General features: G+C 39.5%; 56 protein-coding genes, 1 tRNA gene and 2 riboswitches (2 of these 59 cut by a window edge). Of the genes, 29 read left to right on the top strand and 28 right to left on the bottom strand.

Features of this window, described 5'->3' with window-relative positions; all coding sequences use genetic code 11:
* The 5 genes from AC6UDF_RS01410 to helD form a co-directional block, all read right to left on the bottom strand.
* Positions 1-94 carry the 5' end (the start) of an MFS transporter gene (locus AC6UDF_RS01410; protein ID WP_500693510.1) on the bottom strand. It extends 1,094 nt beyond the left edge of the window, so only the first 94 of its 1,188 coding nucleotides appear in the window; the start codon lies at positions 92-94; its stop codon lies beyond the left edge, outside the window.
* A 106-nt stretch (positions 95-200) separates the two neighbouring features.
* Positions 201-2,384 carry a heavy metal translocating P-type ATPase gene (locus AC6UDF_RS01405; protein ID WP_500693509.1) on the bottom strand — a complete coding sequence of 728 codons (2,184 nt, stop codon included), beginning with the start codon at positions 2,382-2,384 and terminating at the stop codon, positions 201-203.
* Positions 2,385-2,398: 14 nt separating this feature from the next.
* Complete coding sequence (locus AC6UDF_RS01400; RefSeq protein WP_500693610.1) at positions 2,399-2,851, bottom strand: CopY/TcrY family copper transport repressor; 453 nt, start codon at positions 2,849-2,851, stop codon at positions 2,399-2,401.
* A gap of 134 nt (positions 2,852-2,985) precedes the next feature.
* A complete protein-coding gene (gene coaA / locus AC6UDF_RS01395) occupies positions 2,986-3,900 on the bottom strand; it encodes a type I pantothenate kinase (RefSeq protein ID WP_500693508.1) in 915 nt (304 codons plus the stop codon).
* A 10-nt stretch (positions 3,901-3,910) separates the two neighbouring features.
* A complete protein-coding gene (gene helD / locus AC6UDF_RS01390) occupies positions 3,911-6,211 on the bottom strand; it encodes an RNA polymerase recycling motor HelD (RefSeq protein WP_500693507.1) in 2,301 nt (766 codons plus the stop codon).
* 90 nt (positions 6,212-6,301) lie between these two features.
* Between helD and AC6UDF_RS01385 the strand changes: the two genes are divergently transcribed.
* From AC6UDF_RS01385 to AC6UDF_RS01370, 4 genes are all read left to right on the top strand, one after another.
* Positions 6,302-8,167, top strand: a complete 1,866-nt coding sequence (locus tag AC6UDF_RS01385; RefSeq protein ID WP_500693506.1) for a cation:proton antiporter domain-containing protein — start codon at positions 6,302-6,304, stop codon at positions 8,165-8,167.
* A 185-nt stretch (positions 8,168-8,352) separates the two neighbouring features.
* Complete coding sequence (locus AC6UDF_RS01380; RefSeq protein ID WP_500693505.1) at positions 8,353-9,009, top strand: histidine phosphatase family protein; 657 nt, start codon at positions 8,353-8,355, stop codon at positions 9,007-9,009.
* Between the two features lie 10 nt (positions 9,010-9,019).
* Positions 9,020-10,282, top strand: coding sequence for a GTPase HflX (gene hflX / locus AC6UDF_RS01375; RefSeq protein WP_500693504.1), 1,263 nt, complete (start codon positions 9,020-9,022; stop codon positions 10,280-10,282).
* Between the two features lie 270 nt (positions 10,283-10,552).
* A complete protein-coding gene (locus AC6UDF_RS01370; protein ID WP_500693503.1) occupies positions 10,553-11,899 on the top strand; it encodes an APC family permease in 1,347 nt (448 codons plus the stop codon).
* Between the two features lie 20 nt (positions 11,900-11,919).
* Here AC6UDF_RS01370 and AC6UDF_RS01365 read toward each other — a convergent pair whose 3' ends face one another.
* The 7 genes from AC6UDF_RS01365 to AC6UDF_RS01335 form a co-directional block, all read right to left on the bottom strand.
* On the bottom strand, positions 11,920-12,738 hold the full coding sequence (locus AC6UDF_RS01365; RefSeq protein WP_500693502.1) for a DUF6681 family protein: 819 nt from the start codon (positions 12,736-12,738) through the stop codon (positions 11,920-11,922).
* Positions 12,738-13,286, bottom strand: a complete 549-nt coding sequence (locus AC6UDF_RS01360) for a hypothetical protein (RefSeq protein WP_500693501.1) — start codon at positions 13,284-13,286, stop codon at positions 12,738-12,740. The genes AC6UDF_RS01365 and AC6UDF_RS01360 overlap by 1 nt, the downstream gene beginning before the upstream one ends.
* Positions 13,287-13,377: 91 nt before the next feature.
* A complete protein-coding gene (locus AC6UDF_RS01355; protein WP_500693500.1) occupies positions 13,378-13,947 on the bottom strand; it encodes a guanylate kinase in 570 nt (189 codons plus the stop codon).
* Positions 13,937-14,359, bottom strand: coding sequence for a bis(5'-nucleosyl)-tetraphosphatase (locus AC6UDF_RS01350; RefSeq protein ID WP_500693499.1), 423 nt, complete (start codon positions 14,357-14,359; stop codon positions 13,937-13,939). Before AC6UDF_RS01350 ends, AC6UDF_RS01355 begins: the two co-directional genes overlap by 11 nt.
* 49 nt (positions 14,360-14,408) lie before the next feature.
* Positions 14,409-15,548, bottom strand: coding sequence for a cation:proton antiporter (locus AC6UDF_RS01345; RefSeq protein ID WP_500693498.1), 1,140 nt, complete (start codon positions 15,546-15,548; stop codon positions 14,409-14,411).
* A gap of 59 nt (positions 15,549-15,607) precedes the next feature.
* Positions 15,608-17,275 carry a glycosyltransferase family 39 protein gene (locus AC6UDF_RS01340; protein ID WP_500693497.1) on the bottom strand — a complete coding sequence of 556 codons (1,668 nt, stop codon included), beginning with the start codon at positions 17,273-17,275 and terminating at the stop codon, positions 15,608-15,610.
* Positions 17,276-17,389: 114 nt separating this feature from the next.
* Positions 17,390-18,997, bottom strand: coding sequence for an ArnT family glycosyltransferase (locus AC6UDF_RS01335; protein WP_500707217.1), 1,608 nt, complete (start codon positions 18,995-18,997; stop codon positions 17,390-17,392).
* Between the two features lie 161 nt (positions 18,998-19,158).
* On the opposite strand from AC6UDF_RS01335, the gene AC6UDF_RS01330 reads away from it, so the two are divergent.
* A complete protein-coding gene (locus tag AC6UDF_RS01330) occupies positions 19,159-20,073 on the top strand; it encodes a proline-specific peptidase family protein (RefSeq protein WP_500695260.1) in 915 nt (304 codons plus the stop codon).
* A gap of 35 nt (positions 20,074-20,108) precedes the next feature.
* On the opposite strand, the gene AC6UDF_RS01325 is transcribed toward AC6UDF_RS01330, so the two are convergent.
* The gene (locus AC6UDF_RS01325) at positions 20,109-21,656 is read right to left on the bottom strand and encodes an ABC-F family ATP-binding cassette domain-containing protein (RefSeq protein ID WP_500723773.1); all 1,548 of its coding nucleotides are present in this window, start codon (positions 21,654-21,656) and stop codon (positions 20,109-20,111) included.
* Between the two features lie 118 nt (positions 21,657-21,774).
* Between AC6UDF_RS01325 and AC6UDF_RS01320 the strand changes: the two genes are divergently transcribed.
* The 8 genes from AC6UDF_RS01320 to AC6UDF_RS01285 all read left to right on the top strand — a co-directional run bounded on the left by AC6UDF_RS01320 (position 21,775) and on the right by AC6UDF_RS01285 (position 28,629).
* Complete coding sequence (locus tag AC6UDF_RS01320) at positions 21,775-22,155, top strand: VOC family protein (protein ID WP_500707219.1); 381 nt, start codon at positions 21,775-21,777, stop codon at positions 22,153-22,155.
* A 112-nt stretch (positions 22,156-22,267) separates the two neighbouring features.
* Entirely contained in the window at positions 22,268-23,914 is a 1,647-nt protein-coding gene (locus AC6UDF_RS01315; RefSeq protein ID WP_500693492.1) for an APC family permease, read from the top strand.
* 80 nt (positions 23,915-23,994) lie between these two features.
* The gene (locus AC6UDF_RS01310; protein ID WP_500723771.1) at positions 23,995-24,525 is read left to right on the top strand and encodes a hypothetical protein; all 531 of its coding nucleotides are present in this window, start codon (positions 23,995-23,997) and stop codon (positions 24,523-24,525) included.
* A gap of 74 nt (positions 24,526-24,599) precedes the next feature.
* Complete coding sequence (locus AC6UDF_RS01305) at positions 24,600-25,109, top strand: YbhB/YbcL family Raf kinase inhibitor-like protein (protein ID WP_500696502.1); 510 nt, start codon at positions 24,600-24,602, stop codon at positions 25,107-25,109.
* A gap of 16 nt (positions 25,110-25,125) precedes the next feature.
* The gene (locus AC6UDF_RS01300) at positions 25,126-25,593 is read left to right on the top strand and encodes a universal stress protein (protein WP_500693489.1); all 468 of its coding nucleotides are present in this window, start codon (positions 25,126-25,128) and stop codon (positions 25,591-25,593) included.
* A gap of 162 nt (positions 25,594-25,755) precedes the next feature.
* Positions 25,756-26,559, top strand: coding sequence for an alpha/beta fold hydrolase (locus AC6UDF_RS01295; RefSeq protein ID WP_500699226.1), 804 nt, complete (start codon positions 25,756-25,758; stop codon positions 26,557-26,559).
* A 16-nt stretch (positions 26,560-26,575) separates the two neighbouring features.
* Complete coding sequence (locus AC6UDF_RS01290) at positions 26,576-27,760, top strand: O-antigen ligase family protein (protein WP_500723769.1); 1,185 nt, start codon at positions 26,576-26,578, stop codon at positions 27,758-27,760.
* A 101-nt stretch (positions 27,761-27,861) separates the two neighbouring features.
* A complete protein-coding gene (locus AC6UDF_RS01285) occupies positions 27,862-28,629 on the top strand; it encodes a flavodoxin family protein (protein WP_500723767.1) in 768 nt (255 codons plus the stop codon).
* Positions 28,630-28,679: 50 nt separating this feature from the next.
* On the opposite strand, the gene thiM is transcribed toward AC6UDF_RS01285, so the two are convergent.
* The 9 genes from thiM to AC6UDF_RS01240 form a co-directional block, all read right to left on the bottom strand.
* A complete protein-coding gene (gene thiM, locus AC6UDF_RS01280; protein WP_500723765.1) occupies positions 28,680-29,471 on the bottom strand; it encodes a hydroxyethylthiazole kinase in 792 nt (263 codons plus the stop codon).
* A 4-nt stretch (positions 29,472-29,475) separates the two neighbouring features.
* Entirely contained in the window at positions 29,476-30,114 is a 639-nt protein-coding gene (gene thiE, locus AC6UDF_RS01275) for a thiamine phosphate synthase (RefSeq protein WP_500723763.1), read from the bottom strand.
* A 5-nt stretch (positions 30,115-30,119) separates the two neighbouring features.
* A complete protein-coding gene (thiD, locus tag AC6UDF_RS01270) occupies positions 30,120-30,926 on the bottom strand; it encodes a bifunctional hydroxymethylpyrimidine kinase/phosphomethylpyrimidine kinase (protein WP_500723761.1) in 807 nt (268 codons plus the stop codon).
* Positions 30,927-30,944: 18 nt separating this feature from the next.
* On the bottom strand, positions 30,945-31,583 hold the full coding sequence (locus AC6UDF_RS01265; RefSeq protein ID WP_500723759.1) for a TenA family protein: 639 nt from the start codon (positions 31,581-31,583) through the stop codon (positions 30,945-30,947).
* Between the two features lie 66 nt (positions 31,584-31,649).
* A riboswitch (TPP riboswitch) is annotated at positions 31,650-31,740 on the bottom strand.
* Between the two features lie 45 nt (positions 31,741-31,785).
* Positions 31,786-32,349, bottom strand: coding sequence for a cysteine hydrolase family protein (locus AC6UDF_RS01260; protein ID WP_500723757.1), 564 nt, complete (start codon positions 32,347-32,349; stop codon positions 31,786-31,788).
* A gap of 15 nt (positions 32,350-32,364) precedes the next feature.
* Positions 32,365-33,033, bottom strand: a complete 669-nt coding sequence (locus AC6UDF_RS01255) for an SDR family NAD(P)-dependent oxidoreductase (protein ID WP_500723755.1) — start codon at positions 33,031-33,033, stop codon at positions 32,365-32,367.
* A gap of 224 nt (positions 33,034-33,257) precedes the next feature.
* Positions 33,258-33,329: transfer RNA gene (locus AC6UDF_RS01250), tRNA-Arg, on the bottom strand.
* 46 nt (positions 33,330-33,375) lie between these two features.
* Entirely contained in the window at positions 33,376-33,702 is a 327-nt protein-coding gene (locus AC6UDF_RS01245) for a hypothetical protein (RefSeq protein WP_500723753.1), read from the bottom strand.
* A 57-nt stretch (positions 33,703-33,759) separates the two neighbouring features.
* A complete protein-coding gene (locus AC6UDF_RS01240) occupies positions 33,760-34,380 on the bottom strand; it encodes an LVIS_2131 family protein (protein ID WP_500723751.1) in 621 nt (206 codons plus the stop codon).
* Positions 34,381-34,463: 83 nt separating this feature from the next.
* Positions 34,464-34,553: riboswitch (TPP riboswitch) on the top strand.
* A 63-nt stretch (positions 34,554-34,616) separates the two neighbouring features.
* On the opposite strand from AC6UDF_RS01240, the gene AC6UDF_RS01235 reads away from it, so the two are divergent.
* From AC6UDF_RS01235 to AC6UDF_RS01225, 3 genes are all read left to right on the top strand, one after another.
* Positions 34,617-35,981, top strand: coding sequence for an ATP-binding cassette domain-containing protein (locus tag AC6UDF_RS01235; RefSeq protein ID WP_500723749.1), 1,365 nt, complete (start codon positions 34,617-34,619; stop codon positions 35,979-35,981).
* Positions 35,971-36,615, top strand: a complete 645-nt coding sequence (locus tag AC6UDF_RS01230; protein ID WP_500723747.1) for an energy-coupling factor transporter transmembrane component T family protein — start codon at positions 35,971-35,973, stop codon at positions 36,613-36,615. The genes AC6UDF_RS01235 and AC6UDF_RS01230 overlap by 11 nt, the downstream gene beginning before the upstream one ends.
* Positions 36,616-36,685: 70 nt before the next feature.
* Positions 36,686-36,883 (top strand): LBP_cg2779 family protein, encoded by a 198-nt coding sequence (locus tag AC6UDF_RS01225; RefSeq protein ID WP_500693476.1) that lies wholly within the window; start codon positions 36,686-36,688, stop codon positions 36,881-36,883.
* A gap of 33 nt (positions 36,884-36,916) precedes the next feature.
* Here the strand turns inward: AC6UDF_RS01225 and AC6UDF_RS01220 are convergent, their stop codons facing one another.
* Complete coding sequence (locus AC6UDF_RS01220) at positions 36,917-38,074, bottom strand: hypothetical protein (protein WP_500723745.1); 1,158 nt, start codon at positions 38,072-38,074, stop codon at positions 36,917-36,919.
* 165 nt (positions 38,075-38,239) lie between these two features.
* Here AC6UDF_RS01220 and AC6UDF_RS01215 point away from each other — a divergent pair, with 165 nt between their 5' ends.
* The 11 genes from AC6UDF_RS01215 (at position 38,240) to AC6UDF_RS01165 (ending at position 49,096) form a co-directional block, all read left to right on the top strand.
* Positions 38,240-38,584 (top strand): hypothetical protein, encoded by a 345-nt coding sequence (locus tag AC6UDF_RS01215; RefSeq protein ID WP_500693474.1) that lies wholly within the window; start codon positions 38,240-38,242, stop codon positions 38,582-38,584.
* Between the two features lie 47 nt (positions 38,585-38,631).
* Positions 38,632-41,010, top strand: coding sequence for a helicase C-terminal domain-containing protein (locus AC6UDF_RS01210; RefSeq protein ID WP_500723784.1), 2,379 nt, complete (start codon positions 38,632-38,634; stop codon positions 41,008-41,010).
* Positions 40,997-41,494, top strand: a complete 498-nt coding sequence (locus AC6UDF_RS01205) for a GNAT family N-acetyltransferase (protein ID WP_500695286.1) — start codon at positions 40,997-40,999, stop codon at positions 41,492-41,494. The genes AC6UDF_RS01210 and AC6UDF_RS01205 overlap by 14 nt, the downstream gene beginning before the upstream one ends.
* Before the next feature lie 84 nt (positions 41,495-41,578).
* Positions 41,579-42,103, top strand: a complete 525-nt coding sequence (locus tag AC6UDF_RS01200) for a Fur family transcriptional regulator (protein WP_500699208.1) — start codon at positions 41,579-41,581, stop codon at positions 42,101-42,103.
* Positions 42,104-42,261: 158 nt separating this feature from the next.
* Entirely contained in the window at positions 42,262-42,951 is a 690-nt protein-coding gene (locus AC6UDF_RS01195; protein ID WP_500700839.1) for a VIT1/CCC1 transporter family protein, read from the top strand.
* An 11-nt stretch (positions 42,952-42,962) separates the two neighbouring features.
* Positions 42,963-43,667, top strand: a complete 705-nt coding sequence (locus AC6UDF_RS01190; RefSeq protein WP_500693470.1) for a VIT1/CCC1 transporter family protein — start codon at positions 42,963-42,965, stop codon at positions 43,665-43,667.
* A 205-nt stretch (positions 43,668-43,872) separates the two neighbouring features.
* Entirely contained in the window at positions 43,873-45,081 is a 1,209-nt protein-coding gene (locus AC6UDF_RS01185) for a quaternary amine ABC transporter ATP-binding protein (RefSeq protein WP_500696488.1), read from the top strand.
* A complete protein-coding gene (locus tag AC6UDF_RS01180; protein WP_500693468.1) occupies positions 45,081-45,962 on the top strand; it encodes an ABC transporter permease in 882 nt (293 codons plus the stop codon). The genes AC6UDF_RS01185 and AC6UDF_RS01180 overlap by 1 nt, the downstream gene beginning before the upstream one ends.
* Positions 45,962-46,870 (top strand): glycine betaine ABC transporter substrate-binding protein, encoded by a 909-nt coding sequence (locus tag AC6UDF_RS01175; protein WP_500693467.1) that lies wholly within the window; start codon positions 45,962-45,964, stop codon positions 46,868-46,870. The genes AC6UDF_RS01180 and AC6UDF_RS01175 overlap by 1 nt, the downstream gene beginning before the upstream one ends.
* A 91-nt stretch (positions 46,871-46,961) precedes the next feature.
* Positions 46,962-48,890 carry a M13 family metallopeptidase gene (locus AC6UDF_RS01170; RefSeq protein WP_500693466.1) on the top strand — a complete coding sequence of 643 codons (1,929 nt, stop codon included), beginning with the start codon at positions 46,962-46,964 and terminating at the stop codon, positions 48,888-48,890.
* Between the two features lie 38 nt (positions 48,891-48,928).
* Positions 48,929-49,096 (top strand): hypothetical protein, encoded by a 168-nt coding sequence (locus AC6UDF_RS01165; RefSeq protein ID WP_010022596.1) that lies wholly within the window; start codon positions 48,929-48,931, stop codon positions 49,094-49,096.
* A gap of 50 nt (positions 49,097-49,146) precedes the next feature.
* Here AC6UDF_RS01165 and AC6UDF_RS01160 read toward each other — a convergent pair whose 3' ends face one another.
* The 5 genes from AC6UDF_RS01160 to AC6UDF_RS01140 form a co-directional block, all read right to left on the bottom strand.
* Positions 49,147-49,953, bottom strand: coding sequence for an alpha/beta hydrolase (locus tag AC6UDF_RS01160; RefSeq protein WP_500693465.1), 807 nt, complete (start codon positions 49,951-49,953; stop codon positions 49,147-49,149).
* Between the two features lie 134 nt (positions 49,954-50,087).
* Positions 50,088-51,134, bottom strand: a complete 1,047-nt coding sequence (locus AC6UDF_RS01155; RefSeq protein WP_500693464.1) for a WxL protein host-binding domain-containing protein — start codon at positions 51,132-51,134, stop codon at positions 50,088-50,090.
* Positions 51,135-51,219: 85 nt separating this feature from the next.
* Entirely contained in the window at positions 51,220-54,201 is a 2,982-nt protein-coding gene (locus AC6UDF_RS01150; RefSeq protein WP_500693463.1) for a pectate lyase-like adhesive domain-containing protein, read from the bottom strand.
* Positions 54,202-54,226: 25 nt separating this feature from the next.
* Positions 54,227-55,258, bottom strand: a complete 1,032-nt coding sequence (locus AC6UDF_RS01145) for a WxL protein host-binding domain-containing protein (RefSeq protein ID WP_500693462.1) — start codon at positions 55,256-55,258, stop codon at positions 54,227-54,229.
* An 18-nt stretch (positions 55,259-55,276) separates the two neighbouring features.
* Positions 55,277-56,053 (bottom strand): hypothetical protein, encoded by a 777-nt coding sequence (locus tag AC6UDF_RS01140; RefSeq protein WP_500723743.1) that lies wholly within the window; start codon positions 56,051-56,053, stop codon positions 55,277-55,279.
* A 393-nt stretch (positions 56,054-56,446) separates the two neighbouring features.
* Between AC6UDF_RS01140 and map the strand changes: the two genes are divergently transcribed.
* Both map and AC6UDF_RS01130 read left to right on the top strand, forming a co-directional pair.
* Positions 56,447-57,247: a type I methionyl aminopeptidase gene (gene map / locus AC6UDF_RS01135; RefSeq protein WP_500693460.1), complete on the top strand. Its 801-nt coding sequence runs from the start codon at positions 56,447-56,449 to the stop codon at positions 57,245-57,247.
* Positions 57,248-57,375: 128 nt separating this feature from the next.
* Positions 57,376-57,671: the start of a matrixin family metalloprotease gene (locus AC6UDF_RS01130; protein ID WP_500693459.1), read on the top strand. It continues 307 nt past the right edge of the window; the window shows 296 of its 603 coding nt (coding positions 1-296); its start codon is at positions 57,376-57,378; the stop codon falls past the right edge of the window.

The following is a 57,671-nucleotide window of genomic DNA, read 5'->3' as shown; positions in this document are numbered from 1 at the left end:
CCGCTGAAACTGACAGTGATGACGCTAAAACTAACGAAACCGCCAACAACGAAAACTTCATCATTGGGGAATACTTTTTCTTTTGTTGATCCATGAACACCCACCATCCCTTGTTACTTAATTTATTACTTAATGGATCGATTATACAAAAAAAGAGTGGCAAATGAAAGCCACTCTTGCTTAATCGACTAATTAATTGTTTATTCTTTAATCTTTCCCATATGAAGGGTGAAAGCATTCACAGCCACAATGATGGTTGAAGCTGACATAATCAAGGCCCCAACGGCTGGCGAAAGGATAATTCCAATTGGAGCTAAGATCCCAGCAGCAAGTGGCATTGCAATGATATTGTAGCCAGCTCCCCACCAGAGGTTCTCAACCATTTTCCGGTTAGTTGCTCTGGCAAGGTCTAAGAAGTCAATGATATCTTCTGGATCACTTCTAACCAGTACAACGTCAGCCGATTCGATGGCAATGTCGGTTCCAGCACCGATGGCCACTCCAATGTTAGCACGTGATAAACTCGGAGCATCGTTGATACCGTCACCAACCATCATGACATCATTACCCTTATTCTGATACTCTTTGATGATTTCTTCCTTATTTTGTGGAAGTAGTTCGGACCGATAATCAATATCACCCAATTGATGAGCAACTCGCTTAGCAGCCAAGTCATTATCACCAGTGAGCATTACGGGGGTAATGTTCATTCTTCTAAGTGCCTTAATTAAGTCAATTGACTTAGGACGAAGAACATCTCCTTGGGCAATCACCCCAAGCACCTTATCATCACTTACCAAGTAACTAATCGAATTACCTTGACTAGCAAGATTATCAAATTGTTTATGATCGTAGTCCATGTGATTATCAGTCAGATACTTAGCTGTCACAATCTTATACTCTTTTCCGTCAATTTGTCCCGTTAGTCCAACTCCCTGAATGGCTTGGACGTTCTTGGCTGGGACGACGGAAACTTGCTCCTTTTTAGCCTTGGCTAGGATTCCAGCTGCTAGAGGATGACTAGAATTAGCTTCAAGATCAGCAAATTTAGTCAGAAGTTCTTCGTTACTCATATCGGAATCAGAGATTACATCATTGACTTGAAAGACTCCTTCAGTCAGAGTCCCAGTCTTATCCATAAAGACGTAATCCAAACGTTTAACCTCTTCAATTGACTGACGATTTCTGATTAACAGTCCATTCTGAGCGGCAATTGAGGTACTTCTAGCTACGACTAGTGGGATGGCTAAACCTAAAGCGTGGGGACATGCGATAACCAGGACCGTAATCATTCGTTGCAGTCCATAACTTAATCCGCTTAAAATCGTCCAAACGACCAATGCTAAAATTCCAATGATCAGGGCGCCATAGAACAACCAGCGCGAAACCTTGTCAGCTAACGTCTCCGCTTTTGATTTTTCCTTTTGAGCGGCTTGCACCATTTTAATAACTTGAGCTAGGTATCCATCTTTAGCAGTGGCGGTAACTTTGACTTGCATACTACCATCACCGTTGACGGATCCACCAATTACTTTACTTCCCTTTTTCTTAGTCACTGCCTTCGACTCACCAGTTACTAAGGCTTCGTTTACAGCACTAGTTCCAGAATCAACCACGCCGTCAGCTGGAACTTTTTCACCCGGTTGAACCAAAACAATGTCGCCGGCTTTTAACTGGTCTAGTTGAATATCCTTAGTTTCTCCGTTAGATTCAACCAAATGGGCTGTGCTTGGAAGTAGTGCAGCCATCTTTTTAAGCGCATCGCCAGCATTCATGACCGCATCCATTTCAATCCAGTGACCTAGTAGCATAATGACAATCAAGCTTGCTAGTTCCCAGAAGAAATTCATCACATGACCGTTTGGATTAATGAAGGTATTCATAATAAAAGCATACAAACTATAAAAGTACGAAGCTGAAATACCTAGTGTAATCAACGTCATCATTGCTGGAGCATGACTTTTCAACTCATTTTTGGCTCCACTAAAGAATGGTTGACCACCATAAAAGAACAGAATGGTTGAAAGAATCATTACAATCCAATCAGACCCCGGAAAAGTAATCTGAAACGGCAACTTCATCCCCATAAACGGAGAAAGTAATAAGATGGGAATCGTAATAATCAATGAAATCCAAAAGCGCCGTTTGAAGTTTCCCATGTTCATCATGTGGCCGCCACCCATATCCATTGAACCGTTTCCCATGTTCATAGATCCATGATCCATTTTCATCGAACCATGGTCCATTTTCATTTTAGAATTACCCTTCATGTTCATTTGACTATTATCACTGTCTTTGGGGTTCATATTTTTCATATTATGGTTATCATGATTCATATTCATTTTCCCCATTGAATCATGTTTTCCATTGTCCATATCCTTCATTAAAAAGCTCCTCTCTATTGACAATCCATACTCATATCGCCTGGTAAACAGTTACAATCCACTTTATCGGGGGCGGTTTTTAGCTTTTGTCTCAAAACTTCACCCAACTTGTGAATATCACTCTTACTAATCTTACTTTGGTTAATCAAATCCATAATGGTCTGGCCCTTACGCATGTCGCACATTTGTTCAAAAAGTTCTTCAGCACTTAGATTCATCGCATTCTGTTCGTTAACAGTGGGCGAATAAACGAAATAGCGTCCTTTTTTAAACCGAGTCAACAATCCCTTCTTAACCAATCGACTAAGTAACGTTTTAATCGTTGACTCTTTCCAATCACGTTTTTTCGCAATCGTATCAATTATTTTTCGTGATGAACTATCTCCCATCGTCCAAATCAACCGCATAATTTGCCATTCAGCGGGCGTAATTTCTTCAATTTTTTTGGTTTGATCCAAATAATTCACCTCCAATTCATGGTTTACATCTGTAAATTCAATGTTAATCATAATCTACATCTGTAAACTTTGCAACCATTTAATCTATTTATCAATAAAAAATCGCTCAATCATTGAATTATAACGATCGAGCGATTTTTATTTTAATATTTCCTAAGATAAACTTTATCAACGATGTGCCCTACACCTTTATGAATAATAAGGTTGGCTCTTTCACGTGTTGGTAAAATGTACTCCTTTAAGTTCGGTAAATTGACGGTTTTCCAAACGTTTCCCGCCATTTTAACCGCCTGTTCTGGCTCCTCTTTTGCGTACTTATAGTAATAATTAGTTGGATCCTGAAAAGCCGTTTTCATTAACTTCTTAAAACGATTAAGGTACCAAGTCTCAATCAGATCTGGATTAGCATCGATATAGATCGAAAAATCAGTAAAATCACCAATATAGAGTTTTTGATGATCAGGAATTTGAAGCGTGTTAATTCCTTCAATGATTAAAATGTCGGGATTAGTGATGACATCATAACGATGAGGAATAATGTCATACGTTTGATGAGAGTAAACTGGTGCTTTTACTTCTTTCACGCCGGCTTTAATCTTAACCAAAAACTGAATCAATGATTCCATGTCATAGCTTTCAGGAAACCCTTTACGATCAAGAATGCCCTTTTCTTTTAAGACCTTAGTTGGATACAAAAAACCATCAGTCGTGATTAGTTGCGTTTTCATTTCTGGCAATAAATCGGTAAAAAGGTATTGAAGCAAACGCGCTGCGGTTGATTTCCCCACAGCTACACTTCCCGAAATTCCGATGATAAATGGAATTTTAGGCGTTTTACGTTTTAGAAAATCACTTTCAGTAAGCTCCCAATCTTGGTAATGCTTAGAAGCCAGTTCTAATAAGCGTACCAATGGCATGTAAATATCAGAAACATCATCAAGTGAGATCTGATCATTAAAGGCCTTTAATCTTTCCAAATTAGCCTGTGTAATCGGAGCCGATTCGTTTGGATAAAACTGTTTCCATTCATTTTTACTAAATTCATAGAAATCCTTCAACAAAACTCACCTACTTGGTTACTAAATCATACTCATCCTTTGGAACGTCCTTAAACGTTGGTGATAATTCCCCAACTGAAATCACGTCCAGGCGGTGCATAGCACGACTACAAATTGTGTACACTAACTGATCATCACGCTCCGTTGGATATTCTTCTTTAGAACCATTCCACATTACAACGGCGTCAAACTCAAGTCCCTTAGCTAGATAGGCCGGAACAACAATAACACCCTTGACCAACCGCTGATTTTCGGTTTGAATCAACGTGGATTTAATCCCATCTTTTTTTAGCTCATCATGAACTCGTCGACACTCATCTAACGATTTAGCAATGACGGCCGTGGTATCACTCGCCTGATAATTTACCTGAATCGTATTCTTTAAAACGTTTATTCCCTTATTAAAATCTTTGACAACGTTAATTTTAGGAAGTTCACCACTTCTAGCAAACGACTGGATCTTACTGCCATCTGGGATCAGATGCTTGGTAAAATCAGTGATTTGTTCAGTTGAACGATAAGACTTATTAAGTTCGATGACCCTGGTCTTCTCGGGATCAAACATCGTCTTCATTTCCCGCAAAAGGCTATTGCTACTCTCATGGGTGAAGATCGCTTGGTTGAGGTCTCCTAGTAAAGTAAACTTCGCCCTTGGAAAATTAAACTTGAGGTAAGCCAACTGAAATGGAGTATAGTCTTGAACTTCATCGGCAAACAAATAACGCATGTGGATATCAGGACGTTTTCCAGATATTAAATCATACAAGTAAAGATAAATTGAAATATCAGCATCACTAATTTTGCCATTCTTTAATCGCTCAATTGATTTTTCAACCCCGTCATTCCATTCCTGTTCATCAATTCCATACTTGCTCAAGTCGGTAATTCTAGGAACGTTTCTGATTAGATTAACGAACTGACGATTGATACTAACAAATCGACCGCGAGTAATGGCCTTTCTAACGTTTCTAAAAGCGTTTTGGACAATCTTTTTAGCCAAAAAGTTATATTCCTTATCGGGATTATCCATACTTTCGCCATATTTAGCGTAAATTGCCTGAAGTTGTTGCTGGTCAAGTCCTTCAATGGTTTCTTCGACCCACTTCTTTTTCATCTCACTCCCAATGTGACGATTTAAAATCTTATTCAGTTCTTCCTTGGTAGCTTCCAAACGATTCCGTAAGTTATAGTTTTCGTTAAAACTGTAGTAAATTTCGCTAATATCTTCCTTAGAAATAAAGACATTATCTTCAAATTTAATGTCTTTAAACTGAAAGTTTTCCTTATTTAAATGGTGGGCGTACTTTCCAACTAGATCAAAGAAATCCAAGCTGTTTTTGAAGTCAACCACCTTTTGTTGGTGTTTTTCATGAGTTTCGACAAAACGTTCACCAATGGTTTCAACCTCCAAGTGGGGAACTCGTCGGTTGGTGTATTGGTAGTACGTCATCTGAACCATATTTTGTTCCCCTAACTGGGGTAAGACCTCATTGATGTAGTCATTAAAAAGTTGGTTGGGGGAAAATAAGATTACCTGTCCAGAATTCAAATTACCACGATAACGATAAAGTAAGTATGCAATTCGTTGCAAAACAGCAGCCGTTTTTCCTGACCCGGCCGCTCCCTGAACAAAAAGCAAATCAGAATCAGTATCACGAATGATCTGGTTCTGCTCTTTTTGAATCGTGGTAACGATGCTCTTCATTTTGGTATCAGACTGATGACTGAGATTTTCTAGAAGTAAGTTGTCTCCAAGGGCTTCGTCTGTATCAAAGATGGTTTCAATCTTACCGTTCTTGATCTCAATCTGTCGCTTTAACTTGACGTCAACCTTTTGGGGACCAGCCGGTGAATCATACGTCATTTCACCAATTCCACTATCATAATAAATACTGGAAATAGGTGCCCGCCAGTCGTACACCAGATAATCGTCAGGATTATCGGTAAATGACGCTAGGCCAATGTAAATGGTTTCAGTGTGTTTCTCGCCTTCTTCGTGAAAATCAATTCGAGCAAAGTAGGGATTTTGATCCAACCGTTTTAGCGTATCAAGATCCCTTGCGGCGTTCTTCCAGCGATTCTCACGTTCCGAAAGTAATTGCTGTTGCTGTCTAACCGAGACACCCGTCTCCATCTGTCCACTATATGTACTTGTCTTTAAACGAACATCGTTAAAAAAGTTCTTTTGGATTTCCGATTGGTCACCCTTCGCTTTTTTAATTTTTTTAGCAGCATCGACCTCTGCCATTTCAATTTTGCTTTCAACAAAATCAAGGTGTTTCTGTTCTTCATCTTTAATTGAATTTTCCAACGGATAATCCCTCCTGCTTGCTAAACTTGATTAAATATTCTAACATATTAACTCAACTGAACAAAATATATAAACCAAGGTGATCGTAATATGGATTCAATCTCATTAGTAATTGTTCTACTTGCGGCCCTAATAACTCCATTAGTGATGGCACGATTCCACATTTCAATGCTGCCAACCGCAGTCGTTGAAATTTTAGTTGGAATCATATTAGGACCCAGTTTATTCAACATCGTTTCCGACTCAAACATTTTATCCATTCTTTCCAAGATTGGTGTGATCGTCCTACTGTTTTTGAGTGGAATGGAAATCGATTTTTCCTTATTTAAACCCAAAAACAAAAATCCCAGTGAACTAGAAAAAAAATCAAGCAAAACTGCTCCACGATTTTCATCCGTTCAACTAGCCTTTATGGGGTATGCAACGGTTATCATTCTAGCATTAATCCTAGGATACTTCTGTAAACTAACTGGACTATTCAGTGACTTCTGGTTAGCTTCAATCTTGTTTGCTACCATTTCACTTGGCGTGGTCATCGCAGCCTTAAAGGAAAAAGACGTCACTGGAAGCGCCTTTGGCCAAACCATCCTGTTAATTGCTGCCCTTGGTGAAGTTTTACCGATCTTTGCCCTGACGATCTACGCATCGGTATTTGGTTCCGACAGTAAGTCACTATGGCTCATCCTGATTCTATTTGTGGTAGCAGGTTTTTTATTGTGGTGGTTTAAACGTTTCTTCAAGGTTTCAGACCAAATCAATAAATCAACCACTCAGATTGACATTCGGCTAGCTTTCTTCATCATTGTTTTACTATCAACGATTGCCGTCTTTGTTGGATCAGAGGACATCTTAGGGGCATTCATCGGTGGAATGGTCTATAAATTACTACAACCATCCGAAACCACGAAAGATCGATTGGATTCAATCGGATATGGGCTCTTCATTCCAGTCTTCTTTATCATGAGTGGTGTTGGTTTGAATGTCAAAGAGTTGCTGTCAAACCCAGCGACTTTGGTTCTAATCCCTGTTTTCTTTGCTAGTTACATCATCGCGAAGTTGGGACTTTATCCCATCTTTAGGTTACGTTTCAATAAGCAAAACTCACTGGCTGGAATGGCCCTTCCGAGTGCAACCATCACCATGGTTCTTGCAATTCTCCAAGTTGCTAAGGGGATGAAAGTGATCACATCTCAACAGTCGGGGGCATTTTTGCTTGCAGCAATTATTACCTGTATCATTGGCCCACTGGTCTTTAACAAGGCCTTTAAGGTCGAACCAGAAACCTATCCTAAGATTAAGGTTAATTTCTTTGGGGTTAACTTAACTACCATCCCAGTCGCTCAACAACTTTCAACTGGGTGGTACGACGTTAACGTATACACTGATAATCAGGAGCACTACCGCTCCTATAACAGTCAGGCTAACGTTCATCTTGTTTCTAAGCTTGACCCAAGATTTTTAATTGACAACGGCTATTTTGACTGCGATATCGTCGTCATGGCCTACTTTGATTCAGAGAAAAGTTACGAGTTGGCCAAGTCAGCTAAAAAGTACGGTGTCAAACGGGTTATCGCTCGTTTTGAAAATCGCGATGTCCTTGATAAGCATCAAGATGAACTCCTTTCTCTAGGAGTTGAGATATATAACAACCTTGCCGTCAACATTGCCATGCTAAGAGAGTTGATTGAGGTCCCGTCAACATTTAAGATGATTGAATCTAACGAATCAGTTCTCCATGAAGTTAAACTAACTAATCCGAGTTTGGCTAACATAGCAGTCAAAGACCTTCCCTTTAGTAGTGACATTACCATTAACGAAATCTTTCGCGACCATAAACTACTTCACCCGACCGGTGAGACGATCCTAAGATTAGGTGATCAAATTATTTTCTCAGCCCAAAAGGGAACTGGAATTCAAATCAGAAGTGATTTTAACCCGGAAGCATCACAAAATTAAATTAATTAATCCACTGACTAAGATGATGTCAGTGGATTTTTTATCTGGTTCATGATGATTTACGCAAAACAATATAATGATTATTTCAAATGATTACTAAATTATACCAATTCCACCCGTCCCGTTTATCTTGGACGTTAAAATATGCTAGAATTAAGCAACTAGTGAATCAGGGGGAAATAAAAATGACTTCAATCAATTTATATTTTGTCAGACACGGCCAAACATATTTGAATCGTTACCATCGTTTACAGGGATGGGCAGACTCAGCTTTAACCGATAAGGGAATCACCGATGCAATCGATGCTGGAAAACACCTTAATAAGGTTGATTTCAACAAGGCATATAGTAGTGATACCAAAAGGGCCCGTGACACCGCCGAACTAATCCTAAAGGAAAATCCATCAGGACTAGTTGAACCGATCGAAATGGAAAACCTCAGAGAAGAGAATTTTGGATACTTTGAGGGCAATGACATGGGACAAGTTTGGCACATCATTGGGGGGCCGTCTGGCGCTGATTCATACAGTCAAATGATCGCCACTTATACGATGGAAAAGACCCGCGACATGATTGCTGACGCTGATCCATACGGGGATGCCGAAAATGATTCACAGTTTTGGAAACGAGTTCAAACTGGGCTGGACGAAATCGTTAACAACGCTGAAGATGGTGATGATATTCTCATTACCGCTCATGGAACTCTCATTCGAAGTATTGTTAGTCGTTTTAGTGACATCGATATTAGTGAACCCATTCAGAATGGCAGCGTCACTAAAGTTGATTATAAAGATGGCGATTATATTATCAAATACTATAACAACATTTCAGATCCAGTCTAAAGGAGTATAAATGATCGACAACTTTACTGATGTAATTACAATTGGTTTAGATTTAAATGATGCTAATTTTCAGTACTCAATGGAGGAACTTAACAACTTAGTCACCGCGAACAACATGCATAGCGTTGAAACCGTGACCCAAAAGTTGGATCACCCTGATCCAGCAACCTACTTCGGCAAAGGTAAGGTTGAATTTCTAGAACAACTCGTCAAAACGTCTGGGACAGATATCATTGTGGCAAACGATGAACTCAGTCCTAGTCAAATTCGAAACCTTGAAAAATTAACCAATGCTAAAATCATTGACCGAACTGGGCTAATTTTGGAAATCTTCGCCAATCGAGCTCATTCCCGTGAAGCCAAGTTACAGGTCCAATTGGCCAAACTAAACTATCAACTCCCGAGGCTTCGTACTAGTGCTAGTCAACGATTAGACCAACAGTCTGCTGGTGGCGGACTAGCTAACCGTGGTGCTGGTGAAACCCAAATTGAATTGAATCGTCGAACCATTCAACATCAAATCACGCACGTTCGTCACGAATTAAAGGAAATTGACAAATCATACGACACTCAAAGTAAAAAGCGCAAACAAAACGATTTGAAAACCATTGCTCTTGTTGGTTACACCAACGCAGGCAAATCCACGATTATGAATCAACTGGTAAAACGATTTGGTGAAAACGAGGAGAAAGAAGTTACCGTTAAAAACATGCTATTTGCCACCTTGGACACCAGCGTGCGAAAGATTGAGCTACCAAACCATAAACGTTTTCTTGCAACCGACACGGTTGGTTTTGTCAGTCAACTTCCGCATCAACTAATTCAAGCCTTTAAATCAACTTTAAAAGAGGCAAGCAACGCTGATCTCTTGGTACAGGTAGTTGACTACTCTGACCCAAATCAAGAACTAATGATGCAAACTACTGAAAAAACTCTAAGAGAAATCGGGGTCCCCGACATTAACATGATTAAGGTCTTTAATAAGGCTGATAAGAGTGGAGAAAATTATCCTGTTCGTGAAGGCAATAACATCATCATGTCAGCTCTTGACCCTGATTCAATTAATTTATTAATTGACATAATTTCTCAAAACTTGTTTAAAGATTACGTCAAAAAGACGTACCTCATCCCTTTCAGTAGTGGCCAAGTAGTTTCGGACCTAAATGAAAACGAAACGGTTTATCAGACTGACTACACCGATCAGGGAACGAGGTTGAAAGTTGAACTTCCTGAAACATCGGCCAAAAAATACCAAAAATACGAAGTTAATTAATAAAATTACATTGACATTTAATATGGATCGCGGTTAAATGGTCCTATACTAATTTAAGAGAACAATATTTAAAGAAACCGCCCAAGAGAAGCCGACGTTATTCTGGAAGTTGGCTGACTAATCTTTATTTAACCACCTCTTAAAACACATTAATACACAACAAAAAGCGCTCTGAAAATTTCAGAGAATTTTGGGTGGAACCGCGCAAATTTGCGTCCCTGACATTTAGTTGTCAGGGACTTTTTTTATTCTCAAAGGGAGGAATTTTATATGAAGAAACCAAAAGAAGAGTCCAATGTAAAGTTAAACCGTTCTTTAGGAATTTGGTCCGCACTCTCACTTGTAGTTGGAACCATCATCGGAGTTGGAATATTTGTTAGACAAGCTGCCGTTCTAAACGATGCAGGATCAGCAAATGGTGCCATGCTGGCTTGGCTAGCCGGGGGACTTCTGACTTTAGCCGCGGGACTTTCAATTGCCGAGATTGCCTCGCAAATTCCAGAAACCGGTGGACTATATGCATACATGGAAGTCATTTATAACAAGTTTTGGGGCTTTTTATCTGGATGGATGCAGATTATTGTTTATGGTCCCGCAATGATCGCTTCACTTGGAGCTTATCTTGCCATCCTATTAGGTGACTTTTTCCATATTTCATCAGAATGGAACATTCCGATAGCTATCATTGCAGTTGTTGCGGTTGGTCTATTAAATACCTTTCCCAATCGATTTGGAGCTGCTTTTTCAATTATTACCACAATTTGTAAGCTCGTCCCAGTCGCAGCGCTTATTATCTTCGGACTTTTCTTTGGTCACGCTAATGCTTTTACTCAAAGTGTTAGTGACGTCCACTCCTCAGTTGGTGGTTTTGGAGTTGCCATGTTAGCCACTCTATTTGCCTTTGACGGGTGGATCCTAGTTGCTAACCTTGGTGGAGAAATCAAAAACCCTAAAAAGATGCTACCACGTGCTATCACCTTCGGAATTTTAATTGTCATTGCCATTTATATGCTAGTTTCATACGGTGTTTTAAAAAGCATTGGTCCCGAGAAAATTCATGATCTTGGAACAAATGCCATTCCATACATGGCTAACAAAGATTTTGGAATGATCGGTGGGAAGATTTTAAGTATTGGTATCATCATCTCAATCATCGGGTGCATGAACGGAAAAATCATGACCTTTCCCCGTATCATGTATGCCATGGCGAAAGAAAATCAACTTCCGTTCTCTAAGCAGTTAGCTTACCTCAATCCAAAGACCAGAACGCCAGTGGTATCAATTGCTGCTGTTCTAGTAATCGTAATCATCATGATCTGTTTCTTTGATGCCGACCGACTCTCAGAACTATGTATCTTTACTGTCTATTGTTTTTACGTGATGGCGTTCTTCGGGGTTTTCATCCTTAGAAAACGTCACCCCGACCGAAAGCGAGTCTTCTCAGTTCCACTATATCCATTCACACCAATCTTAGCTATTTTGGCATCCCTTTTCGTAATCTGTTCAGAAATTGGATCAGACTTCATTGGGGTCGTTTGCTCACTGGGAATCGTTGCACTCGGGATTCCAATCTATTACTTTGAAGTTATTCTCAAAAGAAATAAGGTTAAAAAATAAGAGATCTCAAATGAGATCTCTTATTTTTTCTGATATGCAATTTTAATCTGAACCGCATAGTCGTCAGCTCCATCAATTAAGCCGGCTCGACCAGAAGTCTTGTATTTTCCTCCAACCAAAAAAGCTTCAGCTAGATACAACTTGACTTTATTCTTATCGATTTTTTGAATATCTTCAAAACCAGCCTTAACAATGTGGCCAACGGGTTCACAATTAACCTGATTCATTCCGGCATAGACTTCATACTTTCCGTTTTCTTCTCTTAAATCAAAGTAAGGGATTAACACTCCATCACCCAAAGCGTAGACGCGATGCTTAGGATTAGCTTTAATTTCGGAAAGAAGCGCCCGATCGCCTAATCCATTGTAGTCATCACTTGCAACTTTTTTGGTAATCATGGTATCGGCTAAATGATGAACGTTATGGCGCTCACTAATTGTCGATTCCAATTTAGCTGGCATCGTTTTTCTTTCATCAAATAAACCGTTGGCGGGAATATTACGATAACGACGACTTCCACTACGAGCCTCGGTTTGCTGATCAGTTTCCTTGGGCTGAATGTGCAAGACCTTATTAATGACCGGGGTAACATCAAACTTCGCCCGTTTTTTAGTAAAGTAATACATGATGTTTAGGTACAAGAAGTACGCTAAAATCAAGACAACTAAGAAGACCAGAACCCCCCTAATCATAAAGCCATTTACAACAAAACGGTAGGCAACGTACAAAAGGTAAAAGTCGCCTAGAATCCCTAAAATTACGTAAATTCGGCTTTTAGTGTTTGTTTCAATCGTTATATATCCAAGATAATGATTAATAATATCTAGAAAACTAAACATTAATGTTCACCCCCAGGATTAGTCGTATTGGCTTGGGTATTATTCTGAGTATTGTTAGAAGTAGTCCCCGTATCATTATTAGAATTGCCGTTATTCCCGGTATTCTGACTTGATTTTTCGGCATTTCCACCGTTATTATCAGTTGTCTTTTGATTGTTATTACCAGTCTCCGAATTATTTCCATTCGTGCTGGTCGAATTATTTTGCTCCTGTCCACCAGAAGTTGTTTTACCTTGTTCATTATTTGGTGACTTACTATTGCCATCGTTATTGTTATTATTCATATTATCTTGTTTAGTCCCAGAACTATTGGATTCATTTTTACTATTATCGTCATTAGAATTCGAGTTCTGGTTCTTAGTACCCTTATTGTTATCATCATTCTTCTTAAAGTCAAAAATAGAACGTTTCTGGCTTTGATGGGTAGTGACTTTAGCACCTTCGTGGGTATTGGTTGCTTTATTAACAACAATATTGGTGGCTCCTAACGCTAAACAAATTGAAATAATGGCAAATGGAGTAAGAAATGGTGGTACTCGATTTGACATTTAATCATCCTCTCAACGTATATTCTCTTTTGTGAAACTTAATTATTGCACTTAAAAGTAAAGAATTTATTCCAGTCGATAAAAGATTTCTTTAAAGTTGTCTTTTTAAATTTAGTACAATTTGATCAATCTGATTCTTAGTTTGACTCCACTTCTCATTATCAATCACAATGGACCGATTTTTTAAAGCAGCTGGAAGCTTTAAATCACGCGCGTCTTCTTTACTTTCCATGCGAACTTGAATCTGAGCCAAAGTATCCCCGCGATCAATCATGCGCTTTTTAAGCTCAGCCGGATCTTTAACTTTCAAAAAAATGACAACCGCTTCTACTCCTAATCGATCCTTATACGTAATGGCACCTTTCGTGTCTAACACAATTGAAACAATGGGAGACTTTAAAAAAGCACGATCTAACCCTTCGTATGATGATCCATAACAGTGCCCCGAATATCTTACTGATTCTAAAAGATGAAGTTTTTTAAAACTTGTCGGTGATTCAAAATAATAATCTACTCCATCTTGCTCTTGATCCCGTGGTGCTCTGGTCGTATGGGTAATCACCTTAGGAATTCCATACTTTTTCATTAAATAATCCGAGATGGTGGTCTTACCGGTGCCAGCGGCTCCAGTAATCACAATTACAAATCGTTTATTTGACATAGTGGTCCTCAATGTATTCATTGGCCTTTTTAAGTGGTGGAAGTAAGTTATCGTATGTGACTAACTTCAAAGCTTCTTCGTAAGTGCACCAACGATCCTCACTAATTTCTTCCTTCTGTCTGGTAACCGAAGTGCCAACCGGAACCTCCGTCACAAAGAAAGTTACTACTTTGTGGTGGCCATTCTTCATGTCATACTCGACCTTTACATCAAAACCATCATCAATCTCACCATGAATTCCCGTTTCTTCTCTTAATTCACGTTTAGCGGCCTGTTGTAATGTCTCGTTTCCCTCGACGTGCCCCTTGGGATATCCCCAAAAATCACTAGTTGCACTTTTTAAAAGTAAATATAGTGGTTGATTTTCCTTAAGTTGAAAAACAATCGTTCCACCGTCAATTTCATTAATCATAAAAATGCCCCATTTATTTGTTTCTTTCATTGTACCAAAAAATCAAAAACTACACTGATTTAATACTGAACTTAAGCATAATTGGTGAAAGAATCGTCGAAAGTACAATTACCATAATAATTTCGGAGTACAGTTCAGAAGCAAGCAGATGACTAGCTAGTCCAATCTGAGCGACAATGAGAGCCATTTCACCTCTTGATACCATTCCGGCACCCACTACGTTGGCATCTTTTAGGGTCAATCCAGTTAATTTCGCTCCAATTCCACACCCAATCCATTTGGTAAGAACCGCTAAGATCGTCATTACTACAACAATCAACCACGTGCTAGAGAGCCCCTTAAAACTCATCTCCATCCCAATTGCGGCAAAAAAGATTGGAATAAAGAAGGAATAACCAATTCGATTAGCACTTTGAATCACCTGATCATGAAGCGGCGTACGTCCAATTGCAATTCCAGCAAAGAAAGCCCCTAACACCGTGCTCAGATTGGCCGCTTCTGCCAGATATGCCATGATCAAACAAATGCTAATCCCCATAATCGACACGGCTGAATTGGCAGGAAGAAGGTCGGCTAACCGCATGAGCCAAGGTGCAATCCATTTAATGACAACAAAAATCAATCCAAAAAACAAGATTTGAAACGTAAACAGGACAAACAAATTTTTAGATCCTGATTCCGTCCCAAACACACTGGAAAAAACACTCAACAAAATAATTGAAATCACATCGTCAACTACCGCGGCCCCTAAAATGGTTGCTCCCGCGACCGATTTCAACTTGCCAAACTCCTGAAGCACTTCGACACTAATGGATACTGAAGTAGCCGAAAAGATCACTCCCCAAAAGAGCGCTCTTTCAATTCCTTGGCCTAGTAGTTGACCATAAAAGGTAAAAGCGACCACCGGTAAAATGACCCCACAGATAGCAACGCTAACGGCCGGCTTTAAGTACTTCTTGACCAACTCGAAATCACATTCTAATCCCGCAATAAACATCAAAAAGATGACCCCAATTTCGGATCCAACCGAAACCAAGTGATTTAAACTGACTAGGTGCAAAACCGCGGGTCCAATTAATAAGCCGGCCATAATCTCTCCTACCACCGCTGGCATCCCAATCCTTTGACTTAAAACTCCTAAAATCAACGTTGAAAGTAAAATCAATCCAATTGTTGCTAAATATTCCATATAACCTCCGTTATCCCTCAAAAAAAGCAGAGTTTGCCAATTTGACAAACTCCACTAATTTAATAAAACTTATGTTCTTTTATCATTTTCTTTGCATTGGGGTTAGGCTTGGACCTAGCTTCAAACATGTAATAGGTAGCTCGTCTTTCCTCAAACATTTGGGCATGACTACTACGCAATTTATAATTCTTAATTAGCGCATCACGTCCACCCTTTCTAGAACCACTGCTCATGTACTTGTACAACTCAGCATTACTCTTGTTGCTTGTATTATCAACCCTAATTACCAACCATTGAACTTGTTTCTTTCGAACCACCTTGTTAGCTGATCTCATCATTTTAGGATAAGCGCGGCTAGGAATATTATTACGTTCGAAGAAGTAATGAGTTGGATATGCACCAGAACTGGTGTAAAAACCATTTTCTAAACGACTGTAAGTTAAAAGGGTCGGTGTTCCCTTACTTTCGTCTCTAATAATCTTTCCAAACGAAACTTGAGCAGGCTGTTGGTACTCACCTTTCTTAGGATTAAGAGTAACGTATAAGTTTTGGGGATGCAACTTCGAGTAAATAAAGTTATTGTTTGATCCAAGGACAAAGGTTAAGGCCATACATAGCGTTACGAAAACAAACGTCCAAGGGAGAGCGAGCTTTCTGTTAGATTCAAAGTGTCTGATAAAAAACACCAGTACAAAGATAGTTGTCACCATGATAAATGGGAAATAAGCTAATTGATAGTACTGATAGATTTTACCAAAGGTGTGACCGTAAACTGCTACAATCGCATTTACAATCATCATGAACAAGAAAAGCGACTTTGAAATTCCATCTTTAAAGATTTCATGGTCAAATAAAACATAGATTAAGCCCAAGAGACCAAAGACCACCGTGATCGGATACTGCGTCAGAAACTTCATAAAGAATCCAGTTGCCATTAGAATCTTAGTTGGTACAATTCCCGATGAACCGTAAACAGTCATGTTAATGGTAAAGTAAACGTGGATAAAGGACTTAAAACTCCCTGTTACTAAGAAATAAATCAACCATGGAATAAGTGCGATTAAGAAGCTGAGTCCACTAAAGAAAATCAATCGCCACATTTCTTTAAAGCGACGATGGTAAACGTAGAAGATAAACATAAAGACATAAAATCCAATCCATGGACCAAGTAAAGTGTACTTCGAAAAGAAGACCACTCCGACCATGAATCCCTGAATCATCCATTCCCACCATTTGATATCAAAATCATTTTGACAAGCCTTTAAAGCAACATAAATCAAATATAAAACGGCCGGGAACACGAAGAATTCAACCGAACCACCATAGTCATAAAATGGCTGAAGCACGGAAAAAACTGGCATGAACAATGAAATTACAAATGACCAATTTTGTGACAAGTATAATCTAGCAATCTTGTAAGCCATGGTCATAATAATAATCATCGCAATAATCTCAAACGGTACCATCCCAACAAGCGATCGTTTTGTAATCAGTGAGGCTAGTCCGTAAAGCAAATAAACAAATGGCCCTTTTTGCTCAAAAACATCCTTATATGGAATGATTCCGTGAAACATTGCTTTACCGACAGTGAAAAAATTATTACTGTCGGGTGAGGTATCAAAATAATAGAACGGTGAAGCAAATGACAAAAGTAGAATTATGATAATACTCATTACTACAAACGTTAAACCAAATAAATAAGGTTTAGTTTTTAGTTTTTTTAACATACATTGTTCTTCCAATCATTAAGAATTTAAGCTCACACTCAATAATAAAAGCAATTATACCACATTCCTCCACTCAAACGCGGAGACGCCAGACTTCATAACCTTATTTTAAGATTATGCTTTTCTTTTTAGTAACCAATATACTGACTTCCGATTATTGGGAGCCTTTTGTTCATGAGTGGATACGACCCGATAATTCTCTAACAGGGTTTTGGATGCTGGTCTAGTAGAATCGTGTCTGCCAAAGTATGTTTTGATTGAATCAGCTTGATTGGTCTTTACGACAATCCATTCAACCGCCTTCTTTTTAACAACTTTATTTTGTGACTCGACCATTTTAGGGTTCTTATCATACGAGATATTGTTGATCTGGAAATAATACTGCGTGGGAAGTGCTCCTGAGACCGTGTACATGCCAAGATCAAGATATCCGTAGTTGAGAAGGGTTGGAGTTCCCTTACTCTCTTTTCTAATAATTTTGCCAAACTTCTTTTGCGCGGTCTGCGGATCACTAGGATCCAGCGTTTCCTGATTGTTATTCGGAAATAATTTTGATTTTTGAAAATTACCGTTAACCCCCATGGTAAAGAACAGGACTAAAAGCGTCATCAAAATAAACGTCGAAACAAGTCGCTTACTAGGCAATGTAATTTGCTTATAATTTAGTCCTTTAGCAATTAAAACGACCAACGTTACAAGAACGTACGGCATAAACGCTAATTGGTAATAGACGTATAGGGTATCTGGGGTATAGCTGTAAACAGCAAAAAAAGCACTCACAAACATCATACACAAAAAAATATTCTTTTCCGCCCCATGATTAAAGACGACAAAAAGAATTAACGGAATTGCACCCAAAACAAAGAGTTGCGGTTTATCAATTAAAAATTCACTAAAAATGGCTAGTGAGCCAGCAATCTTCGTGAAAATTCCACCATTAGCTGAGGTGCTATAAACCGTCATGTTGGAAACAAAATAAACGTCGTAAAAGGCTTTAAACGAGTTAGTAACGAGAAAATAAATTCCCCAGGGTACTATCGCGGCCAAAAAACCAACGCCACTTGAAAAGATCAACTTAAAAAGACTACTAAACTTTTTATGATACAAATAAACCAGCGCAAAAATAATGTAAAAAGCAATCCAAGTGCCCAACAGCGTGTATTTAGATAAAAAAACCACCCCAACTAGGAATCCCTGAACTAACCAGTTCACGTTACTAATCGCAAAATGATTGTGGCATGCTTTAAAAGTTAAATAAATGGCCGATAAAATCATCGGAAACACGAATTCTTCCGCCAGGCCACCATAGGTAAAATACTCTTGAAACATTAAGAAAAAGGGCGTTATAAGTGCCAAAATTGAAGCAGTTGGTTTACTAACGTATAAATGAGCGGTTTTAAAAACCAAAAATAACGAGGTTGCTAATGCAATTATTTCTGCTATGGTAATTCCAATAATCGAATAGTGACTGATTAAATAAGCGAGCCCATAAAGCAGATAAACGTATGGCCCCTTTTGCTCAAAAACATCCTTGTACGGAACTAGTCCGTGCATCATACCCTTGCCGACCGTAAAGAAACAGTTAACGTCGGGCGAATAATCAAAATAATAAAGTGGCGATGCGTAACTAAACATCCCAATAAAGATTAAGGCTACGACCACAAAAGCCAAAAAATAACAAACGTTTACATTTTTAATGAAACGTTTTATACGGAACTCCATTTCCGATCCTACTCCTTTTTAAACCGTTCCCATTATATCCTAGAATAATTGTTATGTACACGTTTGAACGTGTATCACACGGGTACGTTGATTCTTCCACACTTTTTTTACCATTTTAAAGTGTTATCATAATAATTAAACTAATTAGGTAGGTGAATGTTATGAAACAAGGAACTAAAATCATTACATTAGATAATGGTTACCACCTATGGACTAACACTCAAGGGACCGGAGACATTCATCTTCTCGCCCTTCATGGTGGCCCGGGTGGAACACATGAATACTGGGAAAACACTGCGAAACAACTGAAAAAACAAGGACTAAACGTCCAAGTTCACATGTACGATCAATTAGGTTCGTGGTACTCCGACACTCCCGATTTTGATGATCCGAAGGTAGCTAACAAGGTTTTAACCTACGACTACTTCCTTGACGAGGTTGAAGAGGTTAGACAAAAACTCGGAATCGATAAATTTTATTTGATTGGTCAATCTTGGGGTGGTGCTTTAGTTCAGATGTACGCCGCTAAATATGGTGATCACCTGAAAGGTGCCATTATTTCTTCAATGGTTGATCGGATCGGGGACTATACTGACCATTTAGCTCAAATTAGAGAAAAAGCGCTCACCCCCGAACAATTAGCGTACATGAAAAAATGCGAAGCAAATAACGATTACGATAACGATAAGTATCAGGAACTGGTCGAACTCTTAAATCGGGAATATGTGGATCGAAAGCAACCACCTGCAATTGCCCACGTCATTGATACCATGAGCAAACCGATCTATAACGCCTTTCAGGGTGATAACGAATTTGTCATCACTGGAAAGTTAAAAGACTGGAACTTTACTGATCATTTAAAGGACATCAAAGTTCCAACACTGGTCACTTTTGGTGAACACGAAACCATGCCAATGGAAACCGGAAAACGAATGGCTAAAATGATTCCAAACGCTCAATTCGTTTCAACCCCAAACGGTGGTCATCACCACATGATTGATAATGCCCCCGTCTACTACGACCATTTGGCCAACTTCATTAGACAAGTTGAAAATGGAACTTTCAACCAAAAATAAGCAAACGAAAAGACACTTCAAAATGAAGTGCCTTTTTATTTTTGGTTTAAACTTAATTTTTCAACGTCAATGGTCTTGTCAACCAATCCATCATAAAAACTGGCTTCATGACTAACAATGATGGCATTCCCAGGAAATTTAATAATTGCCCGTTTTAAAGCATTTTTAGTCTCATCGTCCAGGTGATTAGTCGGTTCATCCATGATTAAGAAATTGCTTTTTACAAATTCCATCAAAGCCAATTTGACCTTAGTTTGTTCTCCACCAGAAAGCTCACCAATTGGTTTCATGGCGTTAGCAGCGTCGAGTCCACAACGACCCAGCTGAGAACGAATCTCCTTCTGTGTCAACTTGGGATACTTATCCTGAATGATTTGCAGGGGTGTCATCTTACTATTCGGCCAGATCAAGTCTTGACTGAAATAGTTAACCTTCGCGGATGGAGAAAAGTTAGCCTTTCCCCCCTTTGCCGGAATTTGTCCGAGGATTGATTTAATTAAGGTTGACTTTCCAACCCCATTAAAACCCTGAAGCCCAACTTTCTGATCAGTATTAACGGAAAAGGTAACTGGCTTAAGTAACGGTTGATCGTAACCAACTGACAGTTGGTCAACCACTAGTGCGTTCTGGGATCCAGTATCAGCATACGGAAAGTCAAAAGAAGCCTGGATGTTACTTGAAGGTGGCTCAATCACATCCATTCGTTTTAACATCTTTTCCCGTGATTTAGCCATATTGGAATGACTTCCGGCCTTGTTTTTTTGAATAAAAGTTTTGGCCTTGGAGATCTCTTCTTGTTGTTTCTCGTACTCCCGCTGCTGGGTCATTTCTTTTTCGTCTTTTTGTCTCATGGCGGACTTGAAATCACCACGGTACTTAGTGACCTTCCCAAACGCAACGTTTACGATACAATTCGTTACTTTTTCTAGAAAGTCGTAGTCATGGGAAATGATCATCGCTGCCCCATCAAAACTATTTAAATAATCTTCCAACCAATTAATGTGAGCGGTATCCAGATAGTTAGTCGGTTCATCAAGCAAAATTACATCGGGATGCTCCAGAATTAATTTCGCTAAAATAATCTTAGAGCGTTGTCCCCCGCTCATTTTAGAAATGGTTTGATCTCTTCCAATGTCGTCAAGACCCAATCCATTAATCACCTGCTCAACTTCAGTATCAATATCATAAAAATTACGAGATTCAAGTTGTTCTTGGATTCTTCCCGCTTGTTCAAGTAACTTTTCGTCCATATTGTCGGCATATTTTACGTACAAATCGCTCATATGCTGATTCATGTTGTAGAGGTCTGAAAAGGCAGTATGCAAAAAATCAATCAGTGTCATTCCCTTTGGAATATTAACGTACTGATCTAGGTAACCAACTTTGGTCCCCTTTTGCCATTTGATGTCACCAGATAAGGGCAATTGCTTATTGGTCAAAATCTTAATCAAAGTTGATTTTCCAACCCCATTTTGGCCCACAATTCCCATGTGCTCACCTTTATTTAGCTGAAATGTAGCATCCGAGTACAGGTCTTTGTCGGCAAAACTCATACTTAGATTAGATACACTTAATAACGCCATTATATAATTCCCTCCATTATTTCATAACCTATACCGTAACACCGAATCGCAATCAACGTCAATCAGGTGAATTTGAGTGGTATAATTGTATGTACATTTTTAAAAAAGAGGAGTGCCTATGAAAATCAAAGATATTGATCACATCACCATATCGGTAAATGACATCGAGAAATCGATGCGTTTTTACCATGAGGTTTTAGACTTACCAGTTGTGATCGAAACTGATTCTAGAATTGAATTTCAGCTGGGTCACCAACGACTCGTTTGTGTCACAAACAAAGAAGATAACGTTAAACCAGAAAATCCAACTCCTGGTTCTACCAGTTTCAGCGTGGTTGCAAGGGATCCACTTGACTCAATCCAGTCACATTTAGCCAACTACTTTATTGAAGTAGTTGCAGGACCGATCGAAAGTCAGGGACATAACGGTAAAATGAATTCACTATTTATCAATGATCCAGATAAAAATTTGATTGAAATTAGAGAGTATCAACGATAGGAATGAAAGGGAATACAACCCGGCTAAAATCCCCATCAAATAGTGTTTTTCAATTTTACAACCATAATCATTTTTGTTATATTCGTCGAATACGCAAAAAGAAAGGATACTTATGAAAAAAGAAAATTCGAAGGACAATTCAAATCAAAATGTTACTAAACCAAAAATGAGCCTTTTCAGTGTCACGATGCTGGCACTAAGCTCAATCATTGGTTCAGGATGGTTATTCGGTGCCTGGGAGGGTGCTAAAACCGCTGGTCCAGCTGCCATTATTTCGTGGATCATCGGTGCCGTTGTGATTGGTGCAATTGCGTTTAATTACATTGAATTAGGAACCATGTTCCCAGAAAGTGGAGGGATGAGTAAGTATGCCCAGTATACCCACGGCCCTCTTCTAGGATTCATCTCATCATGGTCTAACTGGGTCTCACTTGTAACGCTGCTTCCAATTGAAGCGGTCGCTGCCGTTCAATACATGAGTTCATGGCCCTGGTCATGGGCCAACTGGACTCACGGGTTTTACGCCAATGGCACGGTTACTACCGAGGGGTTATTCGTCGTTTTTCTCTTCATCTTAGTGTTCACCTTGTTAAACTACTGGTCAGTCAACTTACTGACTCGTTTCACTACTTTGACTTCAATTTTTAAAATTGTAGTTCCAGTTCTTACCATTATTATGCTACTTGCTTCTGGTTTTCATCCCGGAAACTTTAACAACGTTCAAACTGGTGGATTTTTCCCATACGGAACGGCTCCAATCTTTGCGGCTACCACCGTATCTGGAATCATCTTCTCTTATAATGCTTTTCAAACGGTTATAAACGTTGGTGATGAGATTACCAATCCTAAGAAAAACATCTGGCGGGGAATCGTTATTTCACTTTTAATCAGTATCATCATTTACGTTATGTTACAGTTCACTTTCGTTGGTGTTATTGACCCGTCAACCTTAGCCAAATACGGTTGGCATGGTCTGAATTTCAGTTCACCATTTGCTGATTTAGCCATTATGTTGAACTTGAACTGGCTAGTAATTCTACTCTATTTAGACGCCTTCGTTTCACCCTTTGGGACCGGGGTATCATTTGTTGCTTCAACTAGTCGGACACTAGCAGCAATGACCGAAAACGGTCATATGCCAAAGTTTTTAGGTAAGATCAACCAAAAATGGGGAACCCCTAGAATCGCAATGATCGTAAACTGGATCGTCAGTTGCATCTTGGTCTCGGTGTTCAGAAACTGGGCTGTTTTAGCCAGTGTTATTTCTACTTCAACCCTGATTGCCTACTTAACTGGTCCGGTTACCCTTGGATCATTACGTCTCCACGCTCCTCACTTCAAACGTCCAGTCAAAATTAGTTTTGCTGGAATCATGGCACCACTTGCCTTTGTTCTTGCTAGTTTGGCAATCTATTGGGCAATGTGGCCTACTACCATTGAAGTCATCCTTGTTATTATGCTGGGGCTGCCGTTTTACTTCTTCTACGAAAACAAGAACGGCTGGAAAAATACCCTGACCAAGTTCCGTGGAGGAGCTTGGATGGTCGCCTATTTAATCTTTATGTCAGCATTTTCGTATATCGGATCCGCACCATTCGGTGGTCAAAACTGGATTCATTACCCATATGATTTTATCGTAATTATTGTAGTTGCACTACTGTTCTTCTACTGGGGTGTCTTTAGTTATCAGCGCACTGGTAACATGCTTAACGCTAAAAGCGTCAATGAACAGGTCGATGATGATCAGGTCAACCATTAGTTAAGTTAATGCAAAATCATAAGGATTTTGTTATAATGCGTATGCATCTTGTTTTTCTTGAAATGGATGGAGGGATTCTTATGAATAGTCAAGATCCAGATTCGAGATACGAACGTTATGACTTTAATGCCGCAAATGGTCCAAAGCACCAAAAGAAAAACTTTAAGGCTTGGCCATGGGTTTTAGGACTAGTAGTGATTGTGATCCTGCTAGTCTTTGGAATTCACTTTCTGACAAGCGGCAGTGGGAATCGGATGAATGGATCCTCCACAAGTCAACAGAGTAGCAGAGCTATTCAATCAGAAAAGAAAGCAAAACACTTTAATAAGGCGGAACAAGCCACGACCAACAAGGAAGCGTCAGTAAACAGGAACCAACAAGCACCAACAAATCAAAGTGGGTCACAATCATCAAACGGAAATAATTCCAATGGAAACAACTCAATGAGTGATTCTAGTTCGATGTTTGCTACACCAAAATCATTTGACTCGGTTCAAGACGCTAAAAACTATGCACACGCTACTCAAAGCAGTTGGTTAGCAGCTGGTTACTCTAACTTTACAATTGAGCGGAATGGTCAGGGCTTTTACACCTTGCAATTTGTTAAATAAGGAACTATTTATAGTTCCTTATTTTTTTATATTCAAATGAATTTGGTATAATGAAGTGTATAGGAGGCACTATTATGAAAATTAATACTCCACTTCAAAATGGACTTTTACCTGATAAGTATACTAAACACGCTGACCCAGATGAAATGTTAGATGGTAATCCAATCATTTCATTCCCGATCAAAATCTCTGATGTCCCAAAAAACGCAAAGTCACTAGTAGTTATCCTACTGGACGACGATTCAATCCCAGTTTGTGGTTTTACTTACATTCATTGGGTGGTTGCTAACATTGATCCAAATATATCTGAAATACCAGAAAATGCTAGCCAAGATCAATCAATTAATATGACTTTGGGGAAAAATAGTTTAGCTGGTGGACTAGTACACGTTACTGATTCAAAATTAAATCAACACTACATTGGTCCTACTCCTCCCGATAAACCACACGATTATCAGTTGCATGTTTACGCCTTGGATCAAAAACTAGATTTAACCAACGGCTTTTGGCTTAATGAACTAAAGAAAAAAATGGCAGGACACGTCCTTGCCAGTGCCGAACAAATTTTACCAGTGAGAAACTAAAACGGAGGCTTTCATAATGCTAAATGGATACAAACACATTCTAGTACCAGTTGATGGATCAAAAGAAGCAGAGGCTGCTTTATACAAGGCGGCAGCGGTAGCACAAAGAAATAAAGGCCGAATTGACGTCTTAAACGTGATTAACACCACTAATTATGGATACAGCCTAGGAGTTGTTGATGGCAGTGTTATCACCCAAATCGTTAATGAAGAACTTAACTATTTAAAGGATTTAGTTAAGAAAGTCAAGGACCAAACTGGCATTGACGATATTCATATCCATGCTCGGTTTGGAAGTCCTAGAGAAGTAATTACTTACGAATTTCCCAAGGACCATCAAACCGATCTAATTATGATGGGAGCGACTGGTAAGGGTCGCTTGTACCGCATGCTTGAGGGTTCAGTTGCCGGATACGTTAACTCACATGCCGCCTGTGATGTGATTATTGTTAGAACCAACATGGAGAATACCCCAATCAAATAGTTAAGACTTATTTAAACAAAATAGCTAAGCCCTTGCGCTTGGCTATTTTTTATTGCCTTTTAAAGATCAATTCATTTCAACCATCTAGCTGAATCACGTTAATTGTTATATGATGTTAGATGTTAGTGTACAAATTTAAAATAATTAAAAGGAATGTTTGCAATGCACATCAAAAAAAGAAAACACACCAAATCATTCATTGCCCTCTTTATCGTCATCGTGATCGCCATCTTCGCCGGTGGCGGTTATTATTATTGGCATAACCATGGTAGTTTTCTCAGTAAATTAGACGTTAATCAAAGCGATACCGCTACTGTGTTCATTCCCGGACTAGGTGGAAATAACATCACGACTGGTTACATGGTTGACACCCTAAATCGTTACCACCTAGCAACCAAAACCTTACAACTGTACGTGAAAAAGGATGGAACCGTTAAGACCACTAAGCAGTTCCATAAGTTTGGTGCTGATAACCCGACCGTACAAATTGTCTTTCAGGACAATCATCATCCCTATTTTCAATCAACCCAAATGCCAAACGTAATGCGCTATCTGTACAAGAAGTACAACGTTCGTTCAGTTAACATGATTGGGCATTCGTCTGGTGGAAACATTATTTACTATTACCTAGCTCATTATCCCAATCTTAAAAACGTTCCAAAGGTTAAAAAATTCATCTCCCTTGCAACGAACTATGCTCCAAACGATCCCGACGTAAAGAACCTACCAAAAGACCTTCAGATTCTTAATCTAGTTGGCGATATGAACCATTCTGGAACGGATGGCGAAGTTACAATGAAGAGTGAAATCCCAATGAAGAATCTTGTGACTGGCTACGTCAAAAGTTACAAGCTCTACGTATATCACGGAAACAGTTCCCAAGCTCAGCACACAATGCTTCACGAGAACCCATCCATCGTTAAGATCATCGCAGAATACTTCTTCACCGATAAGATGACCCAATAATTGGAGAATTTAATTAATGGCTTTAACCAATAAAAATCATTTATATCAGCTCGTGTACGTGCTAAGTTACGTTGTTTTTCTGGCGTCGTCAGTAATCCTTTTGAACAGTCAATTTAATAACGTATATTCCGCTAAAAGTTTCTTGCAATGGCAAATCGCAGGGGTAATCACGTTAGTTGTCATTGGAATCCAAATCGTACTATTACTTACCAGGAGACATAACCCTAAACAGTGGACAATTATCATAATCATCGCAGTCATCTTTATCTTGTCATATCTTTTTCATTTAAATGTGATTACCAGTACCCTATTTTTATTGTTCTTATTCATGGCCAACGCTGACTTATTAAATCAAGATGCGTTTGCGACCATCGACCTTGCAACTAAGCTCGTTGTTCTATTCGTAATTTTGGCCTTTTTGATTTTACACGTGTTTCCACCACAAAATGCCATTTCATTTACCAGAGGATCATCCACTAGGTATGCAATTGGATTCACTCATCCAAACGTCTTAAGTGGTTTCATCTTAAGCATTTTCTGTTCGGCCCTTTTGCTAATACAAAACAGTCGAAAAAAACTGACGTACTTCGTATATGCCTTTATTTTCGTTAGTTACTTAATCATTACCTACCTGACTGGTTCACGTGGATTTATGGTAGCTGGAGCTATCCTAGTACTTGGATTCGCTTTGAGTTTTGCTCCCAAAATCACTCACCTACTACCAAAAATTACCTGGATCCTGGTTTCATTGACTTTCGTAGTAGGAATCGGCATGGTCGCTTGGGGTTCATCACTGCCATTATTCAACGTGTTGAATCGTGCCCTTTCTGGTCGTCCCGGACAACAGTTAACCGTCATTCAATATTTTTATTCGCCAAAGCTAATTGGACAAAATATGCCTCTGTTGGGTGCCCGGTCAAACTTGTGGGTCGATAACACGTTCCTATTCATCTTATTAAGTACCGGTTTCATTGGTTTAATGTTGCTACTGGCATTGTTTCTTGCTAGTGCTTACAAGGCTAAACAGGACGATAACTATTTCCTTTGTGTGATTTTAATTGCCCTTGCTGTTCAAGGCATCATTGAAACCCAACTTACTAATGCTTACATGTTTGCACCGTTTATTTACGCTTTTGCCCGAGTAATCCAGCCGGATCATTTTCATCAGCAGGCAATTGGGAGACACGTTAAAACCACATAATCAAAACCCATCATTAATGATGGGTTTTTAATTGATATTAGTTTCACAAAAATATAACATGAAATAGAAAGAATTAACTAATTTCAAAGGAGGTCATAAATTTGCGTTATCTAGCATTTTTAGGCTCACAAAGTAAGGATGGCTTGACTGCTAAGTACCTTGACGCAGTTATCTCAGGTCTTCCAAAGGACGCGCAGGTTGAGACATTATTTCTGCAAGATTATGACATTAAACCAGATAATCTCAAAAACCCCAATCCAACGCTTGACATGATTGAAAAGAAAATGGAAGAAGCGGACGTCTGGATCATTGCATCTCCGACGTATTTTGCTGATTTATCAGGAGTTACCAAAAATCTATTCGATTGCATGCGTCACCGAATGGTTAAAATGAACAGTATTGGTGATACCTTGCCCGGTAAGTTTAAAAACAAACACTACCTAAGTCTGACTACTTGCTTTCTCTCCTCATTTCAAAACTTCTTTACCGGCATTACCGATCAAACCTTTCGGACCATTGATAAGATCATGACCGCAGCCGGTCTAATCAAACTTGGAGAGGCAATCGGAACGCACACCTGGGGAAGTAAGGGAATTCCTAATCCTAAAAAAATTGAACTATGTAAACGATGGGGACAAAAGATTGCCAACAAGCCACGAAAGGATGATAGTACTTTGAAACGTTATATCGAATTATTTTGTATGATTGCAGTAATGTCACTAGTGACAATGTTAATTGAAGGATTAGTTTTTGGACTGAAATTTAACGGAGAATTTTGGCTCTTTTACGTAGCATTTGTGGTTATTTTCTATGTTCTTCTAGCAATCCTCCTTCACTTCTTTACGTTCTTAAGACATCGTCGTCGTTAAACTTAAAACTAAATAAAAGCGACCAATTGTTAACAATTGGTCGCTTTTTTCTAATCATCGCTTTTTTCAATTTTAATTGTATCGGAAAGATGATGGTCATCCAGTCGGTACAAATTATTGAAGAATTCGATTTCAAATGACGCCGGCTCATCCGGATATTTTTGCTCCGCCAGTTCACCAGCAATGCCAACCATAGCCGTCCCTAGTGCAATTTCATGAACACTTTGATGGTGAGCGGCAACCACACCAATGACACCATCTAAGACATCACCAGATCCAACGTTGATTGCTAATTCATGACTTCCGTTGTGGACCACATACGTTTCCTTTCCATTCGAAATTACATCGTCAATTCCTGAAATGACAACCGTGGAATGAAATTGTTTAGCAGCCATTTTAGCAACCTGAACGCGATCACCAGTACCGTCAGCAGCATCAATTCCGCGACTGCCCCAGTCAATTCCGGCAATAAAGGCAATCTCACCAACGTTGCCACGCAAGACATCAATATTAATTTCACTACTAATCTTCTTAAAAACTTCCGTTCTTAATTCTGAGGCACTCACAGCAACCGGATCAACCACCACCGGTAAACGACGGTTATTAGCCGCTTGACCAGCAATTACATCTAGTTTAATACTATCGTCGTTCATCGTCCCCAGGTTTAAGACCAAACTGTTCGCAATTGCCACCAAGTCATTACCTTCATTTGAAGAGTCACACATAATTGGTGAGCCACCAACATAACTAATTGCATCCGCTACTTTCTGTGGGGTCACCATGTTAGGAATGTCCAAAACAACGGGATTTTCCCTTCTAATTTCTTCTAAAATCGACGTCATACTATTATTTCCTCTCTAATTTACTAATTGTCTTTTCAACGTTGTTACTGTCCATAATTGCTGATATTACCGCAATTCCGGCGTTTGAAACCCGATAAATTGACTGGCAGTTACCTGCATTAATTCCACCAATCGCAACTAGCGGTAAATTTACTTGTCTTTGCAGCTGAACTAAACCAGAAACCCCAATTGGTGATTCAGCATCTGCTTTACTAGTAGTCGGAAAAATCGGTCCAATTCCTAAATAATCGATGCCATTGAGGGGTTTACTACACCCTAATTCTTCTTTGGTACTGATCGACAATCCAACTATCATTTCAGGATTATCATGAATCACCTTTTGCACGCTTTCATCACTTTGACCAACGTGGATCCCGTCCGCATTAATCTGATTAGCCAAATCCACGTCATCGTCCACAATTAGTGGAATATGATATTCAGTGGTTAAATGACGAAGCTTCTTTCCCATCTCAATCCTTTTCAAACCTGTAAGTGAACCCGGGCCTTTTTCACGGTACTGAAAAGCAGTGACACCAGCATTTAAAGCCTGGTCAATGTGATCTAAAAATTCAGTCTCAGAACCAGCAAAATTTTGGGTGCCTGCCACCAGGTATATTTGCAGCATTTTTTTGTTAAATTGCATATTTATTACTCCCACATTCCATGATTTAGGGGCCCGTGTCCATGACCAATAATTAATGGTTCCCTGATAATTTTATCCAGATAATCTTTCCCAAAGCGAATGGCAGTTTCCATACTTTCACCACGCGCTAAAGCCGCGACAATTGCTGAAGAAAGCGTGTCTCCCGTGCCATGAGTCCGAACCGTATTCACCCGCTTCGTAGTCAACCAAAAATCAGATCCATCCTTTAAAAGAACATAGTCTTTTACGATCTTATCCGTACCATGTCCGCCTTTAATCATGACGTTTTTAGCGCCAGCAATTTGAATTTTCCGTGCTGCCCTTTTGATCGCTTCATCAGATGCAATGGACTGATTCGTAATCTTTTCCGCTTCAGGTAAGTTTGGTGTTACTAAATCGGCCAATGGGATCAGTTCGTTAATCAAGGTTTTAATGGCGCCGGCTTCAAGTAGCACTGACCCTCCCTTAGCTACCATAACAGGATCGACAACAATTTGACCCAACTTGTATTTTTTAATGTTATCTGCCACTAAATGAACGTGTGCTTCGTCAAACAAAGCTCCGGTCTTAGTTGCTTTAATATCAAAATCATCGCAAACGGAAGCAAACTGCTCATCAATAATTTTTTTCGGAAGTGGATACGTATCTTGAACACCAATGGTGTTTTGTGCCGTCACTCCCACTACCACGTTGGTGCTAAAGACCTGACAGGCCTGCATCGTTTTAATATCAGCTTCCATCCCTGCTCCACCACCAGAATCAGTCCCAGCAATTGTTAGTGCTTCCTGATATTGATTGATTTCACTACTCATAGTTCCCTCCTAAAAGTTCTAAGCGTCATACATTTTGTTCCAAAAATCCAATTCATAATGACAACTATTCTGAAAAACTTGATTTGCGATGGCCCTTTCGTTTGGATGAATTTCTGCCTGGAGATTAATAAAAGCAAAAATTTGCTTTACCTCATCTGCCTCAGCATAAAACTTGATCCAATCGCTAAATGGATTGTTAATAAGACTGGTTTCATTTAGTTGAGTAGCAACTACATAGTAAGTCCAAATACACGGTGCGAGCACGCTCAATCCAACTAGAATGGACTTAGTGCTCACGGCTTCACGCATACTTTCAACGTAATCCTTGGTAACATTGAACATGCGGGCATCTTGAAGCTCATCATCAGTCACTTTTGCAATTTTTAACATGACCTCGTGCGGTGTGCTTTCGTTTTTAATTCCATCAACGCAACCTGCCAAAAATCTTTTCAAATTCATATCACTTGTTTCAGTCTGAATTTGTTGAAACTGTTTAGCGTAACCGTCTAGATACATTTCGTCCTGTTGAACGTAGTTAATTAGCGCCCTTTCCGGTACCTTACCGCTTTTAATTCCTCTAACATAATCACAATGCATGATTTGATTCATTATTGTTGTCGCATTACTTATCAATTCATCGGTGAATTTATTTGTCATCAACTACTAACATCTCCTACACAAAAAGGCTCCTCATAATAATGAGGAGCCTTCAATTATATTCTTAATTAAAGATCGCACGATTCCTTTCGCAGGTATTAACCAGTTCAAGTTCAATGGGTATAGTCTCAGCCACTTGGCACCCCCTCATACAGCTATTCAATTAATTTTATTATATTCCTTAAAATTTGGCATGACAATCCTAATCAACTACTTCGGCACCCAAGACGGTCTTAAAGTGATTCATCGCAAACTTCTGACCCAAATCGGAAAAGGTTGCCACCCCACTTTTATGAATAACCAAGTTATAAGCAAGGTTATAGCCAGCAATTGCCGTGTGCAACACACAAATGTCGGTGCAAACACCCACAAGATGGAGAGTCTTAACGTTTCTTTCACGAAGTCTAAGATCCAGATCAGTGCCAGCAAACGCACTGTACCTAGTCTTATCCATTTGCCAAACGTTATCTAACTTTTGATTCTCATCAAACCATTTTCCAACCTTCCCATATAGCTCACGACCCCAGGTCCCTCGCACGTTATGAGTTGGGTACAACTTCGTCTCAGGACTGTATGGATCATCCTTTTTATGAACATCAGTTGGAAATATAACAAACTGACCATCATTTTTGAATTTTTCAGCCAAGTCGCTAATTGATTGGTCTAACGCTTGAGCTGGCTTCCCAGCGGTCAAAGACCCTTGATCATCAACAAAGTCATTGGTGTAATCAATAATTAAAAGCGCACTTTTCTCTTTATCAGCCATTTTTAATCTTCTTTCTTAAAAATCTGACGGCTTCTCGGGATATTTAATTTCTTTTTCGGAGCGATCTTGAACAGCCTTTACGTATACCTTGGCAACGTTGTCGGGCTGCATTTCCTCACTACTACCAGATAGTCCCTGAATGGTAATCAAACCGACGTAGATATTATCATCTTGAACCGCATCATGAAGTGAAAAGGCGTAATCACTTAAAGCCGCTTTAGTTGCTGCTAAAGTGACATTGCCTTTGGTAGGATGAAAGGCAGCTCCACCACCAGTAATCAGAATGTTCCGGTTTTCCTTTTGATCGTCTGAAAGGCCAACGAATTGGCGGGTTGTCGTAATGGCACCAAAGACATTGGTATTGTACATTTTCTTAATCTGGTCTAATGATAATGAGAATGGTGTATCTAAAGTCTTATCACCCACGTTATAAACCATGGTTTGAGGAATCCCGTATGCCATTTTAATCTTACTAAACACGTTGGTTACCTGCGCTGGATCGGTAACATCAGCAGCAATAAAATCAGCTTTAATCCCCTCTTGATTCAAATCTTCAACAAATTGCTTTAACTGACCAGCATCTCGAGCCACCATAATCGGTGTCTTGCCAGCTTCACCAAATTTTTTGGCAATTGAAAAGCCAAATCCTTTTCCAACTCCAAAAATTACTACACTTTCACTCATAAAATTCCCTCCTAAAGTTGATTCAAGAAAAGTTTACCACCATTCTGACAGACGAGCATTTTTTATGTTTTGTTATTTAAACACAAAAGGAGCCCCACTACCAAAAGTAGTGGGGCTCCTTTGCGACTTAATCTCCGTTAACTAAGTATACCAGTTTTAATAATTTTGTCAGCCCTTACATTTGCTTTCTATAAGTGTTTTGAAAATACCTGATAAGCAATATATGCGCCCCCCGAGAGTCGAACTCGGATCATGAGGACCGAAATCTCATGTGCTATCCATTACACTAAGGGCGCTTAACAAATACTATGCTATCGATAAACACAGTAAATTGCAAGTAAATTATTCATTTGCGACCTTATTTGCATTTGCTTCAAGATCTAACTCTAACTTTAGCGAATTATCTTTAAAGTCATCAACTAAACTTTGCCCCTTAGAAACGTATTTTCCAACCGTTCTCCCAGTGATGCTAACAAATTCAATTGTCTTATCATCAACCACTTTTACAGAGTCATAATGGCCTTCTTCCGCTGCGTCCAGATAGGCTTGAGCTAATTCCCCAATGTTATCAAGGATCAGCTCATCCAGTGTAATCGTTTTACCATCTTTTTTTAGTTCGTTTAACAAATTTTTAATTTCATCCATTGTCTCAGGAATTTTTCCACTCATATTAAACACCTCAATTTAAACAAAACCGCCGATACGTACTTATCGGTGGTCAATTAGTTATTTTTCTTTTTGCACAAACGTCTTATTTGGAACTCTGATTAAGATGAATTGGTTAGCATCCTTACCAGCATGCATCCCCAAACCGTTCCAAAAGTTTCCTTTGTATCTCAGGGTAACCACCTTGGCCCATGCATTTTGAAAATGCTCGTCATTTAACTTGATGCTCTTATGCTTCAACTTGTAACTACGGCCAGTGACTTCAGCGTTTCCACGCGTAGTAACTACCTGAGCATTCGTACTTGGCAGTTGATACTTAATGTTCTTTAGCCAGAACGAATACTGCTGGATCGGTCCTCTATTACCTTCAACCTTTACGTAGTAGGAGCCATTCTTATCACTTTGAATAATTAATGGTTCAACTTGGGACGTCGTAATCACGTTGCGATTATTGGTTTTAGTAATATTTCTGAAGAAAGTCGTATATACCATCAAAGTCAGCAACAACACAAAAACAACAATTTCGCCAATTGATATCAAAAAATTACGCCATTCAAAAGTTTTTTTATCCTCGATAATCATCTTAATTCGTCGTGATCGAATATTTTTAATCATAAAGATCAACACGATTAACACAACTACCCATGCAACTACACCTATAAGATTCCACCATGAATTCATGAAAGTATCCTCCGCTTCATTTTCCTATCTTCCCTATTCTAATTGAAAATTGATTTTTATGCCATCTTTGATATACTAAGTTTAATTAAACATAGGGGTGCCGAGTGGCTGAGATTATACCCGTTGAACCTGACTTGGACAATGCCAGCGCAGGAAATATAAGATTAAGCTTAGATACATCAGCTGGACGTTCTCGCACTCGCGCTTGAAACGTCTTTTTTTATGGAGAATAATCAATGATCACAATTAAAAATCTATCATTTTCATATCCTGAACAGGATAAAATTCTAAATCAAGTTAATTTAAGTTTCGAACCCAATAGCATCAATCTCCTGTTTGGTCCCACTGGGAGTGGAAAAACCACCCTCTTAAAACTAATTGCTCAATTGTATCCAAAATATAGCAAAGGCCAACTAACCGGAAAGATTGACATGGATGAAAAACCAGCCATGTTATTTCAGGATCCAAACCATCAGTTTGCGATGAAGACCGTCAAAGAAGAACTCATTTTTGCCCTTGGCAACCTTCACGTTGACCCTGTTAAAATGCCCAACCGGATTGACTCTGCTTTAAAGTTTTGTGGTATTAATGAACTTAAAAATCGGGCCATTACCACCTTGTCGGGTGGCGAAAAGCAAAAAGTTGCCTTAGCCGTGACAGTTGCGATGAAACGTCCCGTCCTTTTACTGGACGAACCATTTAGTAACGTTGATGTTGATAGCAAAAAAGACATCATCGAACGTCTAATCCAGTTAAAGAAAAAAAGTAATCGGACCATCATTATCTCTGACCACAATCTTTCTGACTATCTCGACGTGGCTGATCATTTCTTTAACGTCCAAGCTGGCTCAGTTCAAGCCGTTACGGCTGACCAGATTAAAAATGAACTTGTAAACGACCCTAAAGAAGAGGTCCACTACAAGATTATGTCAAATAACGATCCTGTGATTAATTTATTAAATTTTTCCATGACGAACGGCAATCAAAATCTGATTGAACCAGAAAACATTGACCTGTATCCCGGAATCACTTACCTAAATGGGAAGAATGGAAGCGGAAAGTCCACCTTCTTTAAGGCGCTGTCTCGCCTCCATTCGTACAATGGGGTCGTCAAAATTATGAATCATAACATTAAAAAGTCTTCACTTCCCTCTCTCATGAAGTCCGAAAACTTGATTTTCCAAAATTCAGAAGACCAATTTTTAACCATCACGCTTAAAGACGAACTGACTCTAGCCAAGAAAAATGCCATCACCAAACAATGGACTGATGACCGAATTAACGACCTCTTAAAGGCCCTGCACCTTGATCATCTTTTGGATCGGGTTGTCTACTCACTAAGTGGTGGGCAAAAGAAGAAACTCCAGATCGTGATTATGTTGATTCGGGATGCACCCATCCTCATGCTTGACGAACCATTCGCTGGTCTTGACCAAAAATCAACCGTCATTATTTCGCGGATCCTTGAGAACGAGGCTAAAAACGGAAAAACCATTATTTTTGCTTCCCATCAACGGACCGACCTCGTTGAAAATGCTGATTTCTTTATTGAACTTGCCAATCATCGATTAACTTACAAGGAGGATGTTCATGAATCCTAGTCTAAAATTCGTTCTGGTATTGATCATTGCCCTAGAAGTTTCTTTCACTACCAGTATCGTTGGTAACAGTGTGCTAATCGTCTGTGGACTCGCCTATCTCATAATGAAACACGTAAACTTCAAGCATCTGTTATGGATCCTTCTGATTGCCTTCATTCCTGCGGTCGGATTACTGATCTCCCAGATTTTATACGCTAAAAGCACGCACGCGGGAATCCTATTATTTACTCGGATCTACGTTTACATCATCTATGGAGCGGCCTTCACGTTAACCACTAAATTATACGAACTGGTTAATTCGTTAGAGCAAAATCTCCGGCTCCCAAGTAAATTTGTTTATGGGGCAATGGTGGCTTTCAACCTTCTACCAGAAATTCAAGCCGAAGTTAACAAGATTAAAACTGCTAGTTTGATGCGGGGAGTTAAATTACACTGGTGGTCACCGACCCTATACTTTAAAGCCATTTTATCAGCAATTCGCTGGTCAGAAAACTTAGCTCAAGGAATGGAATCACATGGTTTTGTCGAAGGTCAGCCCCGAACTTTTTATCAGACCATTAAAATCACAAAGGTGGACTGGCTCGTCTTTGTTTTTAACGTCATCTTACTTCAAGTAGTTCTGCTTCTGCTCTAGTATTCTTTGTCTCAAATAAATAAATTAATGTATAATAGAGTCAAGTAAGCGAAGTAGAGGAGGAAGCAAAATGAAAATTGGAGAAGAATTTAGTCAGGTAGCAACCGATCTAATTAAATTCCAAGAAAAACATGACATCCCTGACAACCAAATGGCCGTTGACCTACACATGACGGTGGAGAGATTTCATGCCATCAAGAGTATGCAAATTCAGCCTACTCAGGATGAAGTAAAAATAATTAAGCAGTTTATTGTTCATAACAAATAAAAACGATGACTTTTATAAGAGCCATCGTTTTTTTTATCCGATTTGTTGCTCAATTAGATATGAGTCAAGGTAACCAAAAGCAATTTCGTCAATATCTCCGAGATTAATGAGTTGATTATTCACGACGAATAATTTTGCTTTGTCAACGATTTGAACTGTTATCTGACCCCGCTCGTACTTCACGGGAAATCCGAGGTAAGATTGGCCGTCACTCATTTTTATTCTAACCACCCGTTGAAATTTGATGGCCATTTGAATCGTGGCTTCAAATAGATTGATCGTCGAATCAAAACTTCGATCATTATTTAACACGGGTTGAACGAAGACCCCGTTAGCCGAGTTGATGGACACGAAGTGATTGATTAGCCGCAAATAATCACTTTTAATCACTAATTTATCAATCTCATCAATCTTGATGAGTTCATATCCACCAAACCGTCCCATCATATCAACCAACGAAAACATAACGGAATCAGAATTAACCGCTTTCACCTGACCAATGAAAAACAAATCAGAATGAATCTTTGGTATCATCACAATTCTTCTCCCTGTTTCCATGGCCGAGTACAAGTTGGCTTCAATGGCTAACTGTCCGTCGATGACTTTCGGGGCAATGTGTTTGGCAAATAAAACTGATTTAGAATCCGTTAATAACTTTAACTCGGTTCCAAGAAACTCAACCGAACGAACCAACGGTTTAATGATGGTCTTATGGGTCACATTTTCGTTGTCAAATTTATCAACAACGGAAAGTGAAAATTCAAAGTCCGACAGTGAATTAATGAACCCTTCAACGGAATTGCCGTCTTGAGTTACCACCATCACCGCTTGTTGGTCGACAAATGAATTGCCCAAAATCTGGGTCAATAGATCATTTTTAGAATTAAGTTTCATTACTTCCTGCTTAGTTCCGTTCAGTTTTAATTGACGAGACATTCGGATACGTCCCTCCATCTTGGTGAGGTCCTCACTTTGAAAGTCAATATCATCGATATCTCCGTAAACAACGTAGACCAGTCCGTTAGCAAGCCCGTAATCATCGTATGTGATCAAAATCGCACCAGCAGCATCAAGGGCAACGACCACACCAGTATAGAAGACCGTTGTATTTTGCTGGGTCAAATTTACCAATAAATTGTTATTCATCGAATACTTCAAGTCCTTAACAACTTGATTAACTGAATTATCCAAACAATCACCCGCTTCTCTAATAACATCAGTTTAATCTTATCACATGTATGGATTCGACCAAGTTTAGTGCGCTTATCATAACATAAATTTTGCGTTCTTTTTAAGCTTTCACTTTCTATTTTCATTTATTGGGCGAATGCTTTAAACTAATAGTGAGGTGAAAATATGTCGAAGAAGAAAATAGAACGTAAACAACGCCAAAACATCATCATTGATATGAATGATTTTATCATAAAATATGCCGCTACAATGTTAGGTGAAAACAAAACTAATCTAGCTCAGCAAGTCTATGAAGCCGGTAAAAACGACGTCAAAGGATTAGATAAATTATTTAACGATGCTGGCTACGGACGAAGAGAACAATACGAAGACATTGCTGAAGGATATGTTTGTAACTTCTATCACGTAATGCCTGATCAAACAAAAACTGAGGTTGATCGGTTAACCAAAGAGGCAATGAATTACTTAGGATCTCATGCAAACGAGTTCAATCGTTGGCGTGAAGAATAAAACAACTTCGTTTGAAGTTGTTTTTTTATTGAAAAAAGGAGGTGGAAATAGTGAACAAAGTTGGAGTCAGAGATCTCGTTGAATTTTTACTTCGAAGCGGAGATCTAAATAGTAGTCTTAGTAGTCTGAACACGGCTCAAGCTGGCACTAAAATCCACCGGAAAATTCAAAAGAAACGTCCTAACAACTATGAAAGGGAATACTATCTAGAAAAGAAAGTCCAGGTTAATCAGACTGATTTTTTGGTTCACGGTCGTGCCGATGGTGTCATCATGAGTGATAAATCAGCCACAATCGAAGAAATCAAAACCTCTGACATTGAGTTTAACGATATTCCAGAAAACAAAATGATTCTTTACTGGGGACAAGTAAAGGCATATGCCTATTTGCTGATGACAAAAAATCCCTCCATTACGTCGGTCACTATGCGACTGACGTACGTCCAAACCCCCGAGGAAGAAATTACGCAAAAGGAACGTTCCATTACATACGAAGATTCCAAACGTTTCTTTGACAACTTAATTCACGAATTTGGGGAATGGCTTGAACTTAAAGACCAGTTAAATGAAGAAAAAAGAATCACTGCCAAAAAAGTTCAATTTCCCTTCCCAACGTATCGAAGGGGTCAACATGAACTGGCAGCTGCGGTGTATAAGACCGTCGCTTCTAACCGCCACTTGTTTGCAGAAGCTCCCACTGGAACCGGTAAAACCATCTCAACCCTCTTTCCTACCATCAAAGCTATGGGAAATGATCTCATTTCAAAGGTGTTCTACTTAACGGCTAAACAAAGTACTCGACGAGTTGCTGAAGACGCCATTAATCTCATGAGTAATCACGGATTACGACTTCGAAGCATTACCCTTACCGCTAAGGACAAGATTACGTTTGATGATGAACGTGACAAATCACCAGAGGATAATCCCTATATGCTTGGCTACTATGATCGCTTAAAACCAGCCCTAAAGGATATTTTAAAAAATAATCACCAGATCACGCGTGACGTGGTAGAAAAGTACGCAAAAAAATACACACTTGATCCCTTTGAATTCTCGCTTGATATCAGCCTTTTTTGTGATGTTATCATCGGCGACTACAACTATTTATTTGATCCACAGGTCCACCTTCAACGCTTCTTTGAGGTGCAAGACTATCAGAATTTTTACCTGATTGATGAGGCCCATAACCTAGTCGATCGTTCCCGTGACATGTACTCAACCGAACTAGCATCTGAACCATTAGAAAAAGTTATCAAGCTTCTATCAAAGAACAAGGAACAAAACGCAAAGGTCTTAACCAAGTTACGATCACTCAAACGTCAATTTAATATGATTGCCAAACCATTAAAAAAAGACCATAAATTCGAGGTCGCACTCGATGATCCACTGGATAAATTTACAAAAGCGGTCACTAACCTAGTTAAGGTCCTCCGGAAATGGATCGCAAAACAAGACGATGGTGATGACCTGGACTTGGTGCTTGATTTTTTCTTTCAGTGTACGGGATACCTCAAAATCAACGAGTACTATGGTCCAAATTACAAAACGAGAATCCTCATCAATGGTAAGAATACGACTGTTCGTCTCTTCTGTATGGATCCAAGTCACAATCTAGCCGAGACCCTTAACCTTGGTGGCGGAGCAGTGTTGTTTTCGGCCACCCTCTCACCGATGAACTACTATGCCAAGGTTCTCGGTGACGAAGACAATAGTTTGAAGTATCAACTGCCCTCCCCGTTTCCAAAAGCAAATCAGAATATCATCATCACTTCTTACATCAATACTACGTTTCAAAAACGTGACCAAAGCATCCCTAAGATTGTTGATACCGTCAACAAAATGATCAGCGGAAAAGCCGGCAACTACCTGATCTTTGTTCCATCGGGGGTGTACCTAGAAAAAATCTACGATGAATTTAACAGACAACACCCCACGGTTAAAACAATCAAGCAAGAAGCCGGCATGAACGAAGCAGCGCGTTCCAACTTTATCAATCAATTCAATCAACCAAACGACCATCCTGTTGTCGGATTTGCCCTTCTTGGTGGCATCTTTTCGGAGGGAATTGACCTAGTTGGTGATAAATTAATTGGGGTTGGGATTGTTGGGGTTGGACTTCCAGGACTTAACCCAGAAACCAACCTGATTCGGGACTACTTTGATGCAGAAAATGGTCACGGATTTGAATATGCTTATCAGCTACCGGGCTTAAACAACGTTTTTCAGGCTGCCGGACGTCTCATCCGTGGTAAGCATGATCAGGGAATCGTTGTATTAATGGATCAAAGATTTACCCAGAAAAGGTACACAAACCTTTATCCTCAACAATGGAAAAATTATCAGATTGCTCACAACCCTCATGAACTCGAGCATGACATCAAACAATTTTGGAATAATATAAAGGAGAAAAACCATGACGAAACTTGAAAGTTACCACCCAATTTTTACCGCTCACCTTGAAATGGATTGGCTGACTACCATGAATCTTGGCGAAATAACCTCACTCTTAAATGGTCGCACAATTGCCAATGTTCGCCTGGATGGTGAGTATAACCCCACTAGAACAGCCGATCTAGTTAATCTTGACATGCGTAAAATCATGAAATCTCAGGCTCTGATTTGGGGAGTGTTGGACAAAAACACTCATACTCTACTCGGAATCTTTGCCATCAGTAATTTAGACAATAACCAACCCCAGTTTTACTTTATCTTTGAGGTCGGAATTGCTCCGGATCTAATTTCCGAATTACTAAATCACATGATCAAGTTTACTTTTCAAGAATTAAAACAGCCAAACATCTCTATTCTATTAAATAATAATCAGCATAATCTTATAGGTATAATAAAAAGATTAGGTTTCTCTCAAGTAGGCCGATCCCCGAAATCCGCTAGATTTCAATTATTTCAGTGATTTCAGTTGAATTGTGTTCCATAAGCTACTAGAATGATTATTGAAATAAAAGAGTAACATTATAATGTATGGGAGTGCATATTTATGAATGAAAAAGAGAAGAAAGAAGCGTATGGGAAAGCCATGGACATTCTTAAAAGTAACAATGTCCGAATTACCCCGCAACGACAAATTATTTTAAAGTACCTTATCGATCACAATAACCATCCTTCGGTTGAGACCATCTTCCATTTTTTGGAAGAAACCTTTCCCAACCTAAGTATGGCAACTGTTTACAATAACTTACGTTTATTTAAAAAGCTTAGAATCGTGATTGAATTGCCAAATCCAGATGGTGGATATCGCTATGACTTTTACAGTCATCCCCATTTTCACGCCATTTGTGATACCTGTGGAAAAATTATTGATATTGATGATCCAAAGTTCAAGCAAATTGATAAAGACTTACAGGACGCAACCAAGCAGGTTGGATTTGATCCATCAGTTTCAAACGTTGAAGTTCATGGAATTTGTAAAGAATGTCAAGCAAAGGAAAAGGACCAACAGAGTCAAAACAAGAGCAACAACCAAAAAGTTGTTGAAATGTCCAAAACTTCATCAAAAGACTAATTAAAAAACTAATTTTATTTCAAAAATCGATCACCATGACATTTGTTCATGGTGCTTTTTTTATGCCTAATTTCTCTTTCGTGTTTACTATGTCAAGTTATTGCGGTAAAATAGTAGTTGAGCTAGATTATAATCATTATAAACTGGAGGAGTCAGTTATGTCAAAAATGAAAACATCGCTTGCCCAGAAAATCAACGTTTTGCGGGCTAGTGTTATGGGTGCCAATGATGGGATCCTATCGGTTGCTGGAATTGTCCTAGGGGTCGCTGGTGCATCAACTAGTAATTGGGCAATTCTAATCTCAGGTTTAGCGGGAATGCTTGCTGGAACGGTATCCATGACGATGGGAGAATACGTCTCGGTTAACACCCAGAAGGATTCACAACGTCAGGCAATTGATCTTGTTAAACAAGGCCTTAAAAATCATTATGATGACGAGTTTAACTTCGTTAAAAATAAGTACCTTAAAACCGGAATGGCAAACGCCCTGGCCGAAAGAGCCACTTCCGAAATGATGCAAAAGGACCCCCTCACTACCGTGGTTCGTGAAAAATATTCATTTGATCGAAATGATTTCACTAATCCTTATGCCGCTGCCATCGCATCAATGATCTCGTTTCCAACTGGATCAATTCTTCCCCTGGTAACCATTTTCGTTGCACCAGCGCAATATCGCGTGCTTGGGACCTACATTGCCATCGTCTTGGCACTTTCAATCACCGGATACGTTGCTGCCATTCTTGGAAACGCTAACCGGACTAAATCACTAATACGAAACGTCATTTCGGGGTTAGTAACCATGACCGTTGCCTATCTTGTTGGTCGTTTAGTCGGATTAGCATTTTAGGAGGTAAGCAGATGCGTCTTCATTTAAAGAAACAACTAAAAGATAATAACGACAATACCATGGATGAGAAATTGAACAATCTCCGTGCCGGCGTTCTCGGATCAAATGACGGAATTCTCACCGTCGTTGGAGTCCTTTTTTCAGTTGCCGTAGCTACTACGAATCCCCTCACCATTTTCATTGCCGGACTATCGGATCTGCTTGCCTGTGCCTTTTCAATGGCAGGAGGAGAATATGCTTCAGTAAGTTCCCAACGTGACACTGAGGAAGCGGCCGTTAAAACCGAAAGCAAGCTTTTAAAAACCAATTTCGATGATGAAATGGCAAGTGTCGTTCAATTTTACATGAGCCGTGGGGTTAGTAAAGAAACGGCAACTAAAATTGCAAAGGATTTATTATCAAAAAAACCGCTTGAAACGGTAGTGAGCGTCAAATATGACCTTCAGTTAGGGAAATATCTAAGTCCGTGGAGTGCCGCTTTCTCGTCGCTGTGTTCTGCTGCACTTGGTGGAATTCTCCCACTACTTGCCATGACGCTGCTTCCCGTCGGACTTCAGTGGCCTGGAACTATCATCGCTGTCATCATTGCTGTAGCTATCACCGGATTCTTAAGTGCCGAACTTGGGAATGGTCTGGTGAAGATTGCGGTAATTAGAAACGTCATCGTGGGAATCATTACCATGATCATTCACTATGGGATCGGACAATTCTTCTAACACATTTCTCATCTTTTAACATTAATTTTAAAATAAAATTACATTACGAGAACCTACATCAGAGTAAGGACATAGAACCCGTAAAAACCGGTGTGCCGCGCTTTATAAATGGTAGAAAAGTTGACATATACGGTTGTACTTGTTAAGTTGGTTAATGTAGATATTTTTACTTTAATTGTCAGTGTTAATCGAAAGGAGGAGTTCTGTGGCTCAAAATAATAATGAAAAAATCAAAGTTGATCACATCACTAAAATCTTTGGTCCTCATATTAAAAAAGCACAAGAACTTTTATCTAAGGGAGAAGATAAGGCTCAAATTCTTGAAGAAACTGGTAGTACAGTTGGAGTTGATAATGCTAACTTCTCAATTAAAAACAACGAAATTTTCGTTATCATGGGACTATCTGGTTCGGGTAAGTCAACCATGTTAAGAATGTTTAATCGCTTGATTGACCCTACTTCTGGATCCATCTACTTAGATGGAGAAGACATCATGAAGTTTGATAAGAAACAATTACTTAACCTTCGTCGTAAAAAAATGAGTATGGTATTTCAAGGTTTTGGCTTACTTCCTAACCGTACCATCCTTGAAAATGCTGCTTTTGGACTTGAAGTTCAAGACGTTGACAAAGAAGAACGTGAAAAAAAGGCCCACGAATCACTAGAGATGGTGGGTCTTCACGGATACGACGATAGTTATCCAACTGAACTATCTGGTGGAATGCAACAACGAGTTGGTTTAGCACGTGCCATCACTAATGATCCTGATATTCTTTTGATGGACGAAGCTTTCTCAGCTCTTGACCCATTGAATCGGCGGGAAATGCAGAATGAATTATTGGAACTACAACGGAAGTTGCATAAAACCATTATCTTTATCAGCCATGACCTAAATGAAGCACTAAGAGTTGGTGATCGGATCATGATGATGCACGATGGCGACGTCATTCAAGTTGATACACCAGAAGACTTACTTGATCATCCTAAAAATGATTACGTTAAGAAATTCATCGAAAACGTTGATCGTTCTAAGATTCTTACCGCATACAACGTCATGGTTAAGCCAAATACCGTTAATATCGAAAAAGACGGTCCTAAGTTAGCCCTTCGTCGGATGAAGGAAGACCAAATCTCAAGTATCTTTGTTGTTGATTCACAAGACCACTTCGTTGGAATTGTCGACGCTGATGACGTCAACGAAATGATTGATAAACACGAAAAAGATCTTCACATCGCATTAAAAACAAATGTTCCAACTACTGCTCCAAGTACACCAATCGGTGACTTGTTCAATGCCATCTCTAAATCACCAATCCCATACGCGGTGGTTGATGACGAAAAACATCTGAAGGGTATTATTTTAAGAAGTGCCGTTCTTGATGCCATGGCTACGAAGAAAGGAGGAGATAACTAATGAATAGTTTGTTATCTATCGCTAGCATTGGTGCAATTCCCATTGCCAAGTGGGTCAATGACTTTTTTGCTTGGTTAACTGGATTTGCTGGTTTCTTTAATGCAATTACGCTTTTCTTAAATACCGTTATGAACGGAATCCAATGGGTTTTTGACATTATCCCAATTTGGTTGTTTATTGTCATTATCCTACTTGGAACATGGTTCTTATTTCGCAAAACAAAGCACTGGGGCTTCATGCTCTTTGAACTTCTTGGCTTCCTTTTAATCTGGAACCAAGGATACTGGCGGGACATGACTCAAACTTTGGACTTGGTTCTGACAACCTGCCTTTTAATCGTCATCATTGGAGTTCCACTTGGAACGTGGATGGCTAAAAGTAAAATTGTGGAAACCATTGTGAGTCCAATCATGTCATTTCTTCAAACCATGCCAGCTTTCGTTTACTTGATCCCTGCCGTTGCTTTATTCGGAATCGGTCAAGTTCCTGGTGTATTTGCTTCCGTAATCTTCTCAATTCCACCAATCGTCAACATGACCAACCTTGGAATTAGACAAGTCCCAAGTGAATACCTTGAAGTATCGGAATCATTTGGTTGTACCGCATGGCAAAAACTCTTCAAAGTTCAGTTCCCACTAGCAAAACCAACCGTTATGTCAGGGATTAACCAGGGAATCATGCTTGCCCTCTCAATGGTAGTTATTGCTTCAATGATCGGTACAATGGGGCTTGGAGAAGCCGTTTACTTTGCCGTTGGTAGAAATGATGTTGGTACTGGTTTTGCAGCGGGTATCGCAATCGTTATTCTTGCCATTGTTCTTGATAAAATCAGTAAAGGCCTTGGTGGTGCCAATAAAGCTGATGCAAGAGCAAATAAATAATGAATAAAAAATTTACAAAATGGATTCTAGGAATCACTTCCGCGTTACTTTTAGCGGTAACTCTAACCGCATGTAGTGTAAATCCACCAAAGTACAATCCCAACGCTAAAGTTGGACCACAAGTTAACTACACAATAACCGGAATTGATTCCGGAGCCGGAATCATGTCATCAACCACCAAGGCGTTAAACACCTATGGACTTAAGAAAGAAAAATGGCAACTTCAGGCTAGTTCTACTGCTGCCATGCTTTCATCTCTTGATAAAGCGCTCAAGTACAAACAACCAATCGTAATTACTGGTTGGACCCCGCACTGGATGTTTCAAAAGTATCCTATCAAGTTCTTAAAAGATCCAAAGAACGCCTATGGTAAGGGTGAACACATTCAAACTATCATCCACAAGGGATTTGAAAAGAAAAATCCTGGGGCAACAAAACTTCTCAGACAATTCCACTGGAACGACGAATTAATGAGTGAAGTCATGTTTAAGATTGATAAGGGTGAAAATGCTGAAAAAGCATCAAAAGAATTCATCAATAAACACCCCGAACTAGTTAAACAGTGGCTTAACGGTGTTCCTGAGGGACACGGTCAACCCGTTAAACTGGTCCTCGTTTCCTGGGACTCTGAATTGTCATCATCCAACGTGGTTGCTCAACTGCTACGGATGAAGGGTTATAAACCAACCCTTTCAGCAATGGAAGCTCAACCAATGTGGACGGCCCTTTCAACTGGATCGGCCGATGCTTCAACTGCTGGTTGGTTGCCAACAACGATGGCACCGATGTACAAGAAGTACAAAAACAACGTTGAAATCGTTGGTACCAGTATTGACAAGGCTAAAGTTGGCTTAGCTGTTCCGAAGTACATGAAGAACGTTAACTCAATTGAAGACCTAAAAAAATAAATAATCGAAAAAAATGAGTCTCATGAACAACATTCATGAGACTTTTTTGATACCATTTAATTATGAGAAAAAATTCGAAAGGACAATGACTATGACTAACAAAGAATTTCCAATTGATAAGTCGGAACTAAAAACCGACTTCTATGACGCCATTAATGGAGCATGGATTAAACAAGCAACCATCCCGTCTGATCACTCGTCAACCGGTGGTTTCATGGATCTAGTTGATGATATCGACAAGACCTTAATGAAGGATTCAGCCGACCTATCAAGTGGAAAGTTACCTGCTAAAACCCCTGAACTCGAGGAATACAAAAAGTTCTATAACATGACTAATAACTTCAAAAAGCGTGATGAAGATGGTGTTAAGCCTTTAAAGCCAGTCCTTGACCGAATCAGTAATCTGGAAAATTACAATGATTTAAACGATCAGCTCCCCGATTGGATCCTTTCTGGACTCCCAACCCCATTTTCATTGGGACTTGATCCTGACATGAAGAATGCGAAAGTGAACGCCCTCTTTGCGAGTGGACCTTCCCTTTTTATGCCAGATAAAACTTACTACGAAAAAGATAATGAAGCGGCCAAAACCTTAATGCCAATCTTCATTAAAATGACCACCAAGTTATTTGAAATGGCTGGATATAGTGAGAACGACAGTCAAAAGATCGTTGAAAATGCGGTTGAATTTGATCGCTTAATCGCCCCAAACGTCAAGTCAGCTGAAGAAGCTGCTGACTACAGTAAAATGTACAACCCAGAAAGTACCGACGAATTAGCTCGGTCAACCAATGCCTTGAACCTAAAGGAAACCATTAACCAATTAGTGGGTACCCTTCCTGAAAAGATCATCGTCACCGAACCCCAATTCTTTAGTAATCTTTCCGAACTTTTAACTTCATCTCACTTCCAGCTTATGAAGGACTGGATGCTTGTGAAGACACTTAATGGGTACAGTGGCGCTCTCTCAGACGAATTCCGGGTAGTTGGTGGGACCTATAGTAGATCGCTCTCAGGCAAGAAGGAAGCCACTAATAAAAAGAAGGCCGCCTACTACCTTGCATCAGGAACTTTTGATCAAGTGGTTGGTGACTACTACGGTAAAAAATACTTTGGTGAAAAAGCCAAAGCTGACGTTCATCAAATGGTTGATAGTATGATCGACGTATATAAAAACCGACTTTCAAACAACCAATGGTTAAGCGACGACACTAAGAAGATGGCAACTAAAAAGCTTTCTACCCTTGGAGTTCAAGTCGGATATCCTGATGAATTAGATCCGCTTTACAAGAAATTTCACGTTACCGAGGAAAAAGATGGTGGCACGGTTTTAAGTAACCTACTTAACTTTGAAAAAATTGCCAACCAAGACGAATTCTCAAAGTGGAACAAACCAGTGGAACGAGAACGTTGGGAAATGAGTGCCAACACCGTGAATGCTTACTATCACCCCTTTAAAAACATCATTGTCTTCCCGGCTGCCATCCTACAAGCACCATTTTACAGTTTAGATCAACCCGAAAGCGCTAATTATGGCGGAATCGGAGCGGTTATGGCTCATGAAATTTCACACGCCTTTGACAATAATGGTTCTTTATTCGACCAGTATGGTAACCTGAATAATTGGTGGACCAAGTCCGATCACGAACACTTCTCCAAGTTAGCCCAGAAAATGATTGACGAATTCAACGGCATTCCATTTGCGGGTGGTAAAGTTAACGGTAAATTGACCGTTTCAGAGAATATCGCTGATGCGGGTGGTCTTAGCTGTGCTGAAGAAGCCGCTAAAAATGGTGATAATACTGACTTATACCAGTTCTTTACCAACTGGGGTCGGATTTGGCGGATGAAAGCCACCCCAGAATACCAGAATCTATTACTATCAATTGACGTGCATGCACCTGCCCCACTTCGGGCATCTGTTCAAGTTAAGAATCTTGATGACTTTTACACAACTTTTGACGTAACCGCCAAAGATCAGATGTACTTAAAACCTGATAAACGAGTTCAAATCTGGTAGGATGTAAGTGAAAAATAGAACAGATGGGAGTGCATAATATGAAACTTACTGATTATATCGATAAACAAATTCAATTCTTAGACCAACAATTACAAGATGCTAAAGACAAGAGTGAAGTTAAGGGTCAATACCTCATTGAATCAAAGATTAACGAACTTCAAGCATTAAGCCGTGCCGTTGAAAAAGGTGTCGTTAACCAACTCTAATTAAAACAAAAGCGAGATCACATTAATTTGTGATCTCGCTTTTTGTTTGATTATTCAGCGAACAGGAATCTTTCAATAATTCTTGAAGCCATCTGATTGTTTAATAACTTACTGTGTTGACCTGATCTTCCGCTTACTTTAATTTCCTGATAGTCAGAGCCCGGGACAAGCTTTCTTAATTCACGAGCAGACGAAGTAGTAACTCGTCCGTCAGATTTATTTGTCTTGCTCAATTGTCCGTAAACGTTGAGGACACTCACACCTTTCGGAAAACTCTTAGAGGCATCCTTTAATTCACTAACTTTCGGGTAGCGATGGTTCATAACATCAGTTACCGGCATGATGCCCTTGTATGGTCCACCAATTGATATGAACTTAGTCAGTCGCATATGATTCGATTCTTGACCATATGCCACGGCGTTCTGATAAATCGTTAGACTCCCAGAACCAAATCCTAAAGCATTATATTGTTGATAATGGTACTTATGATTTAAATGAACGAGAATCTCATTCAGCCACTTCGCCTGAATTACCGTGGAAGCAGTATTGTCGGTAAAGTTGACCTTGATAATCGGATACTTAGCGTGTACATTTCCGTTAGGATGGTAATAAATCTTACCGTCCGGATAAACATTAATCTTCATGGCATACTCGCCGCCCTCACGACTAGAAGTAACCGTCAGGTGGTTAGCAGCCTTGGAAGTTTTATTTAGGTCTGATACAAATAAAATGGGGGTGTGTTCGCCACGCTTTACACCATCAACGTTGATCCCAAATTCAATAAAAAGAAAACCAGCCACAACAATGGCAATTCCAATCGCAAATAAAAAAATGTTTTTCTTTGCTGCTTTTTCCAAAAAATCACTCTTCCTTTGTTCATAAATTAGGAATCCCAGTGACACAAAAATCCCGCACAAAAAATCCGGAACACGCAAGCACCGGTTTCCAAATAATAATACACAATTGTGTATGAAACATAGTCTTATTAGATTTATAGCTCATCTTGTTTTCTTCCGGCAAAAAAGAAATAAAGACAGATACCAATGATACCCAACAACAATATTAACATAACCAACCAGAAGATGCTCTTTGAAACCGCTTTATTTATTGAATGAGTCGCTGAAATTGGGTTATTGACAGTAAACCCACGCGTAAAGTTCCAGACCTTAGTTCCCTTAAATTGAGGATCATTAGAAATAATTTTTAAGTGAAGCAAATAGCGTCCGTTCGGTAATTGGTTAGCGGACTTAGGAACCAGGTAATTAAACGAACTATTAGGCGCGATTACGGCATCAAAAGTTGTATGTGAGTCTAAAGCATTCATACTGTTAATCGGTGTAACGTCAGTCTTAATCTTGGTTTTTCCAAGCACCGCTGCTCTGTCATTTGATAACTTGACTTCCATCAAATTAGGATTACTAGCATTCAGCATCTTAATCCCATTCATTTTGATGTTAGCAGGTTGTTTTCCGTGTTTTAACTGAATTCCAACCGAATATGAATACAGTGAATTGACTGGTGATGACGACTGGTTGCCATTATCTTCGACAACGTAAAGGCCACCAAGAATGGTTCCCTTGAAGTCTTGAAATCGCCTGTCATTCGGAACATTTAGATTTAAAACAACGGTTTGCTTTTGTTGCGGTTGAAGTGAAACCGACTGATCGGAAGTTTTAGCAAAAGTTACCAACTTCTCAATCGGAAATTGACGGTTATTAGTTTTCTCTTTATTAGCGTAACTAATCGTAGGAGCTCCAGAAGTAGTAGCGGGATTAACTCCCAATTTAACCTTTAATGGCATGTTAGTGCTTCGGTTAATCAACTGGATTTTTAGCTGTTGTTTCATCCCAGGAGTTGCCTTAATATCGAAATAATCAGCCCTTTTTTGTTGGCCTTTCACATCTTTTATCTGAGGAAGAACTTCCAGTGGGACCTGATTTTGTGTATCGGCCTGGGTAAAAATACTTCCAAGTAAGAAGAAAAGAACAAAAGCACCGAGTGCAACTATCATCACCATTAATCTTTGAACTATTTTCATTATAACGCTACTCCAATTTCCAAGTTTAATCATTCATTACGCACAAAAGACGACAACAATTCTTAAATTATCATCGTCTTAATCATTAGTCGCCCTCAGAAGGCCCGTGCGACAGGTTCCAAGTCAGCGTTCCACTAGAGTTCTGTGAATTGCCACCAAGGCCCGCTTTATTATCCCTTAAAACTTCTTCATCTAGGTTCAATTTAATGTTATCCAAATTCCAAAATGTCTGATAGGTTGAATTATCTAAACTCACATCATTACTTGAGACAATCGGGGTTTCCTGTCCATTAAAGTTAATGAGGTCGGAAAGATTGTTTCCCGTTTTATTCCACTGCGCAAGTCCCATGCCACTTGGGGTACTTAACTCTTGGAGAAAACCATCACCAAGTGGGGACCCACCCAAAAGTAACGATGCATCATTTAACAGGTTTCCTTGATTATCATTTGCTGTAGCCGTAACCGATAAGTTCCAACCGTCATCATTTATTTCGCTACCAACAGAATTAGTAAACTGGGTAAAGATCCCTGGCTTCGAACTATTTGGATTGTAAGCTAACGAAGTTCCCTGCTCAGAAATTGGAACCGCCAAATGACCATTAATCGGTGACGCATTCCCACCGTTCATGTTAAATTGCATGCTTTGAGGAACTGCGTCGAGTCTTAACATTGCCGGATCATTATTGTCAGCAGGGTTGTTAGCTCCCGCAACTTGGTCACCCGGATCGACATTTTGTGGAAAGCCATTGTCATCCTGTGTTTGCGGTTGATATGGATTAATCACCCCTGGGCTATTAACACCGTCAACTGGTTCTGGGGTCTCCTTCGTGTAAAACCAGCTGGAATCATTATATCCAGCGGCAAAAGCCGTAATGGTTTCGTTCGCAGTCAGGTAGGTTTGCTGTCCGTTCCTTTTAGGCAACGTATAATTGAAGTGCCCGTTAGAATCAGTCTTAGCGACGTACTCCCTTTTGGAAATATTATCAGGAGCTTTGGGTTGAAACATTGGATATCCAAAGGCGTAACCATCATTTGGGATACTATCGTTGTTACCAACATTGGGTTGGATATTCGGATCACCAGTTAAACTAACATATGCATTTGCATAGGGAGCACCGTTGTCATCCGTGACGGTTCCGTCAATCTGGTACGAGTACTTCGAATCCCTTGCATCATTTAATGAATGGTCAAACTGCAGGTTACCTTCAGACTGGGAAGTCCCCACCTTTAAACGAGAGTATTGATATGGATCAAACGAAGTGGGTTGAAAGGTATCATTTGGATATGACCAGCCACTAGCCGGTGATTGTTCCCAACTCCACTGAGGCGAACCGTCATTATCAGAATTAGTTAAGTTCCAAGCTGAGAATGGTTGATTAGCACCAAACTCAATTTGTCTGCTCCCGGTTGTACGACCGCGATTAACCGAAATAATTGGTTCGTTAACCGGATGACTATAATTACTCATCCGCAGATCGCCATACCCTAGTTTACGTAAATCAACGTTCCCAGTTAGCGACTGAATTGCCATTCTTGAGTCATTATTTTGAACATTTTTATCAATGTTTAAGGTTGGCTGTTGATCAGAACCTGGGTCAAGTCCAGCAACCTGATTAGGAGCAAAGGTAATGTCCCCGTTAGCAAATATGCCTGGACGATTAGTTGCTGGGCTTCCGTAACCATGATTACTATTGACCGTTAGGGTTGAACTCCCAATATTAATTCCAGATTGAGCACTACTATTTGCTCGATTATAAGAAGTGATGGCCGTATGACCAGGCGTCATATCAATATTAACCTTGGAGTAATTACCAATACTAAAGTCATTTTGGTTATTTCCACGCCCCAGATCAAATCCAGAAGTTTGACCTGAACTGTTGCTATTACCACCACCAACTGAGTTTTTAGCGGTCGCATCCATATCGACATTGACATTGTTACCAATCGCAATCTGACCCAGATTAAAGGGTTGACCAGTATTAGGATTAGTGGGAACATTTTGAATCCGCTGATCCCATCGTTCGTCTCCCCAGTCACCAATTTCAAAATTAGGAAGAGAAGAATTGTTATTACTGGTGGTTTTAACGTTAGTTGGATTGGAACTGTCATTACTGTCGGCAATCCACAATGCACATGCTTCCATCAGTTGTTGACCACCAAAGGAAATATTAGTATTAGTTCGCCCCATCGCTGAATACCGATTAACCTGGTTCAACCGGATTTGGCCCTTTAAAACGTCTAATCCACCATAGTTAACAAACGGTTGGGAACCAGTATACGAATAATTGGTGTAAGTTTGTACATCACCATGAATTCCACCGTTGCTATCACAAAACATCCCATAATAATTACCACCATACACGTTCAAGTTGTTAACCTGAACGTCTGGAAACTGGGATGTCCCATTCGAATTGCTTCTATTATTTCCATGCCAATCAAAACTATTACCGCCTAAATCAACCGTTGGACCATTAACGTGTTGATCGTCCGGATTACTATTAGAAGCGGTAACTTGTCCGTCGACCACCAGATTGCCACTTAGACGAGAAGCAGCCTGGACCTGTCGCATTCCGGTATCAGGAGCGGCAAAATCATTTGCAATTAAAATATGATCGACGTTTGAATTCTGGATGGCCGCAACAAAACTACTCCAGTCGCCCACCGAGACAGTCGATAAATCAGCCGTTTTAATTTGCGCAGCCGACAACTTGGTGGCTGGCACGTACTTACCCGCCTTAAAATCACTTTCGTCATTCTGACTTTCTTGCATTAATTGTGTGTACTTACCATTCTTTTGGTCCATATCATGGTTACTTAAGGTTTTTGTCTTCTGGTCGTTTCCAGATGACGCCTGATCCGGATTATCACTATTTGAACTTGTCTTTTTAAACGAACTACTTTGACTAGCAGAATGAGCATGACTAGCTGTTTGAGGATTACTTTCGGCCTTTACTGAAGCAGAACGATTTGAACTCGTTGTATATAAGAATAGGATCGTACAAGCCACTATAAATAATATGGTCACTCCACCGAGAATTACTCGTTGGATCCATTTATCCTTTTTCACCGTTCATTCCTCCCTGATTTAAGACTTACACCTTGTGTTTTCGATGATTAAACATTACTAGAGATGCCAAAATTGTGACAATCAGGCCTAACGCAACTATAATTCCGATCATAATCAAGAGTGTTCGATCTGAAAATGTCCTGATGTAGTCAACCGGACTAACGATAAATTCCCTTTGTAATTTAACGTGACTAGGTGATTCATTAACTGAATTCTTACCACTGAGATTAACGGTGGCAACGTACCTACCGGGCAATAATTGTTTATTTAGTGGTTGTTTGATCGCAAATTCACTGTTGGGGGCTATCTGACCCCTTCTAATCTCGTCGGTACTCGTCATAAGTTGATTGAACGTCACGTTCTTCAACGTTGCATTAGCTTTCACGTCATCCAACATGGCCGGTTTTTTATTTACTAGTCCAAAAGTAAACATTGCATGTTTGACAGCATCCTTCTTGAGATCGTTTTTGGTTGCCTTAATCTCACTACCTTGCGGTTTCCCTTTTCTAACTTCAATCGGGATGGTGTAAGAAAATTGATTATTAATCTCACCTTTAACTGCCGGCGCATCTTGTGTAAAAGTTACTGCACCAAGGATTTCGCCATTAAAGTCGCGAAAATTATCATTATTTAGGTTGAGGGACATTTTCACGATCCGAGTTTGCCTGGGAGCTAACTGAAAATCACGATCACTTAACTCATTAAATGAGACCACTTGGCGCATGTTAACGGGTAATCCACGAAACTGACTTTGATTATTATTAAAAAATAACGCCAACTTAGATGATGTGGACGCAGAATCAACTCGAGTGCTAATCTGACAAGCGTTGGTTTTACTTAAGTTAGTTAACGAGACAGCAATTGGATAATCACGTGCTTGGTTAGTTATAATCTGGTAGTATGAATTATCATGTGACACATGATAATTGTCATCAATCTTGACCTGGATTGGGGCCGTACTGCTCATACTAGCAGCCGAAGTCGTCAAAGTGGCCAAGACTACCACCATAAATAAAGCAATCAGCGTGATTAATAGTGATTTAACGAACTTTTTCATAATTAGGGTCCTAACTTTTTAGTGAACCTGAGGAGCATAATTCCAATCAATTGTGCCGTTGTATTCATTATCTTGACTAGGGACTTTATCATAGCCAGTAAAACTATTACTATTAAACGGAACTTCCAGACGGAAATCTCCTAACGTCCACGCTAATTCATACACGCCAAACGAACCAACCGGAGTCATTGACTGATCAGCGGGGCCATTATTAGTATTCGACAACATTACCGGAGCATCTGCATCAGTCGTAATGGTGGTCGTTCCAATGTTGTCTGGTGACGCTGGTTGTGAGAGATTATTGTACACAGCATCCCCAATGTCATATTGAAACAGTTGGGTATTCTTTAATTCAATGTACGCTCCGGGAAGGGCATCTCCATCACCGTTAACAAACCCGTTTCCATTCCCATCGGCTTCAAGCGTGGCCTTTAACTCCATTGGTCCGGTATCACCAAAGTCATGAACTTGGACAAACACAAAGTTATTCTGACTTCCATCTTTAGACGTGCTAGAGCCACTTGAAGTTAACGGACTATCCGCAAAATGTGGGTCACTGAGAGCCTGAAAGGTTAAATCTTTGGGGACATAATCGACGGCATCTTGATCATTATTCTCACCAGCCGCTCCATTAGCACCAATGTTGGAATTTTCACTTGGGGTAAAGGGATTGATGATTGGAACATTAAATCTTCCCTGCACGTTTAGGCCCACGTTGGTATCATTATTTTGGGAGTAATCAACTAACCCATCGGCTCTTACAACTCTGGAAAATAGGCACACTAACAAAACCATGCTGCATAGAAAAAGCCCTACATATTTAACTTTTGCTACCAAACTCGTCGCCTCTTTTATCTCAAAGAATAAAAAGTAATCTTCTTTAACAACAACTTGTTAACTAAACCAGATATCTTGCTTCATATTTTAGAATAATTATTAATTTATCACTTAATTAATTGATATTGTAACACGATCCCCATCAATCTTTAAATTTTATAAAAATAAATGTGATGTTCTTTCACAAAGACGTCGGTTAATTTATGATTAGAAATAATAGGCCCAGTAGTGATATATTAGAGGTGTGAGATTTTAACTAAATTTGGTAATTAAAAATTATTTTTACGCTTTATTTAATTTTAATTATTGAAGAAAAAATAATTTATCCAACTAATAAAAGGAGATATTCACTTGATTACTTTAAAATCAGATCGTGAAATTAAAAAAATGGCCGAGTCTGGTGCAGTTCTAGCTGGTGTCCACAATGGTTTGAAAAAAATCATTAAGCCGGGCGTTGATACTTGGGAAATTGAAGAATTCGCTGACAAGTACATTACTGACCACGGGGCTACTCCATCAGAAAAGGGCTTTGACGGCTATAACTACGGGACTTGCATCTCAATCAACAATGAAGTTGCCCATGGAATCCCGCGTCGGGGCTTAAAATTAAAGGAAGGCGACATTGTCAAAGTTGACATGTGTGTCAATAAGGACGGTTTTGAAAGTGACTCCTGCTGGTCATACGCGGTTGGTGAAGTCTCACCTAAGATCAAGAAACTCATGGAAGTTACTAAAAGGGGACTTTACCTTGGCATTGACCAAGCTCAAGTTGGTAATCGAATTGGAGACATTGGTGCTGCCATTCAACACTACGTTGAAGACGAAAACCATATGGGTGATGTCCGAGAATTAATTGGACATGGCATCCAGCCTTCCATTCATGAAGATCCAGCTGTTCCAGCTTATGGGGTTGCCGGTCATGGAATGCGTCTCAGACCGGGCATGACCATTACCATTGAACCAATGGTTAACCTCGGTACTTGGAAAATCAAAGATGACTATGATAAAAAAGACGATTGGACCTATTACGTTAGCCAAGATGGTTCATACTCAGCTCAATACGAACACACCTTAGCAATCACCGAAGATGGTCCTAAAATTCTCACTTCTCAGGATCACGTTGCTGACGCTAAATACATGTTCAAAAAATAAAAGTAATTAAAATGGATCCGAAATCATTAAGAATTTCGGACCCATTTCTTTTTTTATTCTCCATCCTGTTTCGCTATGCTAAGATGGATTTGTTTCAGACTAAATCAGGAATGAAAGGTGGACCAAAAATGAAAAAATCAATCAAAATTGTGGGAACCCTAATGGTATTATTAATTTCAATGATTGCCTTTAGTTCTCTCACGAGCTCGACCACTGAAGCTGATCAGAAAGTTGACCCTAACATTGGTTTTCGTTATGAACACCCCACCGCCAAATACTATATTCGGAGAGGAACTCCCCAATCGTACCAAACTATCATTGAACAAGCTGCCAGAAACTGGAATAAAACGCACGCTTTTACCTGGATTCGTTCCAAAACCAAAGTTCCGACAACCATTGGTACTACCAATAGTAATACTGGCTT

The organism is Fructilactobacillus sp. X2R6C1, from assembly GCF_059901295.1.
Note: the sequence above shows the minus strand (reverse complement) of the source record. Positions and strands in the feature narration are given on the sequence as shown.

Coding starts and splice junctions, on each gene's coding strand:
- AC6UDF_RS01405 (WP_500693509.1), bottom strand. CDS start 2,384: ATGAAGGATATGGACAATGGAAAACATGATTCAATGGGGAAAATGAAT.
- AC6UDF_RS01385 (WP_500693506.1), top strand. CDS start 6,302: ATGGATTCAATCTCATTAGTAATTGTTCTACTTGCGGCCCTAATAACT.
- AC6UDF_RS01380 (WP_500693505.1), top strand. CDS start 8,353: ATGACTTCAATCAATTTATATTTTGTCAGACACGGCCAAACATATTTG.
- hflX (WP_500693504.1), top strand. CDS start 9,020: ATGATCGACAACTTTACTGATGTAATTACAATTGGTTTAGATTTAAAT.
- AC6UDF_RS01370 (WP_500693503.1), top strand. CDS start 10,553: ATGAAGAAACCAAAAGAAGAGTCCAATGTAAAGTTAAACCGTTCTTTA.
- AC6UDF_RS01365 (WP_500693502.1), bottom strand. CDS start 12,738: ATGTTTAGTTTTCTAGATATTATTAATCATTATCTTGGATATATAACG.
- AC6UDF_RS01360 (WP_500693501.1), bottom strand. CDS start 13,286: ATGTCAAATCGAGTACCACCATTTCTTACTCCATTTGCCATTATTTCA.
- AC6UDF_RS01355 (WP_500693500.1), bottom strand. CDS start 13,947: ATGTCAAATAAACGATTTGTAATTGTGATTACTGGAGCCGCTGGCACC.
- AC6UDF_RS01350 (WP_500693499.1), bottom strand. CDS start 14,359: ATGATTAATGAAATTGACGGTGGAACGATTGTTTTTCAACTTAAGGAA.
- AC6UDF_RS01345 (WP_500693498.1), bottom strand. CDS start 15,548: ATGGAATATTTAGCAACAATTGGATTGATTTTACTTTCAACGTTGATT.
- AC6UDF_RS01340 (WP_500693497.1), bottom strand. CDS start 17,275: ATGTTAAAAAAACTAAAAACTAAACCTTATTTATTTGGTTTAACGTTT.
- AC6UDF_RS01335 (WP_500707217.1), bottom strand. CDS start 18,997: ATGGAGTTCCGTATAAAACGTTTCATTAAAAATGTAAACGTTTGTTAT.
- AC6UDF_RS01330 (WP_500695260.1), top strand. CDS start 19,159: ATGAAACAAGGAACTAAAATCATTACATTAGATAATGGTTACCACCTA.
- AC6UDF_RS01325 (WP_500723773.1), bottom strand. CDS start 21,656: ATGGCGTTATTAAGTGTATCTAATCTAAGTATGAGTTTTGCCGACAAA.
- AC6UDF_RS01320 (WP_500707219.1), top strand. CDS start 21,775: ATGAAAATCAAAGATATTGATCACATCACCATATCGGTAAATGACATC.
- AC6UDF_RS01315 (WP_500693492.1), top strand. CDS start 22,268: ATGAAAAAAGAAAATTCGAAGGACAATTCAAATCAAAATGTTACTAAA.
- AC6UDF_RS01310 (WP_500723771.1), top strand. CDS start 23,995: ATGAATAGTCAAGATCCAGATTCGAGATACGAACGTTATGACTTTAAT.
- AC6UDF_RS01305 (WP_500696502.1), top strand. CDS start 24,600: ATGAAAATTAATACTCCACTTCAAAATGGACTTTTACCTGATAAGTAT.
- AC6UDF_RS01300 (WP_500693489.1), top strand. CDS start 25,126: ATGCTAAATGGATACAAACACATTCTAGTACCAGTTGATGGATCAAAA.
- AC6UDF_RS01295 (WP_500699226.1), top strand. CDS start 25,756: ATGCACATCAAAAAAAGAAAACACACCAAATCATTCATTGCCCTCTTT.
- AC6UDF_RS01290 (WP_500723769.1), top strand. CDS start 26,576: ATGGCTTTAACCAATAAAAATCATTTATATCAGCTCGTGTACGTGCTA.
- thiM (WP_500723765.1), bottom strand. CDS start 29,471: ATGACGTCGATTTTAGAAGAAATTAGAAGGGAAAATCCCGTTGTTTTG.
- thiE (WP_500723763.1), bottom strand. CDS start 30,114: ATGCAATTTAACAAAAAAATGCTGCAAATATACCTGGTGGCAGGCACC.
- thiD (WP_500723761.1), bottom strand. CDS start 30,926: ATGAGTAGTGAAATCAATCAATATCAGGAAGCACTAACAATTGCTGGG.
- AC6UDF_RS01265 (WP_500723759.1), bottom strand. CDS start 31,583: ATGACAAATAAATTCACCGATGAATTGATAAGTAATGCGACAACAATA.
- AC6UDF_RS01260 (WP_500723757.1), bottom strand. CDS start 32,349: ATGGCTGATAAAGAGAAAAGTGCGCTTTTAATTATTGATTACACCAAT.
- AC6UDF_RS01255 (WP_500723755.1), bottom strand. CDS start 33,033: ATGAGTGAAAGTGTAGTAATTTTTGGAGTTGGAAAAGGATTTGGCTTT.
- AC6UDF_RS01245 (WP_500723753.1), bottom strand. CDS start 33,702: ATGAGTGGAAAAATTCCTGAGACAATGGATGAAATTAAAAATTTGTTA.
- AC6UDF_RS01240 (WP_500723751.1), bottom strand. CDS start 34,380: ATGAATTCATGGTGGAATCTTATAGGTGTAGTTGCATGGGTAGTTGTG.
- AC6UDF_RS01235 (WP_500723749.1), top strand. CDS start 34,617: ATGATCACAATTAAAAATCTATCATTTTCATATCCTGAACAGGATAAA.
- AC6UDF_RS01230 (WP_500723747.1), top strand. CDS start 35,971: ATGAATCCTAGTCTAAAATTCGTTCTGGTATTGATCATTGCCCTAGAA.
- AC6UDF_RS01225 (WP_500693476.1), top strand. CDS start 36,686: ATGAAAATTGGAGAAGAATTTAGTCAGGTAGCAACCGATCTAATTAAA.
- AC6UDF_RS01215 (WP_500693474.1), top strand. CDS start 38,240: ATGTCGAAGAAGAAAATAGAACGTAAACAACGCCAAAACATCATCATT.
- AC6UDF_RS01205 (WP_500695286.1), top strand. CDS start 40,997: ATGACGAAACTTGAAAGTTACCACCCAATTTTTACCGCTCACCTTGAA.
- AC6UDF_RS01200 (WP_500699208.1), top strand. CDS start 41,579: ATGAATGAAAAAGAGAAGAAAGAAGCGTATGGGAAAGCCATGGACATT.
- AC6UDF_RS01195 (WP_500700839.1), top strand. CDS start 42,262: ATGTCAAAAATGAAAACATCGCTTGCCCAGAAAATCAACGTTTTGCGG.
- AC6UDF_RS01190 (WP_500693470.1), top strand. CDS start 42,963: ATGCGTCTTCATTTAAAGAAACAACTAAAAGATAATAACGACAATACC.
- AC6UDF_RS01180 (WP_500693468.1), top strand. CDS start 45,081: ATGAATAGTTTGTTATCTATCGCTAGCATTGGTGCAATTCCCATTGCC.
- AC6UDF_RS01175 (WP_500693467.1), top strand. CDS start 45,962: ATGAATAAAAAATTTACAAAATGGATTCTAGGAATCACTTCCGCGTTA.
- AC6UDF_RS01170 (WP_500693466.1), top strand. CDS start 46,962: ATGACTAACAAAGAATTTCCAATTGATAAGTCGGAACTAAAAACCGAC.
- AC6UDF_RS01165 (WP_010022596.1), top strand. CDS start 48,929: ATGAAACTTACTGATTATATCGATAAACAAATTCAATTCTTAGACCAA.
- AC6UDF_RS01155 (WP_500693464.1), bottom strand. CDS start 51,134: ATGAAAATAGTTCAAAGATTAATGGTGATGATAGTTGCACTCGGTGCT.
- AC6UDF_RS01145 (WP_500693462.1), bottom strand. CDS start 55,258: ATGAAAAAGTTCGTTAAATCACTATTAATCACGCTGATTGCTTTATTT.
- AC6UDF_RS01140 (WP_500723743.1), bottom strand. CDS start 56,053: ATGGTTTTGTTAGTGTGCCTATTTTCCAGAGTTGTAAGAGCCGATGGG.